This window comes from Mucilaginibacter flavidus, from assembly GCF_024055575.1.
GTDB classification, from domain to species: Bacteria; Bacteroidota; Bacteroidia; order Sphingobacteriales; family Sphingobacteriaceae; genus Mucilaginibacter; species Mucilaginibacter flavidus.
The window spans coordinates 1-57,671 of record NZ_JAMXOE010000030.1 but is presented as its reverse complement, the minus strand read 5'-3'; the positions used below and the strand labels follow the sequence as shown (position 1 = coordinate 57,671).

The 57,671-nt window shown below is 45.0% G+C and carries 48 protein-coding genes and 1 tRNA gene (1 of these 49 running past the window's edge); 22 read left to right on the top strand and 27 right to left on the bottom strand.

All coding sequences use genetic code 11. The features are described from left to right. The 16 genes from NAF19_RS27255 to NAF19_RS27180 all read right to left on the bottom strand — a co-directional run. Positions 1-304, bottom strand: partial view of a hypothetical protein gene (locus tag NAF19_RS27255; RefSeq protein ID WP_252793535.1) — the 5' portion only. The gene continues 221 nt to the left of window position 1, outside the view; only the first 304 of its 525 coding nucleotides appear in the window; the start codon lies at positions 302-304; its stop codon lies off the left edge, out of view. After that, complete coding sequence (locus NAF19_RS27250; protein WP_252793534.1) at positions 301-1,284, bottom strand: relaxase/mobilization nuclease domain-containing protein; 984 nt, start codon at positions 1,282-1,284, stop codon at positions 301-303. Before NAF19_RS27250 ends, NAF19_RS27255 begins: the two co-directional genes overlap by 4 nt. After that, on the bottom strand, positions 1,259-1,663 hold the full coding sequence (locus tag NAF19_RS27245; protein ID WP_252793533.1) for a plasmid mobilization protein: 405 nt from the start codon (positions 1,661-1,663) through the stop codon (positions 1,259-1,261). The genes NAF19_RS27250 and NAF19_RS27245 overlap by 26 nt, the downstream gene beginning before the upstream one ends. Beyond that, on the bottom strand, positions 1,660-1,860 hold the full coding sequence (locus tag NAF19_RS27240; protein ID WP_252793532.1) for a hypothetical protein: 201 nt from the start codon (positions 1,858-1,860) through the stop codon (positions 1,660-1,662). Before NAF19_RS27240 ends, NAF19_RS27245 begins: the two co-directional genes overlap by 4 nt. A 1-nt stretch (position 1,861) precedes the next feature. Further along, the gene (locus NAF19_RS27235) at positions 1,862-2,161 is read right to left on the bottom strand and encodes a hypothetical protein (protein ID WP_252793531.1); all 300 of its coding nucleotides are present in this window, start codon (positions 2,159-2,161) and stop codon (positions 1,862-1,864) included. Next, a complete protein-coding gene (locus NAF19_RS27230) occupies positions 2,158-2,427 on the bottom strand; it encodes a helix-turn-helix domain-containing protein (protein WP_252793544.1) in 270 nt (89 codons plus the stop codon). The genes NAF19_RS27235 and NAF19_RS27230 overlap by 4 nt, the downstream gene beginning before the upstream one ends. Positions 2,428-2,623: 196 nt before the next feature. Beyond that, on the bottom strand, positions 2,624-3,409 hold the full coding sequence (locus tag NAF19_RS27225) for a hypothetical protein (protein WP_252793530.1): 786 nt from the start codon (positions 3,407-3,409) through the stop codon (positions 2,624-2,626). A 292-nt stretch (positions 3,410-3,701) separates the two neighbouring features. Further along, complete coding sequence (locus tag NAF19_RS27220; protein WP_252793529.1) at positions 3,702-4,541, bottom strand: hypothetical protein; 840 nt, start codon at positions 4,539-4,541, stop codon at positions 3,702-3,704. After that, the gene (locus NAF19_RS27215; protein ID WP_252793528.1) at positions 4,528-6,453 is read right to left on the bottom strand and encodes an AbiJ-related protein; all 1,926 of its coding nucleotides are present in this window, start codon (positions 6,451-6,453) and stop codon (positions 4,528-4,530) included. The genes NAF19_RS27220 and NAF19_RS27215 overlap by 14 nt, the downstream gene beginning before the upstream one ends. Positions 6,454-6,531: 78 nt before the next feature. Beyond that, positions 6,532-7,440 (bottom strand): hypothetical protein, encoded by a 909-nt coding sequence (locus NAF19_RS27210; RefSeq protein ID WP_252793527.1) that lies wholly within the window; start codon positions 7,438-7,440, stop codon positions 6,532-6,534. Beyond that, positions 7,437-7,817, bottom strand: a complete 381-nt coding sequence (locus tag NAF19_RS27205) for a hypothetical protein (protein ID WP_252793526.1) — start codon at positions 7,815-7,817, stop codon at positions 7,437-7,439. Before NAF19_RS27205 ends, NAF19_RS27210 begins: the two co-directional genes overlap by 4 nt. 220 nt (positions 7,818-8,037) lie before the next feature. Beyond that, positions 8,038-8,778 carry a hypothetical protein gene (locus tag NAF19_RS27200; RefSeq protein ID WP_252793525.1) on the bottom strand — a complete coding sequence of 247 codons (741 nt, stop codon included), beginning with the start codon at positions 8,776-8,778 and terminating at the stop codon, positions 8,038-8,040. Beyond that, positions 8,735-15,109, bottom strand: coding sequence for a hypothetical protein (locus NAF19_RS27195; RefSeq protein ID WP_252793524.1), 6,375 nt, complete (start codon positions 15,107-15,109; stop codon positions 8,735-8,737). Before NAF19_RS27195 ends, NAF19_RS27200 begins: the two co-directional genes overlap by 44 nt. A gap of 251 nt (positions 15,110-15,360) precedes the next feature. Then, the gene (locus tag NAF19_RS27190; RefSeq protein ID WP_252793523.1) at positions 15,361-15,891 is read right to left on the bottom strand and encodes an ORF6N domain-containing protein; all 531 of its coding nucleotides are present in this window, start codon (positions 15,889-15,891) and stop codon (positions 15,361-15,363) included. 72 nt (positions 15,892-15,963) lie between these two features. Further along, a complete protein-coding gene (locus NAF19_RS27185; RefSeq protein WP_256484522.1) occupies positions 15,964-17,178 on the bottom strand; it encodes a site-specific integrase in 1,215 nt (404 codons plus the stop codon). Positions 17,179-17,428: 250 nt separating this feature from the next. Further along, a tRNA-Glu gene (locus NAF19_RS27180) sits at positions 17,429-17,500 on the bottom strand. Between the two features lie 303 nt (positions 17,501-17,803). Here NAF19_RS27180 and NAF19_RS27175 point away from each other — a divergent pair. The 7 genes from NAF19_RS27175 (at position 17,804) to NAF19_RS27145 (ending at position 25,096) form a co-directional block, all read left to right on the top strand. Further along, positions 17,804-18,085: a DUF427 domain-containing protein gene (locus tag NAF19_RS27175; RefSeq protein WP_252793522.1), complete on the top strand. Its 282-nt coding sequence runs from the start codon at positions 17,804-17,806 to the stop codon at positions 18,083-18,085. 3 nt (positions 18,086-18,088) lie between these two features. After that, a complete protein-coding gene (locus tag NAF19_RS27170; RefSeq protein ID WP_252793521.1) occupies positions 18,089-19,474 on the top strand; it encodes a mercuric reductase in 1,386 nt (461 codons plus the stop codon). A gap of 5 nt (positions 19,475-19,479) precedes the next feature. Then, a complete protein-coding gene (locus NAF19_RS27165; protein ID WP_252793520.1) occupies positions 19,480-20,439 on the top strand; it encodes an ABC transporter ATP-binding protein in 960 nt (319 codons plus the stop codon). A gap of 444 nt (positions 20,440-20,883) precedes the next feature. Further along, positions 20,884-22,455 (top strand): ABC transporter permease/substrate-binding protein, encoded by a 1,572-nt coding sequence (locus NAF19_RS27160; protein ID WP_252793519.1) that lies wholly within the window; start codon positions 20,884-20,886, stop codon positions 22,453-22,455. A 4-nt stretch (positions 22,456-22,459) separates the two neighbouring features. Beyond that, the gene (gene egtB / locus NAF19_RS27155) at positions 22,460-23,611 is read left to right on the top strand and encodes an ergothioneine biosynthesis protein EgtB (protein WP_252793518.1); all 1,152 of its coding nucleotides are present in this window, start codon (positions 22,460-22,462) and stop codon (positions 23,609-23,611) included. Positions 23,612-23,622: 11 nt separating this feature from the next. Continuing rightward, complete coding sequence (locus NAF19_RS27150; RefSeq protein WP_252793517.1) at positions 23,623-24,624, top strand: L-histidine N(alpha)-methyltransferase; 1,002 nt, start codon at positions 23,623-23,625, stop codon at positions 24,622-24,624. Between the two features lie 70 nt (positions 24,625-24,694). Further along, the gene (locus NAF19_RS27145) at positions 24,695-25,096 is read left to right on the top strand and encodes a BLUF domain-containing protein (protein ID WP_252793516.1); all 402 of its coding nucleotides are present in this window, start codon (positions 24,695-24,697) and stop codon (positions 25,094-25,096) included. A gap of 27 nt (positions 25,097-25,123) precedes the next feature. Here NAF19_RS27145 and NAF19_RS27140 read toward each other — a convergent pair whose 3' ends face one another. Continuing rightward, a complete protein-coding gene (locus tag NAF19_RS27140) occupies positions 25,124-25,666 on the bottom strand; it encodes a DUF922 domain-containing protein (RefSeq protein WP_252793515.1) in 543 nt (180 codons plus the stop codon). Positions 25,667-25,848: 182 nt separating this feature from the next. Continuing rightward, complete coding sequence (locus NAF19_RS27135; RefSeq protein ID WP_252793514.1) at positions 25,849-26,790, bottom strand: SPFH domain-containing protein; 942 nt, start codon at positions 26,788-26,790, stop codon at positions 25,849-25,851. A gap of 93 nt (positions 26,791-26,883) precedes the next feature. Here NAF19_RS27135 and NAF19_RS27130 point away from each other — a divergent pair, with 93 nt between their 5' ends. After that, the gene (locus tag NAF19_RS27130; protein WP_252793513.1) at positions 26,884-27,072 is read left to right on the top strand and encodes a hypothetical protein; all 189 of its coding nucleotides are present in this window, start codon (positions 26,884-26,886) and stop codon (positions 27,070-27,072) included. A 259-nt stretch (positions 27,073-27,331) separates the two neighbouring features. Here NAF19_RS27130 and NAF19_RS27125 read toward each other — a convergent pair whose 3' ends face one another. Next, positions 27,332-28,417 (bottom strand): CapA family protein, encoded by a 1,086-nt coding sequence (locus NAF19_RS27125; protein ID WP_252793512.1) that lies wholly within the window; start codon positions 28,415-28,417, stop codon positions 27,332-27,334. Between the two features lie 253 nt (positions 28,418-28,670). On the opposite strand from NAF19_RS27125, the gene NAF19_RS27120 reads away from it, so the two are divergent. The 4 genes from NAF19_RS27120 to NAF19_RS27105 all read left to right on the top strand — a co-directional run bounded on the left by NAF19_RS27120 (position 28,671) and on the right by NAF19_RS27105 (position 34,333). Then, entirely contained in the window at positions 28,671-29,219 is a 549-nt protein-coding gene (locus tag NAF19_RS27120) for a hypothetical protein (RefSeq protein ID WP_252793511.1), read from the top strand. Between the two features lie 224 nt (positions 29,220-29,443). After that, positions 29,444-30,031, top strand: a complete 588-nt coding sequence (locus tag NAF19_RS27115) for a carboxymuconolactone decarboxylase family protein (protein ID WP_252793510.1) — start codon at positions 29,444-29,446, stop codon at positions 30,029-30,031. 46 nt (positions 30,032-30,077) lie between these two features. Beyond that, complete coding sequence (locus tag NAF19_RS27110) at positions 30,078-33,011, top strand: SusC/RagA family TonB-linked outer membrane protein (RefSeq protein ID WP_252793509.1); 2,934 nt, start codon at positions 30,078-30,080, stop codon at positions 33,009-33,011. Between the two features lie 20 nt (positions 33,012-33,031). Then, a complete protein-coding gene (locus NAF19_RS27105; RefSeq protein ID WP_252793508.1) occupies positions 33,032-34,333 on the top strand; it encodes a RagB/SusD family nutrient uptake outer membrane protein in 1,302 nt (433 codons plus the stop codon). A 318-nt stretch (positions 34,334-34,651) separates the two neighbouring features. Here the strand turns inward: NAF19_RS27105 and NAF19_RS27100 are convergent, their stop codons facing one another. From NAF19_RS27100 to NAF19_RS27075, 6 genes are all read right to left on the bottom strand, one after another. Then, positions 34,652-36,340, bottom strand: coding sequence for a carboxylesterase/lipase family protein (locus NAF19_RS27100; protein WP_252793507.1), 1,689 nt, complete (start codon positions 36,338-36,340; stop codon positions 34,652-34,654). A 96-nt stretch (positions 36,341-36,436) separates the two neighbouring features. Next, positions 36,437-36,931 (bottom strand): nuclear transport factor 2 family protein, encoded by a 495-nt coding sequence (locus NAF19_RS27095; RefSeq protein WP_252793506.1) that lies wholly within the window; start codon positions 36,929-36,931, stop codon positions 36,437-36,439. 55 nt (positions 36,932-36,986) lie between these two features. Beyond that, positions 36,987-37,565, bottom strand: coding sequence for a YceI family protein (locus tag NAF19_RS27090; RefSeq protein ID WP_252793505.1), 579 nt, complete (start codon positions 37,563-37,565; stop codon positions 36,987-36,989). Between the two features lie 164 nt (positions 37,566-37,729). Beyond that, on the bottom strand, positions 37,730-38,320 hold the full coding sequence (locus NAF19_RS27085; protein WP_252793504.1) for a Crp/Fnr family transcriptional regulator: 591 nt from the start codon (positions 38,318-38,320) through the stop codon (positions 37,730-37,732). Positions 38,321-38,489: 169 nt separating this feature from the next. Then, positions 38,490-38,909, bottom strand: a complete 420-nt coding sequence (locus NAF19_RS27080; RefSeq protein ID WP_252793503.1) for a hypothetical protein — start codon at positions 38,907-38,909, stop codon at positions 38,490-38,492. 411 nt (positions 38,910-39,320) lie between these two features. Beyond that, a complete protein-coding gene (locus NAF19_RS27075) occupies positions 39,321-39,914 on the bottom strand; it encodes a C40 family peptidase (protein WP_252793502.1) in 594 nt (197 codons plus the stop codon). A 413-nt stretch (positions 39,915-40,327) separates the two neighbouring features. Here NAF19_RS27075 and pdhA point away from each other — a divergent pair, with 413 nt between their 5' ends. From pdhA to NAF19_RS27030, 9 genes are all read left to right on the top strand, one after another. Next, complete coding sequence (pdhA, locus tag NAF19_RS27070; protein ID WP_252793501.1) at positions 40,328-41,323, top strand: pyruvate dehydrogenase (acetyl-transferring) E1 component subunit alpha; 996 nt, start codon at positions 40,328-40,330, stop codon at positions 41,321-41,323. Positions 41,324-41,372: 49 nt separating this feature from the next. After that, the gene (locus tag NAF19_RS27065; RefSeq protein ID WP_252793500.1) at positions 41,373-43,097 is read left to right on the top strand and encodes a dihydrolipoyl dehydrogenase family protein; all 1,725 of its coding nucleotides are present in this window, start codon (positions 41,373-41,375) and stop codon (positions 43,095-43,097) included. Positions 43,098-43,352: 255 nt separating this feature from the next. Next, positions 43,353-44,117, top strand: coding sequence for a M90 family metallopeptidase (locus tag NAF19_RS27060; protein ID WP_252793499.1), 765 nt, complete (start codon positions 43,353-43,355; stop codon positions 44,115-44,117). A 34-nt stretch (positions 44,118-44,151) separates the two neighbouring features. Next, the gene (locus tag NAF19_RS27055) at positions 44,152-47,727 is read left to right on the top strand and encodes a peptidase M16 family protein (RefSeq protein ID WP_252793498.1); all 3,576 of its coding nucleotides are present in this window, start codon (positions 44,152-44,154) and stop codon (positions 47,725-47,727) included. A 42-nt stretch (positions 47,728-47,769) separates the two neighbouring features. Then, positions 47,770-48,255, top strand: a complete 486-nt coding sequence (locus NAF19_RS27050) for a hypothetical protein (RefSeq protein ID WP_252793497.1) — start codon at positions 47,770-47,772, stop codon at positions 48,253-48,255. 501 nt (positions 48,256-48,756) lie between these two features. Then, on the top strand, positions 48,757-49,191 hold the full coding sequence (rpiB, locus tag NAF19_RS27045; protein ID WP_252793496.1) for a ribose 5-phosphate isomerase B: 435 nt from the start codon (positions 48,757-48,759) through the stop codon (positions 49,189-49,191). A 217-nt stretch (positions 49,192-49,408) separates the two neighbouring features. Then, entirely contained in the window at positions 49,409-50,998 is a 1,590-nt protein-coding gene (locus NAF19_RS27040; protein WP_252793495.1) for a M28 family peptidase, read from the top strand. Between the two features lie 101 nt (positions 50,999-51,099). Further along, positions 51,100-52,662 (top strand): M28 family peptidase, encoded by a 1,563-nt coding sequence (locus tag NAF19_RS27035; protein WP_252793494.1) that lies wholly within the window; start codon positions 51,100-51,102, stop codon positions 52,660-52,662. A gap of 211 nt (positions 52,663-52,873) precedes the next feature. Continuing rightward, a complete protein-coding gene (locus NAF19_RS27030) occupies positions 52,874-54,259 on the top strand; it encodes a LutB/LldF family L-lactate oxidation iron-sulfur protein (RefSeq protein WP_252793493.1) in 1,386 nt (461 codons plus the stop codon). Between the two features lie 133 nt (positions 54,260-54,392). Here the strand turns inward: NAF19_RS27030 and NAF19_RS27025 are convergent, their stop codons facing one another. After that, on the bottom strand, positions 54,393-55,256 hold the full coding sequence (locus NAF19_RS27025) for a DUF4198 domain-containing protein (RefSeq protein ID WP_252793492.1): 864 nt from the start codon (positions 55,254-55,256) through the stop codon (positions 54,393-54,395). Positions 55,257-55,495: 239 nt separating this feature from the next. Between NAF19_RS27025 and NAF19_RS27020 the strand changes: the two genes are divergently transcribed. After that, a complete protein-coding gene (locus NAF19_RS27020; RefSeq protein ID WP_252793491.1) occupies positions 55,496-57,475 on the top strand; it encodes an alpha-ketoacid dehydrogenase subunit alpha/beta in 1,980 nt (659 codons plus the stop codon). 12 nt (positions 57,476-57,487) lie between these two features. On the opposite strand, the gene NAF19_RS27015 is transcribed toward NAF19_RS27020, so the two are convergent. Continuing rightward, positions 57,488-57,671: hypothetical protein (locus NAF19_RS27015; protein WP_252793490.1), on the bottom strand; the 184-nt coding region annotated here is incomplete at its 5' end.

Sequence of the window (57,671 nt, the reverse complement as noted above, 5' to 3'; positions counted from 1 at the left end):
AATACTGTCCCTGATTGGTTTCAGGAAACAATAAAATGCGTAATTGTTTAGTGGCGGATGTTGGTATATCATCCAGTTTTTCATTTAACTGCTTTAGCAAGGCCAATTCCTCATCACCTTTGTTACCCTGTTTAAAATTCCGTATTTCAGTTAGAATTGTATTTATGCCAGCGGAATAATCAGGAATTGGCGTTTCAACAAATTGCGCTAACTTCTTTTCCAATTCAGTATTCTTTTTTACAAGGTTATCTATGACCTCGTCGTTGCTATCCATTCTTTCTTTTAGTTCATCTATCTCTTTCATCTTGATATTCCTCTGCCTTGTTGTTGTTCATTTTTCTTTCGACGTTTTCTTTCCGGGCCATCATCATCGTCGGCAATGTTGCCTAGCAAGCCCTGTAATAAATCTGCTCCCACTGATAGTGATTGCGTCAGATAATGAGATTCCGGTTCGGGCTTTAAGTAGGTAATTTGTTCAGTCTTGTTTTCACTTTCCCGTTCCTTCTTTGCGTTCATTACATCCCTTAACTGATCGGCCAAGCTCTTTTCTTGTTCAACCAGCTGTTGTTCTAATAACCGGGTAAGTCTTGAATAACTCAAGCTACGGTCAATCTCCGACCCTTTAAACTTGAATTGCCCCTTGCTGAAACTAATGCCCTGTATTTCGTTGGTGTTACCTTTATATTTCAAATGGGTAATTATTCCTTGTTTTTCCAATACCTGTATTAGCTCAGTGATATTTTTTACCTTTTTGCTGGCCATTTTGATAGCATCAAATAATTCATATTTGACTTTATCCTCGCCTTTAAGCTGCTGCCGGTTAACCTTATCCTTACCTGGTGCTATGAAAAGGCCGTGCTTTAAAGTAAGTTGCTTTGCTACCTGAACATTCCGCTGTTTTTGAAAGTTATCTGATATGGTTTTTCCATTGTTGTTTACCCGGTTGTAAACGATATGAATATGCGGGTGACTTTTATCCTGGTGTTTAACGATTAGGTACTGCGTATCTTGTATTTTCATCCTTTGCAGATATTCTTTTGCCATATTTACCATTACTTCATCTGTTAATTTTGCAAGGTCGTTTACGCTCCAGCTTAAAGCAATGTGACCCACTGCCTTTCCTAAATTCGGGTTGTACTTCCGTTGCAAATTGAAATCATTGATAATCTGGTTAACCTCTTGCATTCTTACGCCTGCCGCATTCAGTATAATAGCGTCATGTTTTTGTACCACATAGCGAATACACCCGCCAAAGCTTTTACCGGTTATCACTTTCCCTATCATGGCTATTGAGATTTTTTAAAGTAATATCTATCTCCTTCATAATTTGACTGCAATCCCTTACAACTCTTAATAACCCAAGTTGATGCGCACGCTTTGTTAGCTGGTTGAGGTTATTTGCCAGCTCTGCAAGCATCCAAAGGATTCGCCGCTCATCGTCTGTTAATCGGGGAACCACCTTTGCACTTTTAGCCGCCGCCCGTATCCAGCTGCTTGAACGCATTCCGGCGGCTTTGGCTTTATTTTCGATATAAAACCGTTCGGTCGCTGTCATCCTAATACGAATAATCAACTCCCGTCTCACCCTTTTCTTAGGTGCCCCACCTTTGTTTTTTGGCTGCGTTACCTGTTTATTATCGTTCGTCTTTATTATCGTTTTCATTGGTAACTCATTGCTGTTCCTTCATTTTTCCCTTTTGCAACCAGCGGGCGCAAAAGGCAAGTTTGCCCGGTGCTGTCAGGCATCCGGGATGTTTTTGTGGCAACAAAAACACAAACTTGCTCCTTACTGCGGGATAGAAATATCCCGATATTGTTTATCGCGATACGGTTTATCGCAAATGGTTTTAAGCTGTTCATTCTACATACCTGCTTTTTCCATAACTAAGGTGACCCTGCTTGCGATGTGCTTATCAAAAGACGGCTCATAAATGATGTAATCGCAGCCGATCAATTCCTTTAGGCACTTATGATAAGTGGCCGGCGACCGGATGCCGGATGTTGCCATCAGCCTGCTCCGCGTTACCCTGAAAGGTGTGTTATACTGCTGTTCCTGCCATAAGGAAAGCATGGCGGTATATAAGCTGATATGATAAGGGCCAAGTCCTTTGTGTTTTTGGATTGCCTTTAGCAAGGCCAGTTCGGGAGGTGTCTTTTTCATTTGGCACCTCCTTTTTCCAACAGTTTCATGATGTCCTGGTAGCGGTAATACATCATGCCGCCTACTTTTGAATAGGTGATTGTGCCGTTGATACGCAGGTTTTGCAGAGTGCCGGGGGATATACCCAACAGTTTTCTAACCTCGTTGCTTTTCAGCCATTCTTTGTTTTGTGGTTTCGCATTGCCGCCGAATGCGTCTTTCAGTTCCTGTACGAGTTCTGCCTTGAACTGTTTCAGGTCTTCTTTAGTTAAAATCTCTACTTGCATCTGTACTCCGTTTTTGGTTAACGGAACGAATGTATATTGCGAAATAGCTGATCTCATGACCATCGGTTTCCGATGGTCATGTATAAGAGGCGAACAAGATAAGTATTATTGAGCCTAACTAATTGATAGGGTATTGTTTATAGCATCAACAGAAAGGCATGGTGAAAATATCCAAACAGCCTAAGAGAAAGCCATTTTAGGATTTATTGATTTTCTTGACTGCTTTTTTGGGGTTGTCAGGAACTATCTTAAACAGCTTATTTTCAGGCGGCACCACAGTACCCTTAACGCCTATATCATTTTGTTTATCGGAGAAATAATTCTTAGCGGTATCTATGGGAATGTGCTTAGCGTCGATTGAAAAATACTTACTGATCATCTTGTAATAGGGTGTCTTATGATCACAGCGGAGTAGCTTCCGTCCTGACGGTAATTGCAGATCGCGCAGCTGCTGAATCAAGTCAATTACTGTCGGTAAGTGGCCTTCTTCTATCCTGATCTTCTGCACCACATCATATTCCTTCATTTCGCTGATCTGCTTCTCTAATTCTGCTATTTGGTTTTGCAGCCTGGCGATAGTCGCGTCTTTCTCTGTGTAGACCTCCAGCCTGGGCCGAACGGCCCACTGGTCGATAGAATTCAAGTAATCGGCAAATGCCCGTAACTGTGCCTTTTGAATATTTGTTCGCTCATGTTTAGTTTTAGAGCCAGGATTGTCTTCTTTGATCAAGATGGCAATGCCGTCCTGAATAAGATCCCGTAAGTGCCTATAAAACTCAACCTCTTGCGAGCCTGCATTTACCTCTAAAAAGTGCTTTAAATGATATTTATAAAATGGTTCAAATTCATTTTCCTTACGTTCATATAAATTATTCAAAAAATGACGGTCATAATGGCCCCGCCACCAGGAAAAGGGCATGCCAATATCGAACGGATGTTCGCGTTTTTTGAAACGAGCAAGGGGTTTGAAATATTCTTTCATAGGGATACATAATTGACCAATATGAACAAAGATGATAAAATTTAGATTATCCCTAAACCGATATCATGCGACCAATACTTCTATCTAAGCGAATATTTGCTTTAGACAGTTTTCATAGAACCATTAAACAAAAATTTGTAATGAAATTTATTGATAATGTTCAGTTATCCTTTGTTGATTATACAATAGAGGATAAATTTATATGATGATCAGATTAAATATTATTGTTCATCACATCCTTTTTTTAGCTCAAACCGACGTGAGCGTTACGAGAGGATCTCGTGAAGGCCGCTTAAAGGGCTAATAGTTTTAAAAATGGAGTTGAATATAGCAGTTCGATTTCGACCACGCTTTTCCAATAATTTGCCCCTAATTCCCGCTTATTACTGTTTGCCGCTTCTTTAATTTCCGCAGCGATCTCGGGGTAGGAAAGATTACCCATTCGTGAACTTACTGTGTTTATCAGTTCCGAAATAACTGGTATGGCCTTTTCACGCATACGCGAAAATAAATTGAGGCTCTCGAAATGTGATTCGATCAGCACAAACATCGCCTTGGACACCATTTTTGGTTTCTCAAGATAAAACTCGAAATCGATCTCGCGGTACTTATCAAGCTTGACATCAACGAAAAGATATTGTTCATCAGGTAAGCGGTCCAGATATAGATTCAGCGCTTTTCTTACTCCGGCTTTTCGCCAGACATGTGACTTGTGTTGATTGCACTTTAGGCATATGGGTAGCAAATTCAGCGGATGTACAGCAAATTCCGGAAATTCATCCTTGGGGACGAAGTGGTCGAGGGATTCATTGCTGGTCAGCGTACAGTGCTGGCAGGTGAAACGGACTACCTGAGGCTGTTGTCGTTGGATTTCTAAACGCAGTTCTCTTACAATTTTGAATTGATAGCTGTACAGGGATAACAAGTCAGCCTTATGCACAGAAAAGGCAGTATCCGGTTTCAACGACTCAAGGAGATTCAGACCAAAGTGTTGAGCATAGTTTTTATAAGTGGATTCGAGCTCCGTTGCCACAACTGCTAATCGTGAACGCAGATCGTCCGAATCCTTTGCCTCCAGCACTTGCTGATAGAAAAAGTAGCCATCGCCGGAATACGGTTTAAGATTCTTCATCGCGCTCCTTGATTAGTCCTTTGATGTAAAGCCTGGTGTTCAGGTTCAGCGGCAAGTTTTTGCTCGCCAGCATTTCCGCTATGCTTTCGTAGTTCCCATTTTCATTCACCAGACTGCGGATCAGGCTTAGGTGATGTTTATCAATATTACGGTTGCCAAATACGTCTTCGGATATTACTGTCAAATTCTCACCAAACGATTCGCGCTCCATCTGCCTGATGTAAGCTACGTCTTGGTCCCGTTCGAGAATAATTACATTGCGGGCGAGTATCTCTTGTATGACCAGCGGCGAGTGAGTGGCGAGTATACAATAGGAATCGAACTGCTCCACCAGATCAAAAATAGTATTCATCAATAGGGTGATGGCATTCGGATGCAAATGGGTTTCCGGCTCATCATAAAGTATCATAGAATTATACCGGATCTGCGCCAAAATTTCAGAAATGATCAACACCAGTATATTTTGACCGGAACTTAGTTTTTGGTAGAAGGCAGCAAAGTTTTGTGGCTGAAATAAGGTCCGGGACGAGCTTCCTGTGAATATCTCGGACAAAAGGTCCTCCGGAACAAAGTTGGAGAGGATCGATCGCCATTCGGCCGTCACGCTTTTATAGCTAATCTTTTCCGCCTGGCTCAAGGTCCGCTCCATAATTTCCTCTTCCGTTAGGAAACCGCCCCCTGGCTTTTTAATGCCGCAATAGACGTAATTAAATGCCGCGTCGCTCTCCGGGATCTGAAAATGATCAAATATGCTGTAGGACACGGTAAAAACCTTGCTGTATAGCGGCTTGCGCGGGTAGAGATTACCGGGATTGGTCTTAGAAAGTTCATTGGCTAGCGTGCTCAGCACCTGGGTCTTTCCGGCGCCGTTCCTACCGATCAATGCGAACACCCGGTGCTTGACGAAATCTTCGGTATCAAATTCAAAGGTGATGTCCAGAGGTTCTTTCGCGTAAGGCAGCGTATAGCGGTAGGTGAACTTGTACCAGTCGCCCGGCTCGTAACCGCCCAGCCGGAACCGGATGGTGCGCGCCAGCTGTTCCGGTTCATTAAAACGGATCAGCGAAGTCTTATAGACATCGTCAAATTCGAACGCTTCCTGGATTTTTGGGTATAAGGCCACGTCCCGAAGCGCCAGTAAGATACTCTGGTACATATCCCGAAAATTGCTGACCATGTTGGCATAATATTCTTCCTCCTGGCCGAGGGAGCAAAAATCTTCCGGCAATGCAGTGAAAGTATCTGGTAACACTTCCGCGGTGACAAGGGTGTCCCTTTTCATGATCTTTACACCCCCGATCTTCGTCGTATTAAACTTGCTTTCCACAAAGGCGAGTCCAAATGTCGTGCGGTGGTGGTAATCATCCCACTTGTCATGACCCAGGTAAAAATGCGGGTAGGTTTTGTTGACCGTAGATTGCGAATGGAAAAACGGTATTTGGTTAGGCGGAATGTCTTGGGGACGGTCGCTTACTTGTTGCCGTGTTTGCACCCCATATACCGGCAGGCCGTCGCTGTAGCTCATCAGCACCAAAATAACCTGGGTTTGCAAAAGCAGCTGGTTGATCAGGGAAACATACCGCACGACCTGGCCGCGGTCGCCGCGAACTCCAGGGCTGACCACTACCTCCAGGAATTTGATGAATAGTTGCTCATCTTGTCCAATAAGATTGAAGCGCGTAATAAAAACGTAATCGTATTCCCAGTCGTTATTATTGACCAGGTGCTGATAGGCGTCCCCCTCGGCGTCATTGTAACGCGAGTCTTCAGAAGGCAGGTCCTTAAGAGGCCTGATCAGGTTCAGGAAATCAATGATTCCTTCATCCCGATTGCTGTAAACTCCGAGAAAATCAGGCTGTGCGAGTATGGCCTGTAATATTTTGAGTTTGATTTGTTCGGAAAGCTGTTCCATTGATGTTTAAGGTCTGGATGAGCGAAGATAAGCTTCCTTTCTCAGTTTACGTAACCGTCCAAATGATGACCAGTCTAACTAGAACGGCAGGTCATCTTCTTCCGATTCAGCGGGCGGCAATGCGCCTGAAGGAAGCGGAATATTGTTGACGGTGTAGAGGTTAAGAATATCTTCCCGGTCCATGAAGATGATCTGCCTTCGCTGAACGGCATCCAGCTGCGAACCGAGCCAGAGCCTTGCCGCTTTCGTGATCTCGCCGCCGGCAAGGATGATGACGTGGTCAACCAAAACGTTTTTGCCGATATCAGGGTCAAAAATGGCCAGGCCCAGCAACATCAGCGATTGGTTGTAAACTTCGGCGACACTATTATTGCCGGCTTTTGTAATTCCGGCGGAGTCGATCTTACCTTTTTTCACCTGTATGCCAAAGTACAGCAGGTGTTGTGTCGGCAGAACAAATTTCATCCACACGTCTTTACCAAACTCTAATAACTTATCCTTATGGCCGGTTACGGTTACCCGTTGAAAGCCAAGGTGACGAAATAAGGGCATCAATATCAATTCTATCAATTGATCCTCGCTTACTTTATCGAGATATTGCGTCAACAGTTCTTTCCTTTTCATCTCGGCAGACGACAAGGGACGGCCAGGATTAACTTCTGGGGATGCCGCAATTGCGGACTTGGGTACAAGCGATACCCTGGTGATGCCTTCACTTTCAAGATGGCGAACCGGTAACTGGAAGTACTCCAGCAGCGTCTTTTCCCAATTGTCAAGATCGTTCCGAACCTCGATGAATTTGGAGACCTCCACTGCCAGGAATACCGTATAATAATAAATGCCGCCGTCCCAGTTGTCGTAGCCGGTCTGGCGGATGGTAATCTCTGACCTGGCGAGCAAACTAAGCAGGTCCTGCGACTGATCCGCTTCCGCTATTTTCTTAACGGTATCGATTAATGATTTAAACTCCGAGTCGCTGTCGATCATTTTTTATAATTGATGTTTAGGTATAAGGCCGCTCCGGCAGCTTCAATGGTAGACTGTACTTTGCGAAATTGCCCAGTATCTAATTTTAGTTGGTCATAGGGCATATGTCCAATGATGTTTAAGGCCGAATCTGAGACATGCTTCATCCGTTCTATAACGGCATGCTTGCTGACCAGCGAGTCTTTCAGTTGCTTATTGCTTTCCCTGACCTCATTTGTTGCCATATCGTACCTGGCATTGCCGATGCGTTCACCAACATAGAAGATACCGGATAGCAAGGGTATTCCTAAACCCAAAAGGACCGTCCAGAATAATTCATGCTTAATGGTGTAGTGACCTGGGTTTGGTTGTGTGGGTGAACTCCTGCGTGTTGCCATAATGGTAGGTTGATCTTGTATAGTTTGATCAGATAAAACACGAATTTACGCAATTTCCTAGTTGCTTGTCTGACAATGCTAATTGGGCCCGAAATTAGCACTTGGCGGAACAGTTATTGGAATGATCCACTACACCAAACAACAGCGGATTTGAACAGGTTATATTCCCAGGATTAATTGGTTCTACTGCCGTTTCCAGCACCCATTTTTATATACCAAACTACTTCCCGGGTTTCGTTTTCTTAACCGGCCTTTTGGTAGTTTTTTTTGATGGCTTTTTCAGCATGTGGGCTCTTAAATCTTCCAGGGCGGCTAGCTCTTCCTTATATAATTTAGCCATCTTGTCAAATGCCAAATTGATCCGGTCTTCCGGCGCCGGAGGCTGGTCAATATCTCCGATCTCCAAAGCGATACGTTTAAGCGCGGGTGCACAGTATTGAGATACCAGCCAATCAAGCTCATCGATCAATGTTTTTTCGTCTTCAGACAGGAGATTAGGGAATTTGGCCCATTCCTTTTCCCGTTTGAGGGCATTCCCGGCGAGAACAAGGTGTGCAACAATCTTAAATATCAGTTGATGGTCCTCACGCAGCTTTGCAACAAATTTGCCAAAGGGTGAGTAGGTTTCCAGATCACGGCCCAATTGCCAATAGGGCGTCGTTGGTTTATATTCTTTGAGTGCCAGTAATACGTCCAGTGCGTCTCGTAGTCCGCTCATCGGCTGCGCGCCGTGCGGAAGGACCGCTTTTTGTTTCCAAAGTTTCAGTATAATATCGACGCAGACCTGCTCGGATTTTGCTTTTTCCGCTTTGTCTTTGGTTTTCTCTGCGCGATGGATGATCTCAGCCAGGTACTGACTAACCCATTTGATGGTTGGTGAGGTCCGGTCATGCTTAGCAAGTTCTGCGGCGATCTTCTTACCTAATGTGATGACTTCCTGTGACGGTATGGGCGATTCCATTGGGATAAATTAAATAAAGTAAACAATAGTCCGGCATATACTCGTCGGACCGTTTCCGGTCAAGATCGCGGCTGATCTGGCAATGAACGATCAGGCAGCGATTTCTTTTTTGGAGCAATTCGAGTAATGCTGCTTTCTTGATAGCGAAGCGGCGTCCGGAAGTCTTAAAATCATCATAGTGCTGGTCGTTCGTCGTATTGTTCCAGACCTCGAATTGCGTTAGCGGATCAGCCGGGTCTTTTGATCGATAAGCCGTGCGCATATCGTCACTAATTGTCAGGCCCAAAACCTTAACGACCATCGGCGATGGAATTTGTCGGAACTTATCATAATCACTGAAGAAGGCATCACGGTCGTCGATACCCTCGTTTTCATTATTTACCTGTACGTTTAGGTGCTCCAAAACAAACTTCTTTTGCAGGTCTTTCAGGTCATCTTCGATCTCATCCATGAAGATTCCTTTATGCGGCAAATAGTTATCAAAGCCAAGATCGGACTGCAGCGCGGCAAGCAGTGCAGGCCCGGTTTCGGGATGGACAAGGCCAGATTCAATCCGCACATGTTCCCTATCCTTGCCGAAATAAACGTGCGAATCCTCTTCTAATGTGAGGAATGCCTCGTTCGGACTGATCCGTACGCGTTCATGAAAGTCTTCAGGCTGTACGCTGAATTCCCATTCGCTGCCGGGTTGTTTTTCCGTCCAGAATCGCGGCTCCAAAGGCATTGGGTCGCGCAGATCGGCAAGCCACTGATCCGGCCACGCCAGGCCCCAGCCGGCTATCCAGCTTTCCCAGGATTCCCGCGAAGCATTTTTATTCGCCCCACGCTTTTTCAAGATTTCATACGCGGCACAAAACATTCCATGATATTCATAATACCTGCGCAGATTTTCCACCCGGGGTTCGGCACCATGATCATTCTGCGTATTACCGTAATCGGATTTGACATGATCCAGTTTGTACGGGTCCCCCGTGAAGCCCCATTGCTCCGTGATAAAATTGTCGATCACGGTCAGCAGGTCCAGCATCGATACGTTGAGTGCATCGCTTAGCGATTCGTACCAATATGGGATGGTATCCGTATCATCAAAATCAAAGCGGATCCCGTCCGCTTTATTGTCACGCCGGCGCCGGGAGTAGCCCGGAATACGGCTGCTTTCGGTTCGTTTAAGAGGGGCCAGTTCTTTTTGGATCGCGCTTTTTTCCTCGGCAGTATAGATCGTGGGGAACGTTTTGCCGAGGAACCGGCAAGCGGATCGCAGGAAAAACTTGATCTGTGCGTGCGGTATATCGTTATTGGTCAGTTCTGACAGAAGGGCTGCGGCAAATGGCATCATTTGGTCTGGCTGCTCCTTAACCATCCTTTCGACCGCGATATAAAGATTCAAGCGCGCTGATAAAGAAAAAAAGGTGTACCCGCGATAATAAAATGCAGTTGCTGCGGGGTTGCGCGAGTTATTGATCAGCTCGTCGATCAGCATCTTTTGCTTATAGCCTACAGCGCGGCGCAGGGCGTGCTGGGCGCGCCACCGTAACTTCCGGACCGGATGCCCCAGGAGGTATTCGAGATAGCTGGTAATGAGTATTCTTTCTTCTTTTGGAGGGGCGAACCCGGCGGACCAGATGCCGTCGCCCATATTGTCCGGCACCGCCTCGTTCCAGCGCGCGACGACCCAAGTTAACAACTGATCCCTTCCAGCCGCATCGAGGCTGACCAGCGTCAGCCGGAACAGGTTGTACAACACGTTTGCAGGGAGGGTATCCAGGTGCTCCGGGAAATGGCGGTTGATGACCGCTGCCAGTTCGGCGTCGCTGGCACCGAAGAGGTGTTGCAACTTTTTCAGCGAGCTGTGGTCAATGGACCGGTATGCCGCCAGAACAGGGAACCAATTTACAACGATGGTGCCGAAGGCAGTTCTTTTCCATTCTTTCAACACCTGGAGGTGCGCCCATTCGGCTATAGTTGTTTGAACCAGGTCTTCGAATTCGGAGTAGTTGATTTGTTCCTCTGTCATCGCCGTAAGCGCATTTAAAAAATGCTGCTCGTTGCCAGAGCGCGAAAGTTTGCGCAGTTCGGCGAAAACTGCGTCAAGATTAAGGTAAGCATTCTTCTTGCCGGCTGCCGCTCGGAGGGATCGTAATACTTCTTGGAGGTCAAGATCGCCATTGATTTTCACGGCCTTCAGTTGTTTTCCGAACAGCGCATTGATGGGTGCTTTTTTAATGCGTGGGTATCGCGTTTCCGTTGGCTTGGCCGTTGCTTTTAGCTCTTGGAGCGCGGCGAGATGATCGCGAAATTCCGCGATGATATTACGATCGATGAATCTGCCGTCCTTGATCAGTTCAAAAAACTTTTCTTCGTAATCGTAGCTGGTGGTCGGGGCACTATGGATCTTGATAGCAGCAAGCAGATCACGGGTAAAGGCATTCTTAAATGAGATATCAGCTGCGGCATTGGCCTTTTCGATAATAGAGCCGGCCAGCTTTTTGACGCCATATACGAAATAAGGGTTGACCGGCATCAGCGCTGCTGCGGTTTGATAGCTGATGATGTTTTTTTCCAGGCTGATCAAAGTGGCCATCGTGATGTGCTCTTTTTGCTTCCGGATATTCCGGTGGTCCCACCTGCTCAGGATGGGCCACAGTGAAGTTGCATCGATAGCGCCGATGGCCTTCACCGATTCATCCCAGGGGAAGTTTTCACCATCACCCAGCTTCAGTGAGCAATATTCAACATAGCGCGCGAAGTCAAATGCCAGTTGCGGTTTTCGGAAATCAAAGCCCTGACTAATGACATCAATGGCCCTGATCTGGTCGTACGCTTCTTCGTCAACTTCGCCGGAAGCCTTTACTAGCTGATCGAAATAATATTTGCCGTCGCCTTTCGAAACCCGACTGGCGATCACTGTTGCCCGGGTGTAACAACCGACTACCTCGCTGCCCGGTAACAACTCGCTTTGTAACGTTTGTTCGATGCTATGGAGATATTTTAAGATAAAGTCATCATATTTCCGGCGATGAGACAGCCTGGCCGCCAGCTTAAGGCGCGCATCCAGGTTATTTGTTTTTTTCGGGTCGAATCCCTCGCTGATCGTTTGCAAGACCTTTTCCGTTTTCGTAAAGAAGATAACGTCTGAAAGTTTTTGCAGCATGAAGTCGTAAACGCGCAAGTAACGGTATTCATGATAATAACGCAGTTCCCAGTCATCCCCGATCGCTTTAACGACCGCTTTCACCTCCTCGGCAAGCACTTTTTCACTGCTCTTGCCCAACAGGTATTTTGCCCGTACATCATAGATGCGCAGTAAATGCCGGTAAACCCGGTCCAGCTCTTTTTTTTGCTCTTCGTTGTCCCGCTTTTGATCCTTCGCGGCTAATGCTTTTCTAAAGCGTTCGGAGTAAAGGTCGGTCAATAAGAATGACCCGTTATCCAGGTACTTTTGCAGGGCTTTTACCCGGAACAGCAGGTCGAGTTCGGCCACTTCCTTATCGTCATGACCATGATAGAAGCCTGGGAGCCGGTCGGGATAAACGAGCGGGATTAGCGAAAGGAATGGCTGCGCGTCCGCGTAAGCTATGCCGTTATTTAAAGCATATTCCAGGAAGCTGAGCAGTTTGAATTGGAAAGCAACGGGCAGTTTTTTTAAGCTGGTAAATTTCTTCGGTTCTTTAAATATGTCGCGCCATTCGAAGCCAATTTTCAGGCCATAGCGAAAGAATAATGACGCTGCCGCGATCCGCAGGTCGGCCCTCAACGGAAATTTGCGCAGCCAGTTATTCAACTGTTGGTTACTTTCTGAAGCGATCAACAACTTCAGCAGTTCCTCGAAAACCTCGAATCCGAAAGACTTAGGCGTCCAGCTATCGATAAATTTCGCGCAGCGGTCGATGCCGCTTACTCTTAGGGTAGCTTCCGCTGCGTAGGCAATATCTTTTCCGCTGAAATCGTAATCGTCCTGTTCTTCGTCCTTCAGGCGGGCGCGATAATTCATCCAGCTTCGGGCTCGTTCCAGGTGCTGGCGGGCGAGGTTATGCGTGCCCTTGTCCCGTGAAAAAACTGCGGCATTACGGAAATGTGCCGGCCCGTACCAGCGCGGATTACCAGACTGGAAGTATAGCTTTTGGTTTGTTTGCAGGTCACCATAGGCAGCGGCTAGTTCCGCATGCCCGATGAGTATATTTTCAATCAGTTCGTTGGATTTAGCGGCTTCCGCCGCAATGAACTGAAGCTTAAAAAATTCCAGGTCTGCCCGGTCCGTCATCCTCATGGCGAGCCGTACCCGTTCGATAAACACTTCTTTATTTTTAATGGGATCCGCCGGCCGGTCGAGAAACTTCCTGTCGATAACGATATCGACGAGTTCCGTTTTATCATCTGCTTTCGCCAGCATGCTACCCAAATGAATACTGGCATAATCATTCGTTGCGGCCTCCATGATCAGGATCACCGCAATGGCCTCATAGTCACTTGCTGTAACCGGGTACGTGGTTCGCAGGAAAGTCTCAAAGTCTTCGTCACGGAAACGAAAAACACCGTTCTCGTAAACTAATCCGCGCCAGAGATCTACCCTGAGATCCGTCATCAGGTCGTTACTTAAGCCACTCACTGCTTGCAGAAAAGATTCCGGAACAGGGCTGGGCAGGGCAACCAGAGCACGAAGAAATCGTTCTATCGAGCTCGCGTCGCCCGAACGCAGCTGGGCCTCCTGGATACGCTGCCCGAACAGCTGGTCGAGTGTTTTACCGTTAGGCTTTAAAAATTCGATCTTTTCCTGAAGGCTGCTGCCATCGCCTTCCAAGACGTAGGCCATTACGCGCGGCGTTCCGTAAGTGAGCTGCAGAAATTCTGTTACTGTATCCGGCGGCATAGCGGAGAAATGTTTAGCCAGAAATGCAACCGTTTCCTGTTTGGTGAACGGCCGGATCTGAAAAGTAGGCGCCGAAGCCGGTAGATTAAGGGTCGACAGGCGTTCTGTGCGGGCAGAAAAGATCACCCGGCAGCCGTCAGGTAAACCCATGCGTGCCAGTTCGGTCACAAAACACTCGGTGTGAAATTGGGCTGCGGCGGAAACACTATTGTCGGCGGCATCGATCAGCAGTGCCAAAAGGGCTCCGGGGCTGACGGCCTGCAACAGGCCTACGGCTTCGGTCAGCCGCTTTTTTAATTCCTTCAATAAATGCCCGGTATTCGTATTACGCACCAATAAAAAAGGCGTTCCGCATTTCAAGCCTAGCTCATTGCATAGTTGAAGTATGGCATATTCCGGCGTATGGCGACGGTCATCGGCGTCATTATAGGCACCACCGCCGTAACAGTCGAACAGGATACTTTTTGAACCAGGCGGGAGCAGCGCATCGATGGAAAACATCATGGTTGATTTTCCGATGCCGGCATGGCCGTGAAGCCCCAGTACTTTTGTTGTCGGTACCAGGATCAATTTTTGAAGGTCATTCAGCTGTTCCCGTTCGACCAGTTTTTCGGGGATCTCGATATTATTTCTGATCGGTAGCAGGTCACTGAGTTCGCTGAAATTGAATTTATAGAGCACGTCTGTAACATACAGGGTATGCTTACCTTTGCTAGTTGGCAGCATCCGGTCTCCGACAAGGTCTTTTAATTTTGCAAACTGGGTCGCGCCGTCGAGATCACCCAACCGGGCGATCGCCTCATAAGAGCGTTCAGTTTGGTAGAGCGATGATCCCGAACCGCAGTCCGAAAAATCCAGTGCCGCTAAAAATCCAAGGATCTGGTCGGCCGACAACTTTGTTGCTTTGTGAATGCGATCGGCGATATTTTTATCGGGAATACTCAGTTTGTTTTTATAGACAGCGAAAGATCGGGGTATGTTCCCTGATTTGAGGTTATTCACCAGTTTTTCCAAATCAGTTGACACCGGCCGGTTGCTCACCAGTTTGACCCGGACCTTTTTCACCTGCGTAGGGTGATTTTTGAGGAGCTCGGAAAATAATTTCCCCAGCCGATCCATCACCGAACCTGCCGTGCCGCTCTTTTTACCTTTACACAGCTCTGCCGCTGTCCAAGCCCGGTCCGCATGGCGAGTGCTGTATTTCAACTGGCTGATGACAACCGCTTTTGCTCCCGTCAGATTTTGACCGCCGTAATATTCGGTCAGGTCAACGCCCAACAGGCTTTGCGGATCAAATGTTTTTTCATCGTCCTTGCTGACGCCTTCCAGGCTTAGTGCCTTCAAACCATCTGCTGAGAAATTCAGCAGCTCCAAAGCTTTACGCACGGCGAAAACCAGGTGATAGTTATCGCCTGCGTTCGATTCGGCGGCATCGGTGAGTTTGGTTTGCGGTGTAGTGGGCATAAAAAAAAGAAAGTTACCAATAATTACTGTTAGCACCAATTCAAGGCAAAGCGTTAACGCTGATTTTTTTGCAGCCAGGAATAAACCGGGGATAAATATGTGCCGGCCAGTCCGTGTATTACGCGAAAATACACGACGAGGAAAGATTTTTCTACAATCAATAAAGGATAACTATTTATTATATATTAATCGTTCCGCTATACGATATGCCTCAAAGCAATCACCTACACTAGCGTTAACTTTCTAATTTACTAAAACCCATCGGGTTTAAATCCAATTCTTTTACGTTCCTGCGGTTCCTGCTTTTTCTCAATAAGTTCATCAAGATACCTAAATACAATCTCCATGTTTTTATCCTGATTGTCTAATTTGTTTTTGATTTTTTCTATCTCCAAACGTAGCTCTGTATTGTCAGTTAGCACCTGCCTGATACGTGTAAATATTCGGATAATCTGAATGTTCACTTTGATTGCCCTATCACTGTTCAACACACTTGATAACATAGCAACCCCTTGTTCTGTAAACACCATTGGTGAATACTTAAAATTTTCTCCTTGTTTCAAGGTGCCATTTTGGCTCCTTGAAAAAGAATATTCTTCCGATGTCAATTCAAACATAAAATCTTCAGGAAAACGATCTATATTTCTTCGAACCTGTCTTTTAAGTTGCTTTGTTTCGACGTTATATAAGCTTGCAAGGTCAAAATCTAACATAACTTTTTGACCTCTTATATAATATATTTGATTCATTATGATTTCTTCAGGTATCAAATGATTTTCCATTTTTAAATTTATTAAGTGAATACGTAAATGAAAATTTCTAAGGTCGAAAAATGCGACCTTAGAAATTAAAGGCTATTGACCAGCGTACTTTTGTTTAAGGGTAGCCATATCCTGGCTAACTTTTAAATCCAATATTTTAGCGTAGTGCTGTGTAGTTTTAATATTGGTGTGACCGAGCATTTTGCTAACCGTTTCGATTGGTACATTATTGGACAGGGTGACCGTTGTTGCGAATGTATGCCTTGCTAAGTGAAATGTTAAATGCTTAAAAACATCAGATAGGTCTGCTATTTCCTTCAAGTAAGCATTCATCTTTTGATTGCTCAAAACTGGCAATAGTAAACCCTGATTTTCACATTGCGGATGATCCTGATATCGGTTTAAAATTTCTAATGCTACAGGTAAAAGCGGTATCCTTGACGAAGTATCGGTTTTCTGCCTGCTTGTGAATATCCACTTATCACCGTCTATACCAATACCTATCTCATTTCTCCTCAGTTTTTTAACATCAGCATAGGATAATCCGGTATAGCTGCAGAAGACAAAAACATCTCTCACCTGTATTAAACGTTCAACAATAAATTTTTTGTTGGTGATAGCATCCAGTTCTTGTTGAGTCAAGTAAGTGCGCTCTTTTGCCTTTGCAGTGGATTTAAAATTAATGAAGGGATTTTGCTTTAGCCAGCCATTGGCAATACAATGATTAACTATTTTTTTAAGATGCTTAATGTATTTAGCGGCGGATACACCGGTAATCTTACAATTAGCTTTCAGGTAAAACTCAAAGTCAGTAATAAAAGCATGGTTTAATTGGCTGATCTCTATATCTGTTTTACCATATTTTTCTTGCAGGAAACCAGTAAGGTGTTTTTCGGAGGTGTTATACCCTTTCAATGTATTAGGCTCAAAACCGTTTCCGATTAGTGCTTTAACTTTAGCATTATGCTCTTTGAATAATTCCATCAGGAAACGGCTTTTTTGGTTCTTCCCTGTGAATTGGTTCTGCAAGCTTTCGGTTGTTACCTGCTGGTTTGAATCAATTAAAACCTGGTGTGCATTCCGAAGTTTGTTTTGCAGGCTGTCGAGATAGTTGTTAAGTGCCTTAATTTCTTCTTTGGTTCCAATTGCACGTCCTGCATGGTTGTTCCATTTGGCCGGATCACAATCGCGTCCAACGGATATATCCGCGCGTTTGCCACTAACTGTGATGCGCATGTAGATGGGCATTGCCCCCCCTTTGTAGTTTTTTTGCTTTCTGATGTAGAAAAGCAGATGGAAATTACTCATAATTACAAGCTTAAAAGTTAAACAAAAGTAAGTTTGTAGCCTGCTTTTATCAAGATGTTCACTCGCTGAACAGGTTGATATTCAATTAATTATAAGCAATTCGGTGCGTAGTTATTTCCCATTTAGTTACGCACCGAATTACGCTCATTTCTGTTGCGTTTTGATGCATAATATGATGCTTTGATACAATAAAAAAAGCCTGCAAACTTTTGATTTGCAGGCTTTTAGCATCTTTTGGTATTGTTTTTTGTAGCCCGTAGGGGAATCGAACCCCTGTTTCAAGAATGAAAATCTTACGTCCTAACCCCTAGACGAACGGGCCTTTTTGAAGGCTTTTCCCTTAATTTTGGATTTGGTAACCCTTATTTTGGGATTGCAAAGATAAAGGTTTAGCGATAAAATAAAAATATTATTTGAAAAAAAATTAAAGTCGGGAAAGTCGGAAGTCCGTAAAGTCAGTAAAGAAGCTGCAATGACGTCGCGAACTGCTCCAGTTCGCCGCCTTTCCGGAAGTCTGAACTACTATCTTTCAAACTTTCCGTCTTTTCTGACTTTTCCGTCTTTCCGGACTTTTCGGACTTTCCCGACTAATTCCCTATCTTTATATATAATTAAATCTATCCCTATGAAAGCTATTTGGAACAACCAGGTTATTGCCGAAAGCAATGATACCGTTGTGGTTGAAAACAATCATTATTTCCCTATTGAAAGTGTAAAGGCCGAGTATCTTATACCTTCGGAAATCCATACCACATGCCCATGGAAAGGGCTGGCCAGTTATTACACGCTGGAGGTTGACGGTCTGCAAAATCGTGATGCTGCCTGGTTTTATCCGGAGCCAAAGCCCGCCGCCGCAAACATTACCGGCCACGTGGCGTTTTGGAAGGGTGTTAAAGTAACCGAATAAACCATGAAACAGTACGATGCAATTATAATCGGCGCCGGGCAGGCGGGCGGTCCGCTTGCGCGCAAACTTGCCGAAGCGGGTAAAAAAACGGCGATAATTGAAAAACGCTGGGTTGGCGGAACTTGCGTTAATGACGGCTGCACGCCTACCAAAACCATGGTTGCATCGGCTAAAATGGCTTATATGGCTGCCAATAGCGGGCCGCTGGGTGTTAAAATAAAAAGCTTTTCGGTTGATTTGCGCCGGATTAAAAAGCGCAAGGACGATATTGTACATAGCGCGCGCGATGGCAACCAGAAGGCTATTGAGAAAACCCAGAACCTGGAACTGCTGTTTGGCGAGGCATCGTTCACCGGCGATAAAACAGTCAAGGTAAAGCTGAACAGCGGCCGCGAGAAGGAATTAAAGGCCGATTTAATATTTATAAATACCGGGGCCAAACCATTCATTCCTGAAATTGAGGGCTTGAGTGAAATTGGTTATTTGGACTCCACATTAATAATGGAATTGACCGAGATACCGGAGCACCTGGTGGTGGTAGGGGGCAATTATATCGGGCTGGAGTTTGGGCAGATGTTTCGCAGGTTTGGCAGCAAGGTTACGGTTATTGAAAGGTCGGGGCGGCTGGTGTCGCGCGAGGATGAAGATATTTCTGCAGAGGTCACGAAAATAATGGAAGCTGAAAATATCGCAATCTATACCGATACAACCACTACAAAGTTTAAAAAGAAAGCTGGTGGCAAAATCACCATCACCCTAAATAAAAAGGGGGAAGAGGAAAAGATAAAATGCAGCCATGTGCTGATGGCGGTTGGGCGCGTGCCGCAATCAAAGGCTCTTGATTTGGATTTGACCGGAGTTAAGGTTGATGAACGTGGCTTTATAACGGTAAATGATACGCTGGAAACAAATGTAAAAGGCATTTATGCACTTGGTGATGTAAAGCCAGGCCCTGCATTTACCCATATCAGCTATAATGATTATACCATTGTTTACCGCAATTTAATAGAGAACCAAAAATTATCTATTAAGGACCGGCCGGTGCCCTATACGATGTTTACCGACCCGCAGCTGGCGCATATCGGCATCAGCGAAAGCGAGGCTAAAAAACAGGGCATAAAGTATAAAGTAGCCAAACTGCCATTCGCGCATGTCGCCCGGGCTATTGAAAACGGCGACACCCGTGGCTTTATGAAAGCCATTGTTGACCCGGATACCAAGAAGATTTTAGGGGCAACCGTGTTGGGCCCCGAAGGCGGCGAAATAATGACCATGCTGCAAATGGCTATGATGGGCGATATTACTTATGAACAAATTCGCTACTGCGTGTTTGCCCACCCGTTGTATGCCGAATCGTTAAACAATCTTTTCCTGGGGCTGGAAGACTAGCGCTTATGATCAAGGTTAAGCACCTCAGCAAGAATTTTGGCAAAGTTAAGGCCGTGGACCATATCTCTTTCGAGGTAAAAGAGCACGAGAACCTTATTTTGCTGGGCACCAGCGGCTGCGGCAAAACCACCACCCTAAAAATGATTAACCGGCTGATTGAGCCATCAGGTGGTGAGATTTTTATCGGCGGCAAAAATATTTTTGAGCAATCGCCCGAGATATTAAGACGAGGAATTGGTTATGTGTTGCAAAACAACGGCCTGTTCCCGCACTATACCGTGGCCGAAAATATTGCTGTGGTTCCGCAATTATTAAAATGGGATAAAAAGCGCACCGAAAAACGCGTGGATGAGTTGCTAGAAAAGCTGCACCTTACCAAAGATTACCTGCATGTTTACCCAAACGAATTAAGCGGCGGCCAGCAACAGCGCATCGGCCTGGCCCGGGCTTTGGTTGCCGACCCGGCGGTATTGCTGATGGACGAACCCTTTGGCGCGCTTGATAATGTTACCCGCTCAAAAATACATGCCGAATTTAAAGCCCTTGATGAGTTGAAACGCAAAACCATTATTATGGTTACCCACGATGTGCAGGAAGCCTTTGAACTGGGGGATCATATTTGCCTCATGGACAAGGGTAAAATTGTGCAGGACGGCGCCCCGGCAGATTTATTGTTTAAACCGAAGAATGATTTTGTAAGTGGCTTTTTGCAGGAACAACGTTTGCAACTGGAATTTAAGACCATCCGGATGCCTGACATTTGGAAATGGCTTCCCGGCAAGCAAAAAGAAACCAAAGGAAAAACACCTGCGGCCGATACAGATTTTTGGTCGGCATTGGAGCATTTTAAGTTTGACGGCGCCGATGCTATCAGCATAAAAAATAAAGAGATTGATGAGGTTAAGTCGGCAAGTTTTGAGGAACTAATGGCGGCGTTTTATCAATATAAAAAGTCGCAGGCATGAAAATCACGGTCAATATATTTTTGTGCCTGATTGCGATACTCTTGTCGTGCGTCACGTGTCTGGCTCAAAACAAAAAATTGAATTTTGTTAAACTTGAGGCTGTATCGTTTGATATTGAAACTGTTTTTGATATTAGTTGTGAACAGTTTGAAAATACATTTAACGAGCATCACGAAAAAACAAAAAATACGATTTCCAATACAAATGATTTGACCAAGTTTCAATCTTTGACCAAAGAATTTAAACTTTTAACCAAAAAGCAGTCGTTTGATGTTCGGGGCAAAATAGAATATCATTATGGTATAACTATCGAAAAATATTGCTTCGACGTTTTTGGGGTCTTTTATAAAGATGGTAAGTTATATTACAACAAGAAACTTCTTATTTATATAACCGATAAATTGTATAAACATCATCCTCATTATTTAGACACGCTTCGATACCATGAATGAGCACCAGCAAACTTTATGGGAATTTATGCAGCAGCAAAGCGATAAGCTGCTTACGCAAACCCTGCAGCACATAGGGCTTACGTTTGTGTCGCTGTTTATTGCGGTGCTGGTCGGCTTGCCGCTGGGTATTTTCATTACCCGTAAAAAACAATTTTCGGGGGCGGTATTAGGTGTTGCTGGTGTGCTGCAAACGGTGCCAAGCATTGCCTTACTGGGCTTTATGATTCCCTTGTTGGGTATTGGAGCAAAGCCGGCTATTGTCGCTTTACTGCTCTATGCGTTGCTGCCCATCATCCGCAATACATTTACCGGCATTACCGGGGTTGATGCCGCTGTAAAAGAAGCGGCCACGGCCATGGGTATGAGCAAATGGCAGGTATTGTTTAAGGTGGAGCTACCACTGGCTATGCCTGTTATTTTTGCTGGTATCCGTACCGCTACGGTAATAACGGTTGGTGTGGCTACGCTGGCATCATATATTGCAGCCGGTGGCCTAGGCGAGTTTATTTTCGGCGGTATATCCTTAAACAATACCAATATGATATTAGCTGGCGCAATCCCGGCCGCTTTGCTGGCAATTTTGTTTGATTTTTTGCTGTCGCGATTGCAAAAAATCAACATCAAAAAATTAAAAACTGCTAGTGCTACTCTCCCTCTGCTACTGCTACTATTATCATCTTTCTACCTCCTGCCCTCCGCCTATGGCAGCAAGTTAAAAGCTGGTTTTACGCCCGAATTTATGGGCCGGCAGGATGGCAACCTGGGGTTGATCAGCAAATATGGTTTAAAGATACAAACATTGGTAATAAACGATGCCGTGATGTATAAAGCCGCTTATGAGAAACAGCTCGACGTTATCAGCGGCTACTCAACCGATGGCCGCCTGAAGGCTTATGACCTGGTGGTTTTGGATGATGATAAGTTCATTTTTCCGCCATATTACGCGGCGCCAATAGTGCGCGACGACGCGCTGAAAAAATTCCCGGACTTAGAAGTGACACTAAATTTACTTTCGGGCAAAATTAATGACAGCGTAATGACCGCACTTAATTACCGTACCGACTATCTTCACCAAAGCCCAGAACGTGTGGCGAAAGATTTTTTAGAGGCCAATAAATTATATAGACCTTCCCGCAATGGTAATGTTGGCATTGTGCGAATCGGCTCTAAAATATTTGGTGAACAGTACATTTTAGCGAGCATATACAGTAAGCTAATAAAAGGCTATACCGATTATGATGTGAGCACTAAAACCGGGCTGGGCGGTACAAAAATTTGCTTTGACGCACTGACAAATAACCAAATTGACTTTTACCCGGAATATACCGGAACGGGGTTACTGGCCATATTACAGCCATCGCATAAAGTTGTTGATTCGTTAACGCACAGTAAGGACGAAACGTATAATTATGTACAGCGGGAGTTTGAAGCGAAGTATCAAATAAAATGGCTGAAGCCGATTGGCTTCAATAACGCCTACGCTTTGATGATGCGGAAAGCACAGGCAAAAAATTTAAGTATTAAAACAATTTCGGATTTAAAACGGTTTTTAGATAAGAAATAAACTCATGGATTTAGCAGACTGTTACGTTAAAGTACGCAAGCGAACCGAGGACATATGTAGCCCCCTGCAAACTGAGGACTATGTGGTGCAGCCGGTTGTTGATGTTAGTCCGCCTAAATGGCATATTGGCCATGTTACCTGGTTTTTTGAAACCTTTATCCTGAAGCCCTACTTTATGGGCTACCAGGAATACAATCCCGACTACAATTACGTTTTTAACAGCTACTACGAAACCGTGGGCAACCGCGTTATCCGTACCGACCGCGGTAATTTAAGCCGCCCAACCGTTGCCGAAATTTATGCTTACCGTAAATATGTTGACGAGGCCATGAACGGCTTTTTATGCAACGAGCCAAGCGCGGAAGTAAAAGAATTGATAATACTCGGCTTTAATCACGAAGAGCAGCACCAGGAACTTTTGTATACCGACATAAAATACATTTTAGGGCACAACCCGTTGTTCCCGGCGTATTCAAATAGTTATGTTTCTCCCAAAGTTAATTGGGTTGAAGACGGTGAATTTATTAAGCTTAATGAGGGCGTTTACGAGGTAGGTTTTAAAGGCGAAGGCTTTTGTTTTGACAACGAGCTGAACCCCCATAAGGTGTACCTTAACGCGTTTGAGATCAGCCCCAACCTGGTTACCAACGCCGAATACCTGGAATTTATAAACAGTGGTGGCTACCACGATTTCCGCCACTGGCATGCTGAGGGCTGGGATTGGGTAAAAACCAACAAGGTTGAAGCGCCGCTTTACTGGCACAATATTGACGAGCAATGGCATGCTTACACGTACCATGGGCTGCAACCCTTGAATTTAAAAGAACCTGTTTGTCATATCAGCTATTTTGAGGCTTATGCTTACGCAGCCTGGAGGGGACTGCGTTTAGCTACCGAGTTTGAGTGGGAAGCCGCCGCGCCGCAGTTTAGCTGGGGCAAAAGCTGGGAGTGGACCGAAAGCTCGTACCTGCCATACCCGGGTTTTACCAAAGCGCCGGGCGCAATTGGCGAGTATAACGGCAAATTTATGGTGAATCAGAAGGTATTGCGGGGCGCATCGGAAGTTACCTCGCCGGGGCATAGCCGCATTACTTACCGCAATTTTTTTCAAACCAATTTACGATGGCAATTTACCGGCATAAGGCTGGCTAAGTAATATCAATACCTATGAAGAATATGGACACCACATTAGCGAAAGCCGAAATGAAAGGACTTTCGAACTGTAGGACAGGGCAGTTTTATGACGATGTAATTTGCGGGCTCAGCTCAACCCCCAAATTTTTGAGCTCGATGTATTTTTACGATGCTGTTGGCGATAAACTTTTCCAGGATTTAATGAATTGCGATGAGTATTATCCTACCAATTGCGAGCTGGAGATATTCTCCGAAAAAACCGCCGAAATATGCAATGCCATCATTGGCGATGGTGATGCTTTCGATCTGATTGAGCTGGGTGCGGGCGATGCCACCAAATCAACCTACCTTTTAAAATATCTGCTGGACAACGGAGCCGACTTCAGCTACCTGCCTATCGATATATCATCAAACGTAATATCATATCTCAACATCACCCTGCCTGTAACTTTGCCAGGCCTGCAAATGACCGGCCTTAACGGCGAGTATTTTAATATGCTGACGAAAGCTTCAACCCTATCTGATAAGCGCAAGGTGATTATGTTTTTAGGCTCCAACATCGGCAATATGCCGGTTGACGTAGCCGAAGGGTTTTGCATGAACGTACGCAACCACCTTTCGCCTGGTGACATGCTGCTGATCGGCGTCGACCTGAAAAAGAACCCGGCGACTGTACTGGCGGCATACAACGATAAAGAGGGCATTACCAAACGATTCAATCTTAATTTATTAGAGCGTATCAACCGTGAGTTAGACGGCGATTTTGACGTTACCCAATTTGAACATTATCCAATTTACGACCCGGAAACCGGCGCCTGCAAAAGTTACCTGGTAAGTCTTACCGACCAGCAGGTAAACATTAACGGGATGCATACCATTAACTTCGCAAAGGACGAGTACATCTTTATGGAGATTTCTCAAAAATTCACCATACAGCAGGTTGATGATATGGCGCGGAAGGCATCATTTAAACCCGTTACGCATTTTTTTGATACGAAGAAATGGTTTACGGACGCGATTTGGGTGGCGGAGTAAACGTTGCAATCTTACTCAAAACATTACTATCCGGGCGTTTGTATATTTATATTTACAGCATAATTTCTAAATGTATTATATAATTTATCTAAGCGCAGGAACAAACTGGTTTAGCCAACCCGAACTTGAAGAACTTTTAGCTATAAGCGCTAAGAATAACATGCGCGACAACATAACCGGGCTGCTCTTATACGCCGAGGGAAATTTTATACAATTGCTTGAAGGTGAAGAAAAAGCTGTGAAGGAGTCTTATGATAGAATAAGCCAGGACGAGCGTCACAAAGGAATTACGCCGATTGCCAGTGGGGTAACGGACCATCGAATTTTTCCGGATTGGGCGATGGGCTTTAAAACTATAGGTTCATTCCGTGATACGCCGTTCAAAGATTTTTTGAATCCTGAGTATCGTCATAAAAGCAATCTGCTGCCTGTAACGTTACTAAACTCATTTATAAAAACTGCGAAAATATAATATGATAAGGACATGGGTGGCCCGTACTCAATCCGGCGGCATGTAAGTCAGTCTCTTTTTAAAATAGGCATTCCAACTTATTTGCTGCGCTTTGTTTTGCATGTGCTGTGTATCGGCATCATAGTCAAGATTTAGCTGTTTATACTTGGCGTCTATTCGATCGAAGATGGCTTGGGCAACCCGTTGATAATCGGCGTAAAACACAGTTTTGCCAACTGCACGCAACAATTCCTGCTGCTCCATATAGGCAATGGTGTAGTGCCCCTGCTCGTGCCGCAGCACTTCTTCAAGCAATTCGTTGGTGGTAATCCGCTTTTTGTCCATCCACGATTTATAATTATTCATCGTTAGCACGATGTTAAAATCAAGCATATAATAATTTTTTTCGCGATGGGCCTGGTAGTGAAAACCGATAGAGCAATTGGTGTAGGCAACGGTGTACTGGTCGTTGCGCGGTTCGCCTTTAAAGTCGTCAATAGTTAGCTGGTGGAAGCCCTGTGCCCAGGTGCTGCCCGCAGTAAATAGGAATAGCGCGGCAAGGCAAATCAATCTCACAAATCCGGGTTTCATCAATAGTAAAAGTAAAGTTAAGAACCGAGAGTCAAGAATCATGAAATCAAGCAAAAAACGTTAGGAACCGAAAATTGTTGCACCATTGAAATCCCGTGCAGATTTGCTTTTACGCAAATCTGCCGGTTTTTGATTTCTTATCCTGGCTCTTGATTCTTGTCTCTTGACTCTCTGTGTTCGTGTTATTTACCTTTCGACGGAGTTGCGTGCAATTGGTTTAACGCCATCATTTCTTTCATGGTTTGTTGCATGGCGTCGGTTGAGCCATCAAGGAATATTACGTTACCCTGCGAGTTTTCGGCGAAGTGTTTTATTGATTCTGTCCACATGGTAAACAATATTACCGAGGTGTCCATATTGGCGTCCTTCATTTCTTTTGCAGCTACCGACATACCCTTGGCCACTTCCTCGCGGAACAAAGCCACACCCTGCCCGCGCAATTGCGACGCCTGGCGCTCGGCCTCGGCCGATATCTTGATGGCGTTACCTTCGGCCTCTGCGGCCTTTGTTTTGGTAATCAATAAAGCCTGGCCTTCGTTTTCGGCAGCAGCTTTAAGGTTGTTGGATGCTACTACCTGGCTCATTGATTTCATGATCACTTCATCGAAGGTGATGTCGTTTAACTGCAAATCCTGCAGGTGGTAGCCCCAGCCTTCAAGAATTACGTCGAGCTGCTCCTTAACGTGTTCCACAATATCGCGGCGCAGTATCAGCACTTCTGATTGCCTTTTGGTAGCCACGAATGCACGGATAGAACCTTCTACGGTGCGAATCAGTGCCTGCATCAGGTTGCGGTCGTCAACAAATTTGAAGGCTACGTTTTTGATGGTTTCTTCCTGCTGGTCGAGCACCGAGTATAAAAGCATCGCCTTAAAATAAACATTTGCCTGGTCGAACGTTACGGCCTGGAACTCCAGTTCGACAGAGCGGTTCTGGATAGAAATTTTTGAATAGATGTTTTCGATAAAAGGAACCTTGAAATTAAGGCCGGGTGTGAGTATTCGGCGGTATTTACCAAACACTGTAATTACTACTATAGTGCCTTGTTTTACAGACACAAATGATGAAAATAGAATCACCAATAAAATAAAGACAACAATTAAAGTACCTATCTGTGCGGTCATAAGGGGGTTTATTTAATATTATAAATGTAGTATTAATTATTGGTGTGCTATTTGTTTTTAAGAAAAAGCTTTATAAAAGTTACATCAATAACCATGAATTTAAAACGAACCTTTGGGGCGATACTTACTGTATTAGGAATTATCGGCCTTATTTACACCGGCGTCGAAATTATTAATCACGCAGGCAACGTAACCACACTTACAGTGATTGGTATTATATCAGTACTGTTTTTCTTCACAGGGATAAGCCTGGTGAGAACGACGAAAGACGAAGCCAACTAGGATTTCTAAGATTGGTTGGATTTTAGGATTACCTGCCAGGTAATCGCTTTTAAAATACAGAGGCTATTAGGGGGCTCCTCTGGAGCCTAAATATCCCCGACATTAATTCTATAAACAGGGGACTCCCCTGGAGTCGCCGCGTTTGTTCACAGCTCCAGCGGAGCTTCCTGTTTATAGCCAAAAAATTCATATAAAAGGCTCCAGCGAAGCCTCCTGTTTTAAAAGTGATTTCTGTGGATTACCTGCAAACGTAGTATTGCTACTGCTCTTTAGCGATTGATATTTTTCCTTCATCACTGATATCGAGCCCCGACAAGGGGAAGTCGGTTTCGGTAAGTTGTTTGATGCGGATGGCGGCTTTATTGAGGCTATCCAATTGAAGACCGTCGTAATGAGTTTGAGTGGCCGATATTATTCGGCCACTCAAAAACTCTCCATTTTTATTGATGTTCACTTTGAGGATCGGCGCCAGGCCGCACACGCCTGCAACACTTACGCTGGTGTAGGTGCAAAAATTACCAAGACTATAAGCAATCAGTCTGCCATTGTAGAGCTCCATGGCTCTGCAAACATGGGGGCCATTGCCAAATACAAGGTCGGCGCCGGCATCAATGGCTGTATGGGCAAACTTGTGTACGTCGCCGCGCTTTTCGCTGTGGAACGATTCCATATTAAAAGGCACGTGTTCAAACCCCGCTCCTTCCGAGCCACCGTGAAACGATACAATTACTACATCGCACTGTTGTTTAAGCTCCTGTATTATTTTAGTAACGTTTCTTAATTCGAGTATCGGCAAAGTATAAGCATTGGGTGCAAAGGCACAAAAGCCATAGGTAACCCCGTTTATTTTAAATATTGATGTTGGGTGGCTAACCTGCCCGCCGTAATTTATGCCAAGGCTGTCTAAAACCTTCATGGTATTGATCCGGCCGGGTTCGCCGAAATCGCCTATGTGATTATTGGCCAGGCTAAGCACTTTAAAACCCGCGTTTTTTAAAACACCGGCGTAACTGGTGGGGCTGCGGAACAGGTAACCCTTGCTCAGCAGGTGCAGCTTATAATGGGCCGGGGCACCCGTATCAAGCAGGGTACCTTCCAGGTTGCCAAAGGTGACATCGGCATTGCGCAATTCCGTTAATACATTTTTAAAGCTGCCTTTAGCGCTGTCGGGCGGCAGGGTATATTTGGTTGGGTACGATGTACCCAGCATAATATCGCCAACGGCGGCAATACAAAACGAGTCGCGGGGGATGGTATCGCGTTTTACTGCAACAGGTTTTTTTATGGGTGGATGGTATACCGGCGGTTTTGGCTTCGGTTGAATTTGGCAAGCGAAAAATAGCATAATAATGGCGCCCAATAATATGAATCGGGTATTCGACAATAGCAGTACGAGGTTTAAAGGCGATCTTTTATTCAATGGGTAATATGCTTGCAGCAGGTGCTAACATAGTAAATTTATTATTATAAAAGGGTGCTTGTTCATCACATTTCGCATTAAACAAACCTTATTATTCTATCGCTGTGTGGTATCAAAAAATATTTTTGAATATTAACTTATAAAACCCATATTTAACATTGAATTTACCCGTAAATTATTGACACGAATTGTTGCTATATCGCTTTTGCTGGTTCAGCTATTTAACATAGGCGGAAGTTTAGCGCTTCGTGAATTTCTTGTATTTAAATCAAACCTTTTTTTCAATTCGCAAACCAGCAAAGGTTTATACAACGTTAAGGACCTTACCGAAATAAAATTGCCAGTTCAAATGAATGTTTCGGCAGACTGGCCGGAATATGAGAATGTTAGCGGGGTGATACAATTTGAAGATATTAGTTACAACTACGTTAAAATGAAGGTAACCAGGGATGCCATATATTTAATGTGCGTTCCTAACTACCAAACTACCCGGCTAAACGATGGCAATGTATTAAATGTAAAAGGCGTGAAAAACGTACCTGTGCCAAAAAAAGAACATGTGCCGCCTGTTAAGTTTGTATTGCAGGTAAATTCATTTATTCCGTTTACACAGGTTGCATTTGAATCGCCCGTTAAAATATTAACCCATCCTGCGCCACAACGGGCACAGGCGTTGATTTATCAAAATACTGATATTCCCGAGCAGCCACCCCGGCTTGCTTGCTAAGCTGCTTTTTTTTATTCAATCAAAATTTTCCGAGAAGCTATTTGATCGGCAACGTGCCTGTTTTGTTATTTGCGAAATGGGCCCGTGCTGCATTACCATGTATGCGGGCGATTGCCGCATAAAAGGTACTCATTTAACTGCCTCTTGATTTTTTGACGGACGGTAAAAAGCTCCCCATCCCCATCCTTTTTTCTAAATTTTCATTCATCACAAAAAGCAAAAATATGCCCCACATTAATGTAGATAAAAATCTGCCCGGCATGCGGTCGTTAATGGCCTTTAGCCCCGAAACTGCTGCCCCCATGGGCGAGCTGGCCAACCTGCTGCTGCGCACCAGCGATACCTTAAGCATGGCCGACCGGGAACTGATAGGCACCTATGTCTCCTACCTGAACGATTGTTTCTATTGCCAGCAATCGCATGGCGCCATTGCTGTTTGCTACCTTGACGGGAATACCGACCTGGTAGAGCAGGTAAAAAAGGACTACGCCAATGCCGCCATTTCTGACAAATTAAAGGCACTGCTGGCCATTGCCGGAAGTGTACAAAAGGGTGGCAAACTAGTAACTGACGAACAGGTTGCAACCGCCAAACACCTTGGCGCAACCGATAAGGACATACACGATACCGTGCTTATCGCTGCGGCTTTTTGCATGTTTAACCGTTATGTTGACGGACTTGCTTCCTACACGCCAACCGACCTTTCAAGCTACCCCTTAAGGGCGCGGCAAATTGTTGAAAAGGGCTACGGCAATCACATTATTACCAGCAAACAGCCCACCGCCGAAAATGAGGAAGCAAAACAAGCATAAGCGCTTCTTACCTAATTATCAAAATCATTAAACCAAAACCAAAACAATGAGAAATAAATTACTTTTTATAATAGGATGGTTACTTGTAACCATAATTCCTATTTCACTTTTTGCCCAGAACAAAACAGTTACGGGCACTGTTACCAGTAACAATGTACCGGTGCAAAGCGCCACTATCGGCGTAAAAAATTCGTCGCAGGCCGTGGCTTCAGACGTAAATGGGAAATTTACGATAAGCGTGCCCGACAATGCCGTTTTAATAATAACCGCATTAGGCTACAGAACGCAGACAATCAACACAGCCGGCGCTTCAACGCTGGACATAAAACTTGTTGAAGACGTTTCCCGGCTTGATGAAGTAGTGGTAACCGGCCTGGCAACATCTGTTAAAAGGAAAAACCTGGCAAATGCCGTGGGAGTGATCAGTTCGAAAGAATTAAATGGCACAGCCCCGGCACAAACACTTGATGGCGCGCTCGAAGGTAAAATTTCGGGGGCCTACATCAACTCCAACTCAGGCGCACCGGGTGGTGGCGTTTCGGTAAAACTACGCGGGGTAACTTCCATCTACGGCAACACACAACCCCTTTACGTGGTCGACGGCGTTTATGTAGACAACTCGGCTACCTCGGGTGGTTTGAATGCGGTAAGTTTAGCAGGCCCGGGTGGCTCACAGTCAAACCAGGACAATCCATCAAGCCGTATTGCTGATATCAGGGCGGAGGATATCGAAAGTATAGAAATACTAAAAGGCGCGTCTGCAGCAGCCATTTACGGATCTAAAGCATCGGGCGGTGTAATAATTATCACCACCAAGAAAGGCAAACAGGGTAAAACAAACATTACTTTGTCGCAGGACCTTGGCTTTTTAAAACCCATAAAATTATTGGGCACCAGGCAGTTTACCGCAGAAACCGCGGCCACGTTGCCCGGCGATCCGGCTTCGCTGACAGCGGCGTTTAATGCTGCACAAAGCGCCGGCCACATATACGATTATGAAAAAGAGATTTACGACCATACCCCTTTAACCAGGAACACGCTGCTAAGTATGAGCGGCGGGAGTGATAAAACCGGCTTTTATTTTTCAGTTGCGCAAAAAAAAGATGGCGGCATTGTAGACCGCACGGGGTATAGCAATACCAGCGTACGGCTAAACCTTGATCATAAAATTACCGACAATATTAAAATAGGCATCACTACCAACTATGTTAATTCATCGGCCGACAGGGGTATATTTGGGAATGATAATGCCGGCGTTACTACCGGTATAGCATTGTCATCGACACCTGATTTTGCTCAGTTACACCCTGATGCCAAGGGAATTTATCCCGACAACCCCTTTGCTGCGTCAAACCCGTTGCAAACCATTGCACTGATGGAAAATAATGAATCGGTAAACAGGTTTATAACCGGCGCAAACCTGGAGATAACACTGCAAAAGAGCAGCCACAGCAATACCAAATTTATCGGGCGCGGCGGCGTTGATTTTTATAACCTGCAAACAACTGTATTGTTTCCGAGTGTATTGCAGTTTGAATCGGTTAATAAAGGCCAGTCTATACAAGGCTCTACAAAAAACCTGAGCACCAATTACATTTTGTCGCTGGTAAACACCTTTACCCCTTCTGACAAATTAACGCTTACTTCGTCGGCAGGCGTAACCCAGGAAACCGGTAACTACAACAACATTCTGGACGTAGCATCGCAAGTGATAGCGGGCCAGTCGAATGTTGACCAGGCGGGTGCTTTAAATGTTACGCAACTGCGCACCAAATATCTTAACAGCGGTATTTTTATACAGGAAGAGGCACACATTATTAACGCAATTACCTTAACAGGAGGCCTGCGGTTCGACAGATCGAGCAACAACGGCAATGTTTCAAAATTCTACCTGTATCCTAAGGCCGGTTTATCATGGAACCTGGTAGATATGGGCATTATAAAACCAGGCCTGTTTGAGAGCGTTAAACTGCGTGCAGCTTACGGTCAGGCTAATAACGTGCCTGCCTATGGCAGTAAATTCAGCGCGTTGGGCGTATCAAATATTACCGGCTTCCCGGGATTACTGGTAAATACCCAGGCCGGCGATGCCAATATTAAACCCGAAAGGCAAACTGAATTTGAAACCGGCATCGACTTTAGCTTACTAAAAGGCCGGTTAGGTTTTGAATTAAGCTATTACAAGAAGAACATATTTGATTTCCTTTTATTAACTACCCCGCCGCCATCATCGGGCTTTGCCCAAAAATGGGTTAACGCGGGCGACTTAACCAACCATGGCTTCGAACTGGGTTTGAATGCAAGGCCGGTTGAATCGAAAAATATAGTTTGGAACACCTCTGTTAACTTCTGGCTTAACCGTTCAAAAGTAACAAAACTCATTGTTTCGCCGGTACAACTGGGTTCGGTAGGCGGCGTACTGCTGGGAACTTACCAGATAGAACAAGGCAAATCGGCCACCCAGATTATTGGGCTTAACGGCCAGGGCGTGGGCGTGTTGGGCGATGCCGAGCCAACATTCCAGATGAACAGCTATAACGAGGTTACTTTTTTCCAAAAGCTAAGTTTGCGCTTTTTGTGGCATTGGAAAAAGGGCGGCCAAAATGTTGACGTAACACAACTGCAGAATGTTTTTGGAAGCACCGATGTTGATTATGATAAACCATCCAGCATACCGCATGTACCTCACGGCGTAGCGCAGTTGATGAAAGTCGGTTCGGACGCGCACCAAACGGTTGAAACATCAACCTACCTGCGTTTACGCGAAATAGGCTTGTATTATACCATCAACAAGCTGCCTGTTTCATACATCAAAAGCATAACTGTTGGGGCATCGCTAAACAACTACATCACTATAACCAAATACAAAGGTTATGATCCCGAAGTATCAAACTTTGGCACCGGCTTTTCGTCGGGTGTAGATATCGACCCGTATCCTGCAACCAAATCGGCGGCCTTCCACGTTTCATTTAATTTTTAATTCTTAGAAAAGTGATTATCATGAAAAAAAATATCAAAAAATATAGCATCCTGTTTGCGGCGGCCACCCTGCTTTTTGCGGGCTGTAAAAAAGATTATGGCGATTTAAATAATGCAACCATACAGGATTTATCAAAAAACGCATCACAAAGCGAATTAAACAACCTGGTGAGCGGTACGGAATCGGGCATGAGGAACGGCCTTAATTTTTACCTGGATGATGTAAGTATCATCGGCCGCGAAGGCTACCGTTTTTCGGGATCGGAACCGCGGTATGTTCTGGATCTGCTTGGTGCTAACAGCGCTACCTTAAGCGGCAGTAATTTTTATATTACCTTCCCCTGGGCGGCCAGGTATGCCGTGGTAAAAAACTGTAATATCCTTATCCAGGCTGCCAATAATTCTACGCTGATAAGCAGTGCGCAAAAGAAAGGCTATATTGGCTTTGCCCGCACCATTAAGGCCTACCAGCTTTTATTAAACCTTAACCTTACCTATACAAAAGGTATAAGGGTTGATGTGGCAAACCCCGACCATTTGGGGCCGTTCCTTACTTATACAAATAGTTTGGCGGCAATCACCGCTTTGCTCGATTCGGCAAAAAGTGATTTCAGCGGGGCATCTATTTCGTTCCCTTTAGCTGGTTTTGCAGGATTGGATGACGCAGCAGGATTAACGCAGTTTAACCGCGCGCTTGCTGCAAGGGTAAGCGTGTATCAAAAAAACTGGCAACCGGCGCTCGATAATTTAAACGCATCGTTTTTTAGCCTGACCAAAAATTTCAACACCGGCGTGTTCCATGTTTTTGGCACAGGATCGGGCGACCAGCTGAACCCCGTATTTATCCCGCAAAACCAAAGCGGCGAACAACGGGTGGCGCACCCAACATTTGCTACCGACATTGAGGCCGGCGACGACAGGCTTGGCAAAGCCACGCTGCGCACCAGCCCCGCAGCACTAAGCGGCCTGAGCAGCGACAGGGACGTGTGGATTTACACCTCGAGCACCGCGCCGGTTGGCATTATCCGCAACGAAGAACTGATACTTATTTATGCGGAGGCTAATATCCAGCTAAATAATTTTGTGGAAGGCGTTAAAGCCATTAACGTTATCAGGAATGGCCACGGCCTGGGCAATTATGCCGGCGCGGTTACACAGCCGGCTTTAATTACCGAGATGCTAAAGCAAAGGCGCTACTCCCTGTTTTTTGAAGGCCACCGCTGGATTGATATGCGGAGATATGATTTGTTGGGCACATTGCCAATTGATAGAACCGGCGACGATGTTTGGACAGAGTTTCCGTTACCGGTGACTGAGCAATAGTTGATTTGATTTAGAGGCTCCGTGCTTGCTTTGGTTTCTTGTTTTTCGTGATTTTTTAACTGCGGGGATGAGGGGAGGAAGGTGGGTGCGGGGCTTTTTTGCTGAGGGATGACGGTGTTTTACATAGCGATGGGTTTGAAAAGCTGTCGCTATGATGGTAATTCGCACGATAGGTAAGTGTAGATACAATCTACAGGCATAGTAGGCTGAAGTTGCAAACTCGAACAGCGAGGTTTCATCTGCCAGGTACAAGTTGGTGATGTTTTAATTGTACCTAATAAATTTGATTGACTATAGCTACAGCGTAGGAAATGCCGGTTACCTTGAATTAAGCGAGTGATAACCTACCCTGCCTATCGACCGCCACATCGCCAGTTCTTCTTTGTACCTGTCATTAATTACCTCGCAGGTACTGTCAATACGCATGGTAGGCCGGTCGGTCAAATTGTAGGCTGGCCACTCGGGAACATCCTTTGCAGCAGGCTTACCGGTCCTTGCAAAAGTAGTCCATAGCTCCGCCATATGATGCGATGCAATAAAGCGCTCAGGCTTGTTCCCGCTTAAAAAACCGGCCGGCGCACCAGGCACTTCATTATTGAATTTGAACGTAATATCCATAGCATGCGGTGTACCGAAAGGATAATCAGTGCCGGGGACCTTTGCTTCTGATTTATAACCAAAGTTATAAAGATATACCGGGGCGCCATGTTGTTCCGTTTTCCTTTCTGCGATAGCAATGGTCCCAAGTCCCATCATATTGATTGATTTAACAGCCATCCAGATATCACTTGCCGACGCGTTCGGCCTGGTTTCCCTGTAGGTCGCAATTATTTTCTGCGTATCAGCACCGAACTCCGGTTCAAATTTTGTTTGTAATGCCTCAAATGTAAAGTCGTTTTTCAGTGCACCGGTATCATGCGAAGCCATCGCGAAAAATGCCCATTCATCTTCATTCCAGCCCGTCATGAGTGGCTTATCCTTTGAAATTTTCGGCGCGAAGGGATCAAACGGGTCATTGGGCAGTGCAACCCCGTCCACCACCGGCGCAAAATTATTAGGAACGAACCCTACCACGCCGTGTTTGCGGATATAGTCGCTCTCAGCCATTAAGGGGGGAACTTTATTTTGAACATCCACCAGGTCCCCGATGGGAATATCAAGTATTTTTTTCCAGTCCTTGATATCGATATTTAGTTCCTTAAACACCAATTTCGTCATTTCGATTGCTGCCTCCTTTGGCAACATCCGAAGGCCGGGGCCGCTTTCGATAGAGGCCTTATTAAAATATGGCGCCGCTGCGGGCATGGCATACAAGCAGCTTGTTTTTGCGCCACCGCCCGACTCTCCCCAGATCATCACATTACCAGGGTCGCCGCCAAAAGCTGCAATATTCTTTTTCACCCACTTTAGGCCGTCGACGATGTCCAGGAGACCGTTATTACCCGAACCGGCATATTCCGGGCCAGCAATATGCTCCAAATATAGAAAGGCCATTAATCCTAACCTGTGATTGGTCTCTACTACCACCACATCAAAAAAACGGGCAAGGTTTGAGCCATCCTGATCAAGGGCGCCGCCAGAGCCGTTAGAAAAACCGCCTCCATGATTGTAAAACATCACAGGACGTTTTTTATTATCATTAGCCGGCGTCCAAACATTTAAAAACAAGCAGTCTTCGGCTGGCTTTGGTTCGTTTACTGCGCGGGACTGAAATTGTGATTGGATAGCGGGGGCACCAAGTTGTAAAGCGTCGCGTACACCCGTCCAGGGCTCCAAAGGAGCCGGCCTTTTAAAACGCCTGTCACCCGAGAGTGTCCCGGCATAAGGAACGCCCTTGAATAAACAAACCCCATCCTTTCTGATACCTCTAAGCTTGCCCTCAGAAACTTCGGCTATTACGAAATCGTCTTCAGCCAGAACTGAAGAACTGGCAAATTTTGGGAGGGCAATTGCAGCGCTAATTAATGACAACTGCCCTAAGAATTTTCTTCTGGTTGATAGATGCATAACTTGGTCTTAAATGGTATTAAACAAATGTTTAACATTAGTTAATTATTTCGTTTGAATTTTCCCGAGATGCACAACCACAACAACCTCGTTGTATTAATTCTTTGTTTTTTGAGCACCATCCCAATGCTCCGCAAGTTTTCCATTTTCTATGCGAAACATGTCGAACCAAGTGGATGTATATGTTTTTGTGCTGTCCGCCGGGTCGGGAAATTTCCCGGCAAAACTTATCACTACCAGGTCACCTTCCGCAACGATAGCAACTACAGGCGCTTTTATAGTGTCCACAATTGGTTTAGGCTGTGCAAATTTCGAAAACAACTCAACAAATCCTTTTCTTCCTGTTGGAACATTCGGATTATGCTGCATATAAGTTTCGGCGAGATATTTATCTGCCAATTCGAGATGACCAGCTTCCAGCATTTCACGCCAGCAATCGTATACCAGTTTTTTATTAGCTGCAAGCTTAGGATCGCTGCTTTGCAATAATATTTTTTGACTTGCAAGCGGTATAGAAGGCAACTGTGCAAAAATGTTATTTGCACATAAAGCAATGATTACGATAGAAAGTGAAATGAACTTTTTATTCATTTGCAATTTATTTTTAGCGTGTAATAAGAATGCGCACAACTTTAGAAACCAGGAATTAACGGGCTTTTGCAAACTCGCCGTCAGCTGCGATCTCAACTTCGTCGCTTACAAGTATTGTAGGTGTGTTTGCACCAATATTGAAGTCTGAACGCTTTAATGTACCCCGTAATTTAAACCCGGCATCGCTTTGCTTGCTATTTGGGTTCTCCTTTGTGCCGCGGTACCAAAGGTCCATCGTTACAGGTTTTGTAACACCATGCATGGTAAGGTTGCCTATAAGCTTATACTTGTTCGTTCCATCTGCCTTTATTGATGAACTTTTGAAAGTGATAGCCGGGTATTTCGCTGCATCAAAAAAGTTAGCACTTCTTAAATCATTGTCACGCATTTCAACTTCGGTGTTGATCGAAGACACATCTGCAGAAAGTTCAAAAACGGCATCGCTAAAATCAGGCTTGCCTGCAGTTATGGTCACAGTAAAATTTTTGAACAAACCATCCACATCCGAAAGCAAATGATGGGTGACGGTAAACTTAAGTTTGGAATGCATTTTATCATTTGTCCATGTGGTTGTTTGGGCAAATAATGAGGTTTGTAAAAGCAGTGCAACTGCAAATAATAATAATTTCTTCATGTTTAATAATTGGTTTGAATTTAGTTAAATGAAAACTTCAAGGCCTTCCAAATTTATATTCCAATGCTTAGTTTAACGATGGAAAGCGTCGGGGTAAAAATAGAACGTATCTGGCTCAGGTGTCTTGACGCAAATCAAGAAATTATATTGATTTCGATCAATGATTATGCATTTGTCTTTTTAACAGAAAGTTTCTTTCTAACCCGGCTCAGCGTTTCAGGGGTTAAGCCGAGATAAGAAGCGATCATATGTTGTGGTACGCGCTGCATAATATCCGGATAAATACTTAGCAGTTTAGTGTATTTTTCTTCGGTAGATAGCGTGAACATATCTATTAACCTTTTTTGCAGCGCAATGTATGCACCGCGATACTGAGCATAATTAAATTTGAAAAATTCGGGAATAGCAGTCTCCAGATAGACGTGTGCAGTTTTGCTCATCAATATCAATTCAGAATCGTCTAATGCATCAATATTCAGATTAGATTTATCTTCAGTGATAAAACTGGATATATCAGAAATAAACCATCCCTCCGGCGCAAATTGAATAATTCGTTCGTTGTTTTTTTCATCAACAAGATAAGAACGGAGCATGCCTTTATTTACAAATGCCACCGATTTGCAAATTTCTCCTTCCTGCAAAAAATATTGGTGTTTTCTTAACTTTTTTACAATAACATGCTGCCTGAAAATTGCTTTATCAGCGTCTGTGAGTGTTATCCCTTTTGATAGCTTATCGAAAAAATTATCAAGCATGGTTATCTAATCCGCTAATTTAACTTTTTTTATCCGACGATAATTGCCCTGATGTGATTAAGAACTGACAGCGTTCGGGAATCAACCGGTATATTCACCTCAACCCCGCTATCCGAAACTTGCAACGTCGGACCAATATGCCTGTAGACTGCGCCTACACAATTCCCACTCACTTCCCAAACCTAAACCCTACCGTTTTCGGTTCTTCATTCTCAATGGCTAGCCCCTGAATGTAAAGCTGGTCGTCTATCAATTTATAGCTTAGGGACGCTTCGTCGATTTTAAAGTTGTCGGCGGCAAAAGTTTCTTTGAGGGGTTCCAGTATCGCCTTGCGGTCGAAGCTTTTACTGAGTTTTAATTGGTCGTTATGCTGTTCAAGAAGCATTCCTTCAACTTTGTACGAAAACATTTTGGCATTCATATCTGATTTCCTTTCCCTGGTATCGCTAAAATTAGGAAAATAATTGATGCGGTGTGGAGGTTTCGCTTTCAGATTGCTGGCACTTTCCGGCGTAATCCTGCCGGGTAATGGCGAAAAGGCAGTGGCACAGAACACTGGACACCCCATCCATGTTGGTGAAAACACCATAGGTGTTCGGAAGATTTTTTTTGTGATTGTGAGCAGAGCGAAGAACTATCTCTTGAGCGCAGCGAAAAATCTTCTACGTGCAGCGTTTGCATTCATATTTCTTTATTTATTATGTAAATCCAAACGGGTTTACAGGTGTAAACCCATTTATTTTTGTAATATTTTGGATATCAGCCAATTACCATTGTTCCGGGCTATACTGTAAACCCTGCCTGTAAACCCCTAATCAAACCGCTGATTATCAGAACGTTTCAAATTAAAAAAACAAATATACCTGATAATCAGCATGTTCCGTTTTTATTCGGGGTGTTCCGTGTGGAAAAATGGAACGCTTCGTCAGCCAGAAATCTCCCCTAAACAAAAATCCCGCCTGGTTGGGGCGGGATTAATAATAGGTTTATAAATAAAGTTTTAGTTGTTATCGGTACTGGCGCTGCTCTTATCTGTGCTTTGTTTTTGCAACTCGGCCTTAAACGACTCGAGCATGCGGCCGCCACGATAAAAATAGCGACTATAATAAGCGTCATCGAGGCTGCTGATGGCAACGCCGCGGGATGAAGCGTGCGCAAACCTGTTGTTGCCTAAATAAATGCCGACATGTGATATACGGCGGCTGTGTATTTTAAAGAATACCAGGTCGCCTTCTTTCAGTTCGTCGCGTTTTACAGGACTAACCATGCTGAAAATATCGCGCGAATTGCGCTGGATATCCATGTTGAAAACGTCGCTGTATAATTCTTTGGTGAATGCTGAACAATCTATTCCTTTCCTCGAGCTTCCGCCAAAACGGTACGGGGTACCGATCCAATCGTAAACAAAGTGAAAAAGTTTCATGTTTGATGTAGCCGACATAGCCACACCCATTATTTGGGATAAATAATCCTTAGCAAGTGATTCCTGATCATCAGTGTTTTTATCGTCCGATGTTTTTGGACTGGTATTTGTTTGAGCCTGGGCTGCTAACACACTGAAAAATAACGCAATAACGATAGTAATTTTCTTCATTTAATCAATTAGTTTGTTGATTAGGCCAACAAATTGTTTATTAAATTGGACACCCTGTCTATTGTTCGCTACAAAACTATCCTTTTTTTTTAAAATTGCAACAGAATGACCATTTTTTTTCAACATTTGTCTGCTAATGTTAATTAACTGCCTGATTTTTTTTGATAAATGTAATTGATGAAATTTTTTTTCTTTTAACTTAAATATCAACATACTAACAATCGGGTGCTTTTTAACCCAAAATGGGGTTGAAAGTCGCCTTTAAACTTGTATCGGGATGGCAAGATAAGCCCGATATTAAAATTATTACAATGTTTTTAATAAAATAGTGTTTAAACAACACCATTGCTTTTCTATATTTCACAGATATAATTAGATTTGCGCATTATAATAAAATTGATCATTAATAATACATGAGTTCAATCGAAATAAATAAGGACACATACCTGATGTGGTATGAGGCTATGCTTTTGATGCGTAAGTTCGAAGAAAAAGCCGGGCAACTGTACGGTCAACAAAAAATAAGGGGCTTTTGCCACTTATATATAGGCCAGGAAGCTGTATTGGCCGGCGCGATGTCGGTACTTAAACAGGAAGACAGCATGATAACCGCTTACCGCGACCATGCGCACGCCATAGCAAAGGGCGTAACGTCAAACAGTATAATGGCAGAGCTTTACGGCAAAGCTACCGGCTGCTCAAAAGGCAAAGGCGGCTCGATGCACATGTTTGATAAAGAAAAACATTTTTACGGCGGCCACGGTATAGTTGGCGGCCAGGTACCACTTGGCGCAGGTATAGCCTTTGCCGAGAAATATAAAGGTACCGAGTTTGTAAACGTTGCCTACATGGGCGACGGCGCCGTACGCCAGGGTGCACTTACCGAAACTTTTAACATGGCTGCCCTTTGGAAATTACCCGTAATTTTCGTTTGCGAAAACAATGGTTACGCAATGGGTACATCGTTAGAGCGTACTACTGCACAAACAGACATTTATAAATTAGGCTTGCCTTACGGGATCCCTTCGTCACCCGTTGATGGTATGGACCCTGCTGCAGTACATAAAGCAATGGACGAAGCCGTTCAGCGTGCCCGTGCCGGCGAAGGACCAACGTTTTTAGAAATGCGTACTTACCGCTACAAAGGGCACTCAATGTCGGACCCGCAAAAATACCGCACTAAAGAGGAGCTGGAATCATACAAAGCAAAAGACCCTATTGAACTAACCCGCCACACCATACTTTCGGAAGGTTATGCCGATGAAAAATGGTTTGAAGAAATAGATGCGAAGGTAAAAGCTGAGGTTGATGAGTCGGTGAAATTTGCTGAGGAGTCGCCATGGCCGGAAGCATCGGAATTGTATACCGATGTGTACGTTCAAAAAGATTACCCTTATATAATGAGCTAATCGTTATAGCTAAATTGAATTTATAAAGAACTATTGAATCAAATAATATATGGCCGAAGTAGTTAAAATGCCAAAAATGAGCGATACCATGACCGAAGGGGTATTGGCTAAGTGGCATAAAAAAGTTGGTGATAAGGTAAAATCGGGCGACGTGCTGGCTGAGATTGAAACCGATAAAGCCACCATGGATTTTGAATCGTACCAGGACGGCACCTTGCTTTACATTGGTGTTGAAGAGGGCCAGGCAGTACCTATTGATGCTGTAATTGCAGTTTTGGGTGCAGAGGGCGAAGATTACAAAGCCGCCCTTGATGCGGCAGGTACCGCCGCCCCGGCAGCAGAAGCAGCCCCGGCCGAACCTGAAAAGAAAGAAGAACCGGCAAAAACAAAGGCCCCTAAAGCTGCTGAAGATAAAAAACCGGCAGACGCTGTTGAAGTAAAACCAAAGGTTGACAAAAGCAGCATCCCGGCAACCGTTATCCGCATGCCTGCCCTGAGCGATACCATGACGGAGGGCGTGATAAACAAATGGAACTTTAAAGTTGGCGATACTGTAAAAAGCGACGATTCATTAGCCGATGTTGAAACAGACAAAGCTACCATGGAAGTTGTTGGTTACGAAGCCGGCACCTTATTATACATAGGCCCTAAAGAAGGTGAAGCAGCACCGGTTAATGGCATCATAGCCATTGTTGGTAAAGCGGGAACCGACATCACACCTTTGCTAAGCGACGATGAGGCTGCCCCTGAAGCTAAAGCTGAAGAAGCACCTGCAGCAGAAGCCGCTCCGGCGGAAGCAGAATCTGATAGTCCTGCTGACGCAACATCAAGCGACGACAGCCGTGTTAAAGCATCGCCACTAGCACGTAAAATAGCCAAAGAAAAAGGCATCAACCTTAATGATGTAAAAGGCAGCGCCGAAGGCGGCCGCATTATTAAGAAAGATGTGGAGGAATATGTACCGGCTGCCAAATCCGCAGCGCCTGCGCCTGTAGCAGCAGCATCGGCACCTGCTGCTGCGCCTGCCGAAACCAGTGCACCGGCACCTGCTGCAAAACCAGCACCCGCTCCACTTGCACCTTACACCGGCGAAGAAAAGTATACCGAGAAACCGGTTAGCCAGATGCGTAAGGTGATCAGCAAGCGCTTAAGCGAAAGCTTGTTTACCGCACCACACTTCTATGTAACCATGAGCATTGATATGGACCAGGCAATTGCTGCCCGTACCCGCATTAATGACGTTGCCCCGGTTAAAATATCATTTAACGATTTTGTGCTGAAAGCATGCGCTGTTGCCTTAAAACAACACCCGGCCATCAACTCATCATACCTTGGCGATAAAATACGTACCAATGAGCATGTACACATTGGCGTTGCCGTTGCGGTTGACGAAGGCCTGTTGGTTCCGGTTGTACGTTTTGCCGATGGCAAGTCATTAAGCCGCATCAGTGCTGAAGTGAAGGACTTTGCACAACGCGCAAAAGCCAAAAAACTACAGCCTGCTGATTGGGAAGGTTCAACCTTTACCATATCAAACCTGGGCATGTTTGGTGTTGAGGAGTTCACCGCTATTATAAATACGCCTGACGCCTGTATCCTTGCCGTTAGCGGCATACAGCAAGTGCCGGTTGTTAAAAACGGCGCCGTAGTACCGGGCAACGTAATGAAAGTAACGCTAAGCTGCGACCACCGCGTGGTTGACGGCGCAACAGGTGCTGCATTCCTGCAAACGTTAAAATCGTTGCTGGAAGAGCCGGTGAGGTTGTTGATTTAATTTGATTTCGGAATTCGGTCCTCAGTTGGCGGATCGGATTTGGCATATTTAACAGCGATGAACTTTAGGGTTTATCGCTGTTTTTGTTTGATGCCTTTTTGTCATTCTGAGCAGAGCGAAGAATCTTATGCAGAAGAAAGGTCGCCGTCATACCTGCACAGCGTTAATGTCGCACGTAGAAGATTCTTCGCTTTGCTCAGATTGACAAATCGTGGACTATTGTAAACAGCATAATTTACTACCTTGCATATCATTATGCTCTACTTCTCCATCATCATCGCCATCGTTATCAGCTTTACGCTCTACCAGCGTAAACGCCGCCGGGCACTAACCCAGGTTATCCTTACCGATGCGCAAAAGAAGCTGCTGGCAAAAAACATCGATTATTATAATAAGTTATCGGATACCGATAAGCTCTATTTTGAAGACAAGATTGAGCAGTTTTTGGATGATGTGCGCGTTGAAGGCTTAGGCCTGACCATAACCGATACCGACCGCCTGATGGTAGCGTCGAGCGCTGTGATACCCATTTTTAGGTTTAAAGACTGGAGCTACCGGAATGTTACCAACGTACTGTTGTACCCCGATACCTTTGATGAGGATTACCAGTTTGAAGGAGCTAACGGCCGCAATATTATGGGCATGGTGGGTACAGGGTATATGAACGGGCAGATGATATTGTCACATAAAGCGCTCGTGAAAGGATTCTCAGCAAGCCATGGACAGGAAAATACCGGCATCCACGAGTTTGTGCACCTCATTGACAAAGCCGATGGTGAAACAGATGGCATCCCCGAAGGCTTTTTGCCGTACGAATATATTAAACCCTGGGTACGCATGATGCACCAGGAAGTGCACAAAATTGAAACCGGCCATTCGGATATCAACCCTTATGCCACCACTAACGAGGCTGAGTTTTTTGCGGTAGTAAGTGAATACTTTTTTGAAAAACCCCACGAGTTTGAAGCGAAGCACCCGGAGTTGTATGAAATGTTGAGCAGGATATTTAAATCTTCCTGATATTCATTAGCTTTAAGCAATCAACTTCATCCTTATGTATCGCAAAAATCTTTTTTATGCCGTTATTGGCCTTCTATTCCTTAACGGTATTTTCAATCCTCTTTCGGCGCAAAAAAAACCAGCCATTTCATTAGCGACGTTAAAACAGGGCCAAACCATTAACGGCTTTAAGGCAGTTGCTGTTTATTTAAACGATGCGGACAAACCCATGGGCGGGCGTTTTGTGCATATAACCACCGGTTTTACATTGGATTTGTTGCAGGTGGAGTCGGTGCCACAGACGTTTATTTATGCCAATACCTTCCCGGTAAGCGAAAAGGGCGAACCGCATACACAAGAGCACCTGCTGATAACCAAAGGCAGCAAAGGCCACCAGTTGAATACCCGTGAGGACATGTCGCTGGCTGAATCAAATGCATTTACATCGCAACTGCATACCGCTTACCATTTTAATACAGGTGGCGGTCCGGAAGTTTTTTATACTTTGTTTGAAAGTTATCTTGATGCGTTGCTTTATCCCGACTATACCAGTGAAGAAGTTAGCCGCGAGGTACGAAACTGGGGCATTACGCAAAACCCGGATAAAACTTTGCGGCTGGAAGAAAAAGGTTCGGTTTACAACGAAATGTCATCGGGCATGAATAACCCATACGCGTTATTATCCGATGAACTAGGTAGGTTGCAGTACGGTCCAAATCACCCTAACTCATATAATGCCGGGGGACTTCCGGCAGGCATCAGGGTGCTGAATGCTGCCGACATTGCCGCTTATCATAAAAAAAACTACTACCTCGGTAATATGGGGGCCATCACTTCGTTGCCCAAAAACATGCAGCTAAGCGGTGTGCTTAGCCGTACAAACTCCATCCTTAGCCGATTAAGCAAGGGTTCAAAAAGTGCTGCCAGTGCCAACAAACTGCCTCCGCCCCACCCCGCCGAAAACGGCAAAATGGAAGCCATTGAATATCCAACCGAAAATGCACAACAACCCGGCACTGTGTATATGTCGTTCCCGCCTGCACTAAAGTTAAGTACGATTGAGTACATCAAACTGAATAATTTTTTGAATGTATTTGCCGGCGACGCAACCACCAATTTGTACAAAATATTTGTCGACAGCAAAACCAAAATACCCGACTTTGATGCGCAGTCGGTTTTTGCCTATGTGGATTTTAAGCAGGGCGACCCAGTAACCATAGGCCTTGATGGCGTAAGCGCCGAAAACCTTACTAATGATAAGGTTACCATGGCCCGTAACAAAGTCATTGACGAGCTTAAGCGGGTTGCCGCCTTCGCTGACCACTCGCCCGAACTGCTGGAATTTAACAAGCGTTTTGCAAGCAGCCTGTTAAGCAGCAACCGCAGCGACGCCAAGTTTGTGAATAGTCCGCCAAAATTTGGTTTTCGCAATACCGGTGACAACTGGTACCTGGAACTGCAAGTTTTAGAAGGTGTGCCTGGTTTTACAAAATCGGTAATGCTGAAACCGCAGATGGTCGAGGTACGCCGTGAACTGGCCACCGGTATAAACATCTGGAAGCCGCTGCTGGCTAAACTTGATTTGGAGCACACATTACCGCTCACCGTTTACAGCAAGGCAAGCCCGGCGTTGCTTAAAAAACAGGAAACAGCACGTAAAATCCGCGCCGAAATAGAAGTGGCAAGACTGAAAGACCTATACAAAATTGATGACGACCAGGACGCAATAAAACGCTACAAAGCCGTGTACGATTCGAACACCATGGTGCTCGAAAAGCTGGAGCAGGCCGGCAATATTAAATTTATTGAGCACCCGCCCCTTACACTTGATGATGAGCTTGTTTACAAACGGCAGGTGCTGGGTAATGATGTGCCGGTAGTTGCATCGGTATTTGATAACATGACAAGCGCGACTACGGGCCTGGCCATAAACTTAAAAGGCATCCCGAAGGACAAAATGGTTTACCTGGCTGTGTTACCTGATTTGCTTACCGCAACCGGGATAATTAAAGATGGCAAAGCGATAAGCTACGAGGACATGATCCAGCTGGTGCAACAGCAGATATTGAGCATTAACAGCTATTACGGCACCAATGGCAAAAGCGGGCGGGCCGAACTGGTTATAAGCGCCGCCGGTAACAACCAGGCTGAAGCGCTTAAGGCGATAGAATGGATGGGCGATGTACTGCAAAACCCCAACTGGACCACCGCCAACCTGCCGCGCCTGCGCGATTTGGTTGACCAGGAACTTACCAGCATCCGTAAAACCATGCAGGGCGCCGAAGAAAGCTGGGTAAATAACCCGCAGCGGTCATATCTTTATCAAAACAGGCCACTGTTGCTGGCTACCACGTCGTTTCTGACACGAACATTTAACATTTTCAGGTTGAAATGGATGCTGAAGGATAGTGGCTCACCGGCTGATGCGACTGCTTTAAACGCCTGGCTCGGTAATTTAGCATCAGCACAAACCAATCGCGGCGATTTGAAGAAACTGCTGCGCGTGTTAAACAGCACAACAGCGATGAGCGCCGATTCCGCCGGAACGAATAAACAATTGGCAGAGGCATTTAACCAGTTGCCGACCGGCGCAAAAGCAATAGCAAAAAACGCCGCGCAGGATTTGGAGCAAGTATTAAATGATATACCTGATAACTCATTGGCTGCTGATTGGAAGATGGTGTGCAAAACCCTGCAGCACGACCTTGCCCAAACGCCTGAGCAAACCCTTGCCGAACTTAACAACCTGCGTAAAATGTTATTGAATACCACGCAGGCAAGGGTGTTTATGGTTGGCTCAGCCGCAACCGAAGACAAGCTTGGCGCAAGGCTTAATAACCTGTTTGCCGGTTTTAGCCATACGCCGCTGACCCCGCAAAGCTACCCTTCGGCAGGGCTGATAGATGCACGCGTAATGGCGCGGATGAATATGACTGCACCCCCCGTTTATGCCGGCCTTATTGCACCTGATATGCATAACGGCGTATTTATCAATACTGCACCTATTGGCACCTACAAAGATACCGGCCGCGTTAGCCTGCTTAAATTTTTAGCTGCAGGCATATACGGCGGCGGTGGTAAACAAAGCGTGTACACCAAAACTACAGGCGCTGGCCTGTCATACAGTACCGGCGTAGGTGCCAACCCCGGCAGCGGGCGGTTTTTATATTATGCTGAGCGCACGCCCGAATTGCCGCAAACCCTGCGCTTTGTTATCGACGAGATAAAGCGCTCGCCTGTTGATACCGGGATAATGGATTACATCGTGTCTGGCGCAGTAGGCGGATTCCGCTCAGCCGGGGATTACGAGACACGCGGCGAAGCCATGGCCAACGACCTGGCCGACGGCAACCTGCCCGAAAATATCAAAACCTTTAGGCTGGCCATATTAAAACTACGAAAAGAGCCGGGAATAATAAAACAGATTTATGGGTATAAGGATGAGGTTTACCAAACCATATTGCCCGGCTATGGAAAACCGTCAAAAGACGTACCAGGCGGCAACTATTTTGTCATCGGGCCTGAAAAACAGATGCAGGCTTATGAAACTTATTTAAAATCGGTGGATGGGACGGAAACCACATTGTACAGGTTGTATCCAAGGGATTTTTGGATGGTGGATGGGGAGTAGGTTGATAGCTTTTTCTTGACCATACTTTGTAAGATAAAACTCATGAAAAAAATATTGACGGTCATCATTATAAGTTTTTCAATCGTTAGCTGTAGGGAATCTTTTTATTACCTTAAACTTCCTACATCGTATAATGGGCATAAGTTTGTATATAAGTTAAAAATCCCACAAAAATTTGTACTGATGAGTTATCATCCCAAAACTGGCGAAGCCAGTGAAACGGAAAATTCAGCACATCTGGCAGATGGAACAACTATTTACATTACAGATAATATAAGTTCAGGAAGCAATTACAATGAGCAAAAAATTGCAAAATATGGGGAAAATTTTGGAATGCTAAATTATCGGCTAAATGATACGGCAACACTTTATGGTGTATACAATGGCAGATATTGGAAAGAAAAAAAATATCCGCTGGTGGTTGTGGGATATTATAACGTTGATGGCAATGATGTCAAATCATATGACAAGCTTTTAAATGATATAGCAATGCAAGTAGACAGTTTGAAAAGGATCGGTGGAAAATGAAAGGAAGTGTTCAACCTGTTGATGGAAATACAACCAACCGAAAGCCATCTGTAAAAACAAAATCCCTTAAACTATCGCAAGGCTCGCGACTTGTGGTCCGCGTTTAAGTAGCAGGGCTTGCTCGTCAGACTGTGTCGTCCTTAAAAAGCTTACACCTTTAATAATTTCTCCCGTTATAAGTTTACAGCCTTGCCCACCAAAAATCACATTTTATAGCCATTTGTAATCAGCTATTGAAATTGATTCACTAACCTCAAAAATTAGAATCATTGATAACCAGCGTGTTCCACAGCGTTCCAGGTGTTCCGCGTGCAAAAATGGAACGCTTTGCAAACGGCTGCACTTATTTATATTGTTATTCGTTGCAATTATTCAACGCAAAAAGTGTAAACTTTTGAGGATTGAGAGGCTAAGTTTTGTACCGGGTAATTTCGTAAATCCCCCCTTTATCCATCAAAAATTTTACCTTCGTCCCTTACAATAATCATTAGATTTGACATTATGAACAACGGGCTAAAAATTGCCATTGGCGCCGACCATGCCGGCTTTGAGTACAAAAAACAACTGATTGAATCGCTAAATATTGCTGAGGTTAAAGACTTTGGAACTTATTCGGATGCTTCGGCAGATTACCCCGACTTTGCCCACCCGGTTGCATTGGGTGTTGAAAGCGGCGATTTTGATTTCGGCATCCTGGTTTGCGGCAGCGGCAACGGTGTGGCCATTACCGCCAATAAACACCAGGGCATCCGCGCAGCCATTTGCTGGAACGAAGAATTGGCCGAGCGTGCCCGCAGCCATAACGATGCAAATATTGTTTGCATACCGGCGCGTCATATATCAATAGAAGAAGCAAAAAAAATTGTCGCTATATTTTTAGACACCAAATTTGAGGGCGGGCGCCATGCAAACCGGGTGAATAAGATTGCTTGTTGAGGAAAAAGGTGAAAGGTAAAAGGCGAAAGGTTTTGAAAGGAAAAGGATTGCGCCCCTTTACCCCTTTGAGTTAGTTGGCTGTGGTGACACAGCCAAGGGTATGTTTTAATCCGGTAGATGCCAATAGATACTGCCACTGCTCCCTGCTACTTTTCTGCTATGAACCATCCCGCACGTGCCGGATCAACAATGAACCAAAGAAACTAACTGACCAAAAATGAATAAATTATTATTAACCCTCGCCAGCATTGGTTTGGTAACGGGGGCCTGCGCACAGCAGAACAAAACAGCCATGAAGTATGCTGAGATCGTCAGCCCTGAATTGGCTAACAAGCACCTCAGCATTATTGCATCAGACGCTTTTGAAGGCCGTGAAACCGGTAAACCCGGCGCCGACAAAGCTGCCCACTACATTGCCGATGAATTTAAATCGCTGGGCCTGCAGCCTATAGTAAACGGTTCGTACTTTTTTGATGTACCCGTAGTACAAAACTCGTTCAAGGTAAATTCGTTCACTGTAAACGGTACCGTACTCGAAATGGGTAAGGATTTTACCGCACGCGGTGGTGCAGGCACCAAAAATATTGATGCTAAAGATGTAGTATTTATTGGCTACGGTATAGGCGCCGATAATTACGACGACTTAAAAGGAGTAGATATTGCCGGTAAAGTGGTCATCTACATCAGCACCGGCGAGCCGACGAGCGATGGCAAATCGAAAATTACCGGGACTGAAAAAGTATCGGACTGGAGTACTCCCCGCAGCAGGAAACGCCTTGATTTGATACAAAGCAAAAAACCTCTTTTAATATTAGCAGTAACTACAACCGCTCCCGCAGGTGGCCCAAGGCCCGGCGGACAAGGTGGTGGTGGTCGCGCATTGCCAATGATGCTAAAACACGAAGGCGAAAACCCCGCGGTAGTTATCACCATCCCGATGGCAACTGCCGACATGATTTTAAAGAACAGCGGCAAAACCATTGCTGATTTAAAAGCAGCTATCGACCAGGTCGGCGCGCCGCAATCACAAACAGTTAAGGCCGATGTTGTTGCATCATATGCTACCGAAGAGATACCTGTAAAAGCCGTTGACGTACTGGGCTTTTTACCAGGCAGCGACGCTAAACTTAAAGACGAAGTGCTGGTAATATCCGCACATTATGACCATATCGGCTTAATGCCCGAAGGCTCTAAAGATATGGTAAACAACGGCGCCGATGATGACGGCTCGGGTACTACCGCCATTATGGAACTTGCCAGGGCGTTTTCAAAAGCAAAAAAAGATGGTCATGGCCCGCGCCGCAGCATACTCTTTTTAGGTAATGTAGGCGAAGAAAAAGGCCTGCTGGGTTCTGAATATTATACTGATCATCCGGTTATCCCGTTGGCTAATACCATTGCCGATTTAAATATTGACATGATTGGCCGCATTGGGGTTGATTACATTGGCAAGCCTGATTCGGCAAATAACGTTTACGTTATCGGTTCATCAATGCTCAGTAATGATTTACACAAGGTGGGCGAAAACGCCAATAACCTTTACACCCATCTCGATTTGGATTACAAATACGATGATCCTGCCGACCCGAACCGTTTTTATTACCGCTCGGATCACTACAATTTTGCCAAGCACGGCGTGCCTATCATATTTTACTTTAACGGCGTACATGCCGATTATCACCGCCCAGGCGATGAAGTAAGTAAAATAAATTTCCCGATGTTAGCCAAACGCGCACAGCTTGTATTTTATACCGCATGGGATCTGGCAAATGCCGACAAACGCCCTGTTGTTGACGGGAAGAAGTAATATTTTTGGATAACTAACCGATTTTAATAAGCGATAGAAAGGTAACTATCGCTTATTTTTGTTTAAACAAATTGCCTACTTTAAGCCGCTAATAAAAAAATATGAAAAAAATTATATTATCCATCGCCCTGGCTGGTTCAATAACCTGCGTTTGGGCACAGCAAAATCCTACCGCCATGAAATATGCGGGCATCATAAGCCCGGACCTGGCCAAAAAACATTTAAGCATTATTGCATCTGACGCATACGAAGGCCGTGAAACCGGTAAACCGGGCGCCGAAAAAGCTGCACATTATATTGCAGATGAGTTTAAATCATTAGGCCTGCAGCCAATTGTAAACGGCTCGTACTTTTTTGATGTTCCGCTTACTGAAAACTCGTTGAACGCAACTTTTGCCGTGGGCGGCAAGTCATTTGCAAATGGCGACAGCTTTTACGCAGTTCAACCATCAACAGACAGGGCGCTAAACACCAGCGAGATCGTATTTGTTGGTTACGGCACCGAAGCTGAGATTGGGAACACCGACCTTACCGGTAAAATCGTGCTTTGGATAAACGAAGATAAAGCCGCAGATGGCAAGCCGCAGGGAACCAGTTTCCGTGGTTCGGAAGCACGCGCTGCAATTACTAAAAACCTGTTGAGCAAAAACCCGGCGATAATTTTAGCCGCAAACTCTGAAATTGCCGGTGTACTTACGAAGTACAAAAACTATATCCTTGCCCCGCGCTTAACCATCAAAAAAGAAGATACAAAACCAGCTGAAACCAAGCCTGCTGTTTTCTGGATAACCAATGAGGTTGCAGAAGAACTGGTAAAATCGGGCGGAAAAACTTTCGAACAACTTAAAGCAGGTAGCGGCACCGCGCAAACCATTAAAGCTGATGTTAAACTCAGCTACAACAGCGTGAAAAAAGATGTAAAGGCGGTTGACGTGCTGGGCTTTTTGCCGGGCAGTGACCCTAAGCTGAAAGATGAAGTGCTGGTAATATCTGCACATTATGATCATATCGGTCTACTGCCTGAAGGCACTAAAGGCGACCGCGTTAACAACGGCGCGGATGATGATGGCTCGGGCACTACCGGTATAATGACAATTGCAAGGGCGTTTTCAAAAGCAAAAAAAGATGGCCACGGCCCGCGCCGCAGCATATTGTTTTTAGGTAACGTGGGCGAAGAAAAAGGCCTGCTGGGTTCTGAGTATTATACTGATCATCCGGTTATCCCATTGGCCAACACCATTGCCGATTTGAACATAGATATGATTGGTCGCGTTGGTTACGAATATAAAGGTAAAGCCGATTCTGCAAACTACGTTTATGTGATAGGCTCGGGAATGTTAAGTACTGATTTACATAACGTTGGCGAAAAGGCGAACAAAACCTACACCAACATGGTGCTTGATTACAAATATGACGACCCGAAAGACCCGAATGATTTCTATCACCGGTCTGACCATTACAATTTTGCCAAGCATGGCGTGCCAATTATTTTCTACTTTAACGGCGAGCATGCCGACTACCATGGCGTTGGAGACGAGGTAAGTAAAATAAACTTCCCGCTGTTAGCCAAGCGCGCCCAACTGGCGTTTTACACTGCCTGGGATTTGGTGAACGCCGATAATCGCCCTTTAGTTGACGGAAAGAAAGAAGAAGGAAGCAAGTAAGTTAGTGAGTGGTTGATTAGGTTGATTAAGTTATAATCCATTTTTAATCTATTAGGACGATATACTGCAAAGGGGTGAGCATTTAGCTTACCCCTTTTTTATTTGCGTAATAACTTAATGTATTCAAATAGTTAAGTCAAAAACAACAAAATTAACTTAATCAGCCCTAATCAACTGCTCACGTAATAAACTAAATAACTAACTTCGCAATATGGGAACTACTGCTGACGAATTCCTGGTAACATCCGAAGGTAAAGCCTTTGATATGGATCATCGCCGCATTATCAATTATAATATTGGTAAGTACGATGCTGCGGTAGACAGGGGATTGTCAAAGATTATCAACCTTGAAAACACCAAACGCAAGGCTCATGTGGTAAAGTGGAAGGTGATGGAAAACCTTGATAAGATTTTACCGGAGTTTGAAGCTAATTTCCAGAAACGCGGCGGCAAGGTAATATGGGCGAATGATGCCGAAGAAGCCAACCGCGAGATACTGAACATCATCAAAAAAGCAGGCGCTAAAACGGTTGTAAAATCAAAGTCGATGGCAACCGAAGAAATTCAGATGAATGAATTTTTAGAGGCTAACCACATCGAATCGTTAGAAACCGACCTTGGCGAATATATTGTACAGCTACTCGGACAGCGGCCTTATCACATTGTTACGCCGGCCATGCATTTATCAAAAGAGGATATCGCAAAGCTGTTTAACGAAAAATTTGGCACACCGCTTGATTTTACGCCCGAGCAACTCACCCAAAAGGCCCGCGAGTTACTACGCGAAAAATATGTGCAGGCCGACGTAGGCATAACCGGTGCTAATTTTTTAATTGCCGATACCGGCAGCATAGCCATTACCGAAAACGAGGGCAACGCCCGCTTAAGCACTTCGTTCCCTAAAATACACATTGCTGTTGTGGGCATCGAAAAAATTGTGCCATCGATAATGGATCTCGACCTGTTTTGGCCCATGCTGGCTACACATGGCACCGGGCAAAACCTCACGGTTTACAACACCATATTAAGCGGTCCCCGCCAACCCAACGAAACCGACGGCCCCGAAGAGATGTACGTGATATTGCTGGATAACGGCCGCACCAACCTGCTTGCACAAAAGGACCAGCGCCAGGCTTTATATTGTATACGTTGCGGTGCCTGCCTGAATGCATGCCCGGTTTATAAAAACATTGGCGGCCATACTTACGAAACCACGTATAGCGGCCCCATCGGCTCTATCATTACGCCACACATGGCCGGGATGGAAGAGTTTAAACACCTAAGCTACGCCTCAAGCCTTTGCGGGAAATGTACCGAGGTGTGCCCGGTAAAAATAGATATCCATAAAATGCTGCTGCTTAACCGCCGCGACTCGGTACAAGAACACCTGGTAAACACCAAAGAAAAATGGGGCTGGTCGCTTTGGAAAAAGGCGATGCTTAGCCGTAAGCTTACTGACTTTTTAAGCGGTAAAACAAAAAACATTATGCTCCGCACCTTCTTCAAAAAAACCTGGGGGCATTATAAAGAGATGCCAAAAGTCGCCGATAAATCATTTAGCAGGATGTACAAGGAGAAAAACAATTTTGGAGAGTAGAAAAAATGCGAAAGTCCGAACGCCAATTGCGGAGTGTAAACAGCTACTTTATATTCAAAAACATTCCGCATTCGACACTTCGCACTCCGCATTCAAAAAAATCCGAAATCGAAATTCCGAAATCCGAAATTAGTTAGTGTTTATTTCCAAACCCAAACTCTTTATATGTATTCGGTAAGTCTTCTGAGCTGCTGAAGGGGAAGGTGTATGAGGTCCACCAGCTTTCATAGTCCGCGTCTTTGTCTTTGGTTGGCTCAATACGCACGCTTCGCAAAAGGTAGACGCCTTCACGGCTCAGGTTAAATGTTACTTCTCCCTCCGGGCTGGTTGTCAGATTTTGGGTATAAACATTGCCGTTGGTGGTTTTTATGTATAAACCAACAGATGCCGATGCCGCAGGCTTCCCTTTAAATTTCAGCACGGCAATCATATCGTCGCCATAACGCTTTTTAAAAGGGTTTTCCTTTAAAATCAGCTCAAAATCCTCATTTAAGTTCTTTTGGTAGGCATCGCCTTTCGCTTCGTCGACAGATACCAGCGTTTTTAAGTAGCGGGTATATTTTTCTTTTACCCTGAACTGGTTGCCGCTCTTTACTTTTTCGGCCATCTTGTCAAGTCCCTGGTTATTTAGGAACTCGGCATAGGCATCGCGCGAAGTAAAGCTGAACTCGTAGCTCCTTGTCATCTCAATTAATGCCTGCCCGGGGATTGTCATCTCGTAACTCAGCACCGGCGCTGCGCTATCCTTTGCAGCTTTTGTTAAATCAATCTTTTTGGAACCGGTATACAGCATAAACCGGTTGGTTTTATTTGACTGGTAAGGTATTTCGGTGTCCTTTACAAATAAATCGCCCATCAGCAGGTGCAGGTTAAGTGTTCCCCCTTTGTGCATATAAAAATATTCGGGCAGCAGGAAAAAATCATGGGTGGCGGCTGATATCGCGATAGCAGCGCCAAGGATAAAAAGTATGAGTGGGGTACGTTTCTTGTAGTTCATTAGTTCAGTTGTTCATTAGTGGCACGGTCGATACCAATCGCTTTTGTTAGTTATCGGGTTGAATATAATGACTTAAAAAGTTCGAATTATTTTGCAACAGCAATAATACGCCGCAAACTACCAATAAAAGTTAATTTCCGATAAAATTTAATACTTTCCACCTTGCGCAGCACTCCAATGAATAATGACTAATGACCAACGTTCGCCGACTAATAAAAAAACTTCAGTAGTTTTGCCGGATGATTTTCGACCGGAAAAACCTGAATAATGGCCAATTAATTGAGTTTTATAAAAAATTGCTTTGGCCGCGCCTTGTTGAGGAGAAAATGCTCATCCTATTAAGGCAGGGACGTATTGGCAAATGGTTTTCGGGCATTGGGCAGGAAGCTATTGCCGTTGGCAGCACCCTGGCCATGACAGCCGACGAATACATATTGCCCATGCACCGCAACCTGGGTGTTTTTACTACCCGCGATATCCCGTTGTCGCGCTTAATGGCGCAATGGCAGGGCAAAGCTTCGGGCTTTACCAAGGGCCGCGACCGTTCTTTTCATTTCGGCACACAGGAGTATAAAATCATTGGGATGATATCGCACCTGGGGCCGCAGCTGGCCCTGGCGGACGGCATTGGGTTGGCGGATGTACTCGGCAAACGTAAAAAGGCAACCCTGGTGTTTACCGGCGAAGGCGCCACCAGCGAGGGCGATTTCCACGAGGCTTTGAATATTGCCGCCGTTTGGAAACTGCCCGTTATATTTTTAATCGAGAACAACGGCTACGGCCTTTCGACACCGATAAGTGAACAGTACAATTGCAAATATTTGGTTGATAAAGCCATAGGATATGGCATGGAAGGCCGTCGTATTGATGGCAATAACCTGCTTGAAGTTTACCATACCGTGAGTGAAATTGCCGCCAATATGCGCGAAAAACCGCGGCCTGTTTTGTTGGAATGCATGACCTTCAGGATGCGGGGACACGAGGAAGCATCGGGCACCAAATATGTACCGCAGCAGCTGTTTGACATCTGGAAAGAAAAGGACCCGCTTCAAAACTTCGAAAGGTATTTATTGAGCGAAGGCGTGCTGAAACCCGAATGGATTCCGCAAATGAAGGCTGAATTTGTGACCCAGATAGAGACCGAAATCGAAAAGGTTTTTAGTGAGGCAGATATCATCCCCGATATGGAAACAGAAATCAGGGACATGTACAAGCAGCACAACTTTCCAACTTTCCAACCTTCCAACTTTTCAACAACTCCCAAACGCTATATCGACGCAATAAGCGATGGACTGAGACAGAGTATGCGTAAGTACCCAAACCTGGTAATTATGGGTCAGGACATTGCCGAGTACGGCGGCGCATTTAAAATCACCCAGGGATTTGTGGAAGAGTTTGGTCGCGGGCGGGTGCGAAATACACCCATTTGCGAGTCGGGCGTGGTTGGGGCTGCTATGGGGCTGGCCATAAATGGCTACAAGGCTGTTATGGAAATGCAGTTTGCCGATTTTGTGAGCGTGGGCTTTAACCAGATAATAAACAACCTTGCCAAAACGCATTACCGCTGGGAACAAGCGGTTGATGTAGTTATCCGTATGCCTGCGGGTGCCGGTACAGGTGCCGGGCCTTTCCACTCGCAAAGTAACGAGGCCTGGTTTACCAAAACGCCTGGGCTGAAGGTGGTTTACCCGGCTTTCCCCGATGATGCCAAAGGCTTACTGATGGCTGCTATTGACGACCCCAATCCGGTAATGTATTTTGAGCATAAATACCTGTACCGCAGCAATACCGGCAATGTGCCCGAGGGTGATTATTATGTTGAGATTGGCAAAGCAAAAGTTATTCAGGAAGGGAGCATCGCCAGCATAATCACCTACGGACTTGGCGTTCATTGGGCTATTGAATATGCAGCCAAACACCCGGATTTATCTGTAGAGATAATTGACCTGCGCAGCCTGCAGCCCTGGGACAAAGAAGCGGTTGAAGCAAGCGCCAAAAAAACCGGCCGGGTATTAATTTTAACGGAAGATACGCTAACCAGCGGCTTCGGCGGCGAAATTGCGGCACATTTGGCTGAACATTGCTTTAAATACCTGGACGCCCCGATTATGCGCTGCGCCAGTTTGGATACGGCCATACCGATGAACAAAGCATTGGAGGAGCAATTTTTGGCAAAGGCGAGGCTGGAGGAAACGATGGAAAAACTAATTAATTATTAATGCCACAAATTTTCACGAATTAAGGCGAATTTCACGAATCATGACTTGGGTAAAATCTGAAGCTGAGGCCCTTGTTGGTGTTGTCACCATGGGTGTTCGGAAGAAATCGATTATCCCCATAAGTGGATAATTTCGATGTGTTTTTAAGATAAATAGCCGGTTCTTTTGTTGCATGGAAGCCGCGCAGCTACTCGCA

Excerpts from the sequence above, each read along its gene's own strand:
- NAF19_RS27250 (WP_252793534.1), bottom strand. The coding sequence starts at position 1,284 with ATGATAGGGAAAGTGATAACCGGTAAAAGCTTTGGCGGGTGTATTCGC.
- NAF19_RS27245 (WP_252793533.1), bottom strand. The coding sequence starts at position 1,663 with ATGAAAACGATAATAAAGACGAACGATAATAAACAGGTAACGCAGCCA.
- NAF19_RS27240 (WP_252793532.1), bottom strand. The coding sequence starts at position 1,860 with ATGAACAGCTTAAAACCATTTGCGATAAACCGTATCGCGATAAACAAT.
- NAF19_RS27235 (WP_252793531.1), bottom strand. The coding sequence starts at position 2,161 with ATGAAAAAGACACCTCCCGAACTGGCCTTGCTAAAGGCAATCCAAAAA.
- NAF19_RS27230 (WP_252793544.1), bottom strand. The coding sequence starts at position 2,427 with ATGCAAGTAGAGATTTTAACTAAAGAAGACCTGAAACAGTTCAAGGCA.
- NAF19_RS27225 (WP_252793530.1), bottom strand. The coding sequence starts at position 3,409 with ATGAAAGAATATTTCAAACCCCTTGCTCGTTTCAAAAAACGCGAACAT.
- NAF19_RS27220 (WP_252793529.1), bottom strand. The coding sequence starts at position 4,541 with ATGAAGAATCTTAAACCGTATTCCGGCGATGGCTACTTTTTCTATCAG.
- NAF19_RS27215 (WP_252793528.1), bottom strand. The coding sequence starts at position 6,453 with ATGGAACAGCTTTCCGAACAAATCAAACTCAAAATATTACAGGCCATA.
- NAF19_RS27210 (WP_252793527.1), bottom strand. The coding sequence starts at position 7,440 with ATGATCGACAGCGACTCGGAGTTTAAATCATTAATCGATACCGTTAAG.
- NAF19_RS27205 (WP_252793526.1), bottom strand. The coding sequence starts at position 7,817 with ATGGCAACACGCAGGAGTTCACCCACACAACCAAACCCAGGTCACTAC.
- NAF19_RS27200 (WP_252793525.1), bottom strand. The coding sequence starts at position 8,778 with ATGGAATCGCCCATACCGTCACAGGAAGTCATCACATTAGGTAAGAAG.
- NAF19_RS27195 (WP_252793524.1), bottom strand. The coding sequence starts at position 15,109 with ATGCCCACTACACCGCAAACCAAACTCACCGATGCCGCCGAATCGAAC.
- NAF19_RS27190 (WP_252793523.1), bottom strand. The coding sequence starts at position 15,891 with ATGGAAAATCATTTGATACCTGAAGAAATCATAATGAATCAAATATAT.
- NAF19_RS27185 (WP_256484522.1), bottom strand. The coding sequence starts at position 17,178 with ATGAGTAATTTCCATCTGCTTTTCTACATCAGAAAGCAAAAAAACTAC.
- NAF19_RS27175 (WP_252793522.1), top strand. The coding sequence starts at position 17,804 with ATGAAAGCTATTTGGAACAACCAGGTTATTGCCGAAAGCAATGATACC.
- NAF19_RS27170 (WP_252793521.1), top strand. The coding sequence starts at position 18,089 with ATGAAACAGTACGATGCAATTATAATCGGCGCCGGGCAGGCGGGCGGT.
- NAF19_RS27165 (WP_252793520.1), top strand. The coding sequence starts at position 19,480 with ATGATCAAGGTTAAGCACCTCAGCAAGAATTTTGGCAAAGTTAAGGCC.
- NAF19_RS27160 (WP_252793519.1), top strand. The coding sequence starts at position 20,884 with ATGAATGAGCACCAGCAAACTTTATGGGAATTTATGCAGCAGCAAAGC.
- egtB (WP_252793518.1), top strand. The coding sequence starts at position 22,460 with ATGGATTTAGCAGACTGTTACGTTAAAGTACGCAAGCGAACCGAGGAC.
- NAF19_RS27150 (WP_252793517.1), top strand. The coding sequence starts at position 23,623 with ATGAAGAATATGGACACCACATTAGCGAAAGCCGAAATGAAAGGACTT.
- NAF19_RS27145 (WP_252793516.1), top strand. The coding sequence starts at position 24,695 with ATGTATTATATAATTTATCTAAGCGCAGGAACAAACTGGTTTAGCCAA.
- NAF19_RS27140 (WP_252793515.1), bottom strand. The coding sequence starts at position 25,666 with ATGAAACCCGGATTTGTGAGATTGATTTGCCTTGCCGCGCTATTCCTA.
- NAF19_RS27135 (WP_252793514.1), bottom strand. The coding sequence starts at position 26,790 with ATGACCGCACAGATAGGTACTTTAATTGTTGTCTTTATTTTATTGGTG.
- NAF19_RS27130 (WP_252793513.1), top strand. The coding sequence starts at position 26,884 with ATGAATTTAAAACGAACCTTTGGGGCGATACTTACTGTATTAGGAATT.
- NAF19_RS27125 (WP_252793512.1), bottom strand. The coding sequence starts at position 28,417 with ATGCTATTTTTCGCTTGCCAAATTCAACCGAAGCCAAAACCGCCGGTA.
- NAF19_RS27115 (WP_252793510.1), top strand. The coding sequence starts at position 29,444 with ATGCCCCACATTAATGTAGATAAAAATCTGCCCGGCATGCGGTCGTTA.
- NAF19_RS27110 (WP_252793509.1), top strand. The coding sequence starts at position 30,078 with ATGAGAAATAAATTACTTTTTATAATAGGATGGTTACTTGTAACCATA.
- NAF19_RS27105 (WP_252793508.1), top strand. The coding sequence starts at position 33,032 with ATGAAAAAAAATATCAAAAAATATAGCATCCTGTTTGCGGCGGCCACC.
- NAF19_RS27100 (WP_252793507.1), bottom strand. The coding sequence starts at position 36,340 with ATGCATCTATCAACCAGAAGAAAATTCTTAGGGCAGTTGTCATTAATT.
- NAF19_RS27095 (WP_252793506.1), bottom strand. The coding sequence starts at position 36,931 with ATGAATAAAAAGTTCATTTCACTTTCTATCGTAATCATTGCTTTATGT.
- NAF19_RS27090 (WP_252793505.1), bottom strand. The coding sequence starts at position 37,565 with ATGAAGAAATTATTATTATTTGCAGTTGCACTGCTTTTACAAACCTCA.
- NAF19_RS27085 (WP_252793504.1), bottom strand. The coding sequence starts at position 38,320 with ATGCTTGATAATTTTTTCGATAAGCTATCAAAAGGGATAACACTCACA.
- NAF19_RS27080 (WP_252793503.1), bottom strand. The coding sequence starts at position 38,909 with ATGGTGTTTTCACCAACATGGATGGGGTGTCCAGTGTTCTGTGCCACT.
- NAF19_RS27075 (WP_252793502.1), bottom strand. The coding sequence starts at position 39,914 with ATGAAGAAAATTACTATCGTTATTGCGTTATTTTTCAGTGTGTTAGCA.
- pdhA (WP_252793501.1), top strand. The coding sequence starts at position 40,328 with ATGAGTTCAATCGAAATAAATAAGGACACATACCTGATGTGGTATGAG.
- NAF19_RS27065 (WP_252793500.1), top strand. The coding sequence starts at position 41,373 with ATGGCCGAAGTAGTTAAAATGCCAAAAATGAGCGATACCATGACCGAA.
- NAF19_RS27060 (WP_252793499.1), top strand. The coding sequence starts at position 43,353 with ATGCTCTACTTCTCCATCATCATCGCCATCGTTATCAGCTTTACGCTC.
- NAF19_RS27055 (WP_252793498.1), top strand. The coding sequence starts at position 44,152 with ATGTATCGCAAAAATCTTTTTTATGCCGTTATTGGCCTTCTATTCCTT.
- NAF19_RS27050 (WP_252793497.1), top strand. The coding sequence starts at position 47,770 with ATGAAAAAAATATTGACGGTCATCATTATAAGTTTTTCAATCGTTAGC.
- rpiB (WP_252793496.1), top strand. The coding sequence starts at position 48,757 with ATGAACAACGGGCTAAAAATTGCCATTGGCGCCGACCATGCCGGCTTT.
- NAF19_RS27040 (WP_252793495.1), top strand. The coding sequence starts at position 49,409 with ATGAATAAATTATTATTAACCCTCGCCAGCATTGGTTTGGTAACGGGG.
- NAF19_RS27035 (WP_252793494.1), top strand. The coding sequence starts at position 51,100 with ATGAAAAAAATTATATTATCCATCGCCCTGGCTGGTTCAATAACCTGC.
- NAF19_RS27030 (WP_252793493.1), top strand. The coding sequence starts at position 52,874 with ATGGGAACTACTGCTGACGAATTCCTGGTAACATCCGAAGGTAAAGCC.
- NAF19_RS27025 (WP_252793492.1), bottom strand. The coding sequence starts at position 55,256 with ATGAACTACAAGAAACGTACCCCACTCATACTTTTTATCCTTGGCGCT.
- NAF19_RS27020 (WP_252793491.1), top strand. The coding sequence starts at position 55,496 with ATGATTTTCGACCGGAAAAACCTGAATAATGGCCAATTAATTGAGTTT.